Below are 57671 nucleotides of genomic sequence, written 5' to 3'. Positions count from 1 at the left end.
TTGCAGGAGTGATATACGGGCTGGACACCTCTTCAAGGGGGGATAATGTTAACCCCTCGGGGCTTGGAGTGTTTATTTATTTTGCGGCGCTTGTACCCCTGTTTTCCTGCTGTACGGCGGTTTTTAAGGATATGCACGATATCCCCACCGCCGACGTTCAGATGTCAATGCCTCTGAGCAGCGCAGAGAGATATTTTTCAAGGCTCCTCACCATATGCAGGATATGGCTCATACCCTTTTTTATCTCGGCGGCGGGAGCGTTTCTCCTGTCTGCAATGTTCGCAGGAGCGCATTACAGCTATAGCAAAGATTATTACGAACTATTAGACTATTCAAGGACATATCACCCCGGGGTGCTGATGACCTATAATCTGCATATGCTGCTGTGGTTTATGGCGGCGGTGCTGTTTATAATTGCGGTAACGGTGGTATGTCAGTGCTGCATAGGCGCAAAGGCGGAAAGCAAGTATCTTCCCGTAATGCTGATGACAGCCTTGTCCATATTCGCTCCTGCGATGTATTATTTTATTACCGATAGTTTTGCAGATGTACATACCTCGGGAGAGCCGTTTATCTATTCCCTATGGACATTTTCAGCTCTTGCGGTGGATTTTGACAGCGTGAGAGACACCGTTCTTATGATCGTAAACTGCCTTATCTCGCTTGGTGTCATATACTGCGGAATGTTCATCTGCCAAAGGCGTGATGCAAGAACGGTGGGAAAGCCTATCGTGTTCCCGCTGTTCTTCGAGGTGATAATGGCTGTTACGCTCACCCTGTTCTTTGTAATGTTCCATACGGACTGGGACAGCTTTGTGGTAATGTTCCTTGCGTGGCTGGGCAGCATTATCCTGCGTATCGTGGTATCGAGAAAGAATTTCTCCTTTGCAAAGATCGGCATATGGACAGGAATGTTCGTGGGCTATTATGTGGTATTTCTGCTGTTTATGTATGTCGCTTTCCTGACAGGGGGCTTCGGGGCAATAACAAAAACTCCCGCTCCTTCGGAGTATGAGGGTTACAGGGCAAGCGTGGATATTGACATAGAAGAAAGCTGGACTACATTTCATTCCGGCAGCAATGATTATGAAGAACTTATTGATACCAATTTTGACCTGATTCTTAACAGCGGCAATAAAGAAAAGCTTCAGAGTTTTGTTGACAGTATTGCCTACAGCGCTTCAAGGCAGAGCAGGATCAACTGTCTGTTCTCCCGTCAGATGTTCGGCGGAAGTGTTCTGCCGGGCACATATTACTGTTCCGTAAATGTCAGAGTGACCGACGAATACGATGAAGATTATGGCTACAGATACGGAGATACTATTTACCGTGCAAAGTTTTATCTTAACCGCAGCGACGCCGAAAATCTGGCGAAGCTTGCGGAGGAGCTTAATGCGGGGTACTGATAAAAACGAGAGCCGTCCTTTAAAAAGGCGGCTCTTTTTCGGTTATCTATCCGTTCTGCTCCTTTTTCTGTACTCCGAAGCCGTGCAGCCCACGGTCTTTTTGAACTGCCTGTTGAAATTGGAAATATTTCTGTAGCCGCATTCAAAGGCGGTGTCTGCAACGGAAATATCCCTCTCCGAAAGAAGCTCGCAGGCTTTTTTTATCCGTATCTGCCCTAAATATTCCATTGCCCCCACACCTGCATAGCGCTTGAAACAGCCCATAAAATAGCTGCTGCTCAGATGTACCGAAGCCGCCAGCATTTCTATGGTAATGTTGTCAAAGTAGCGGGTGTTCATAAGCTCCAGCGCAGGGCGTATCATCTCGCTTTGCTTGGCGGAGGTTTCATTTTCGGGGTAAATGTCTCCGCTTTCGTACAGAAGCCAGAAAAGCCGCAGAAGCTCACTTTTGAAGAGCATATCAAGTCTCGGCGAATTGCCCTTTGCACAGGAGATGATATTTTCTGCCGTTGTTTTAAGCTCACCGTAATAGATATGCTCCGCTGTGATACGGGGATCTATCCCGAATGACCCGTTTGCTATGGGACGAATACATTCGGCGGCGCAGCGGTCGCTGTCCCTTGCGCCGATCATATCGGGACTGAATACAACGGTGTCGTAAAGCTGACTGAACCCCTGCACGGGATAAATGGCGTGAAGTACATTCGGCGGTATCAGAATGATATCCCCCTCCTCCGAGGTGAATTTTTTCTCGCCGCAGATAAATTCCGCCCTGCCCGACAGGATAACGTTCAGCTCAAATTCCGTGTGCCAATGAAGGGGGACGTTTGCAAAATAATCGGGTATCCTGCATTTGTAATAGCTGTAGGGCACAAGTCCCGAACTGTGCCGCCTTTTTTCTTCCGAGTCTGCTCTGTTCATTTAAAAGTCACCTTAAAGTAGAATAGTATCATTATACAGTAGAATTTCGGTTGAAATTTACCTCATTTTATAGTATTATATCATACAGAGAGAAGATTATCAAGCAATCAGGAAATAAATATCAAAAATATGAAAGGATGGTCTTTTATGAAAAACAAAAATCCCCTCTGGCTGGATAATGCCGTATTTTACGAGATATATCCCCAGTCTTTCAATGACACGAACGGCGACGGAATAGGCGATTTTCAGGGCATTATCGAGAAACTCGACTACATCAAAGAGCTTGGCTGCACCGCAATATGGATGAACCCCTGCTTTGAGTCTCCCTTCGGTGACGCAGGCTATGATGTTTCCGATTATATGAAAGCTGCACCCCGATACGGCACAAATGAAGACCTGAAAAGGCTTTTTAACGAGTGCCACAAGCGTGATATGCACATTCTCTTAGACCTTGTTCCCGGGCATACCTCGGTGGAGCACAAGTGGTTCAAGGAGTCCCTCAAAGCTGAGAAAAACCGGTTCACCGACCGTTATGTCTGGACGGACAGCATTTGGGAGGAACCTCAGGGAATGGGCTGTATCAGAGGGATCTCCGACAGAGACGGCTCCTGCGCCGTAAACTTCTTTTCCCATCAGCCTGCCCTCAATTACGGCTTCTACAAGTGCGACCGCCCCTGGCAGCAGTCTATGGACAGCGAGGGCGCAAAAGCTACCCTTGAAGCGATGAAGGACGTTATGCGATTCTGGCTGGGAATGGGCTGCGACGGTTTCCGTGTGGATATGGCAGGTTCTCTTGTTAAGCACGACGAGGACGGAAAGGGCACCATAAAGCTCTGGCAGAATGTAAGAGAATTTCTTGACAGAGAATTTCCCGAAGCGGCAATGGTCTCCGAGTGGGGAGAGCCTGACAAATCTTTACAGGGCGGTTTCCATATGGATTTTCTGCTCCATTTCGGTCCGTCTCATTATAACGATCTTTTCCGCTGCGAGGAGCCGTTCTTCTCAAGCAGGGGAAAGGGCGATGTTTCCGAGTTTGCGAAAAAATATATGGAGAATTACGAAAAATCCGAGCGTAAGGGACTTATATGTATCCCCTCGGGCAATCACGATATGGACAGGCTTGCCCGCTCAATTCACGGGGATAATCTGAAAATAGCCTTTGCATTTTTGCTTTCAATGCCCGGAGCGCCTTTTATCTACTATGGTGACGAAATTGGAATGCGGTATGTGGAGGGGCTTACCTCGGTGGAGGGCGGCTACGGCAGAACAGGCTCACGCACGCCTATGCAATGGGATAACACCACCAATGCAGGCTTCAGCGCCGCTGCAAAAGAACTGCTCTATATCCCAATGGACGAAAGTCCCGACCGTCCCACAGCGCAGGCTCAGATGAGTGACAAAAACTCCCTCAGAAGCGAGATAAAGCGGCTCATTGAAATAAGGCAGTCACGAAAGGCTCTGCAGAGCAGGGGAGACATCAAATTTATCTATGCCGAGAAAAACGAATACCCCCTTGCATATCTCAGAGGTTCGGGAGACGAATGGGTGCTTGTAATTATAAACCCTGCGGACAGAGAGGTTTCCTTTGACTGCCGCTTTACTCCTGTAGATACCATTTATTCCTTCGGCGGCGACATAAAAGCCGAGGAGGGCAGGATAACCGTTCCGCCCTGCTTTGCGGGATATTTTGAAGTATAACCGAATAAAATAACAGCTCCTTAAAGCCGCTGAAGCTTTAAGGAGCTGCATTTTTTACTGTTCTGCGGTGCGCTGCTTTAACGCCGCATTCGGTTCATCGCTTATCTGCGCCACTCTCTTTCTGTAAATTTTCACGAAAAGAATAACTGCCACAGCTGCGGAGAGAAACTCTGCAATTGGGAAGGACGTCCATACAAGTGAGCAAAGCCCGCTGTTTTTCTTTGCCATATCAGCAAAGAAAAGCGCAGGTGGGAAGATGAACAGAAGCTGTCTGCAAATTGATACGATAAGCGACTCCCCGCCGCCGTCAAGAGACTGGAAAATACCCTGGAAAGCAACATTTGCACCCGCAAAGATAAAGCTTACGGAAACAATTCTCATTGCGCCTATGCAAAGCTGCTCGGTCTCTCCCGAAAGTCCGAAAAGCTGCGCAAGTGGAAGTGCAAGCAGCTCTATTACAGCAAGCCCCACGACCATCATTACCTCGGTGAACAGCATTCCCCATTTTATTCCGCCGTCAATGCGCTTTCTGCTGCCCATTCCGTAATTAAAGGACACAACGGGGGTAATAGCGTCTCTTATACCGAAGGCGATAAACAGCACCACCTGCTGTATCTTGTAGTAAAGACCGTATGCTGTGACCATATTTTCGCTTACGGTCCCGAAAACGATGTTAAGACCATAGGTCATTGCAGACATAAGCGCCTGAGCTACCACCGCAGGGAAGCCGATGGAATATATCTCCTTTATCACGGTAAGGGAGGGATTTATAAAGCTCAGTTTGTTGTCAATTCCCGTATTTACCTTAAAATGAAAGATAATAGCCAGTATGAACGATACCGCCTGACCTGCTACAGTTGCCACAGCCGCACCCGTTACTCCCATTTCGGGAAATGCGCCGAGACCGTAGATGAGCACAGGGTCTAATACGATGTTCACCAAAGCGCCCGATATCTGGGCAATGGTGGAAAAGCCCGAGTGTCCGCCTGCCTGGAGCAGCTTTTCGAATATTGAGAAAAATACAATGCCGAACGAGAAAATGCAGCATATCCTCAGATAATCGGTCGCCATTGCGCTTATAAGGGGGTTGTCTGTCTGTGAGGAAATGTAGCTTTCGGTGCCAAAGATACCGAACAGCATAAATATCACATAGATAACTGCTGCGAGAAATATGCCGTTTCCTGCGGTGTGGCTTGCCTTTTCCCTGTCGCCTGCGCCGAGACTTTTTGCCGTAAGAGCGTTAACGCCCACGCCTGTGCCTATGCCCACAGCCACCATAAGCATTTGCAGAGGAAATGCCAGCGTCAGGGCGTTAAGGGCAGCCTCCCCGTTTTCCGCCATATTTGATACGAATGCGCTGTCAACGATATTGTAGACTGCCTGCAATATCATTGATATCACCATAGGCACGCTCATAGAAAGCATCAGTCTGCCGACGGGAGCTGAACCCATTTTTTCGGTTTTTTCCATAATATCAATCTCCTTAATCACAAAATAAAAAAAGTGCAGCCAATGATCGGATTTACGCTCATCGGCTACACATCTTGATTTTATTATATCTTTTTCGCAGCGTTTTGTCAAAGGTGATTTTCAACAAAAACATATTTCGGGAAGAAAAAGTATTTTGCAGTTTTTACTCTATCGTGTAATTCGGATATTCCTCGGGAGTAAAGAGAAAATCAAAGCTGCCTTTTTCCGCCTGCAGACAGGTCTCAAGCACCCCTGCGTAGAGTTTCAGTTTGCGGTAAATGCCCTCGTTGTCCGAAGGGAAAAAGGACTTGTCCAGCAGGAAGGTGAGCATTGCTATTATCATCTCCGCACTCTCCTCGGGATAATCGGTGCGTATAGAGCCGCTTTCCACACCCTCCGCAAGAAGCTTTGTGAGAATGGGAGAAATGGTCTTGACGGCGGTCATCATCATTTTCATATGGAGCATAAGATTATCCTGCACGTGAAAATATACAATGATATTTTTCCTTTTGTCGCTGAATTCCTGCTTGATGACCGACCTGAAAAGTGCCTTTACCTTTGTAAGGGGGTCGCTGCTGTCGTAAACGTCGTTGAAATATTCCTTTATGGCAAGGGCATAGCTGCGCTCGATAACGGCGTTCACGATATCGTCCTTGCTTTCAAAATAATAGTAAATGCTGCCCTTGCCTATACCTGCTTTTTTAGCTATCATTTCCACGGAAATATCCTTGTCGGAAATCTCGCACATAAGCTCCTCGGCAGCGTCTAAAATGATCTCTCTTTTTTTATTGTCACGCATAACAGTATTTTCCTCCGAAATAAAGTTTAGATAATTATATCACAAAAGAAATTCGAATTCAAGTCAAATTTTTATATAAAAAATAAATTGACTTGCGGTCGAAAAAATGATATACTGTAATAAAGTCAACAATCGACCGCAAGTCGGAACTGAGGTCGAAAATCAGCATATAAAGTTCTGCATATTTTTTTTAGATACTTTTCGACCCAAGTTCGATTTTTTGCAGAAAGGAAGATGATATTATGAGCGGTGAAATTATCGGAGCTGCCGTTCTCGGTACTGCGGCAGTTGGAGCAGCAGTATTTACGGGAGCAGCCATCACCCTGTTCAATCGTGTTATCCCCCGTCAGGAGGTGCTGAGGGTGGATATGAACGAGTTTGCTGATATGGCTACCTGGGAGGAATATAAGAAAAAAATTGCCCCCAGAGCCGAGTGGGTGTATTCTCAGCCTCTTGAGCAGGTCTCGGTAAAGTCAAGGGACGGTCTTAAACTCAACGGCTATATCCTTAAAGCCGAGGGCGAGAGCAAGGGCGCTGTCATCTGTCATCACGGCTACACCAGCAAGGCGATGGACAATGCAGCCATTTCTGTATTTTTCCACGAGCTGGGCTACGATGTGCTCTTAGCCGACAACAGAGCACACGGCGAGAGCGAGGGAAAATATGTAGGCTTCGGTATCCTTGACAGATACGACTGCCTTGAGTGGATAAAGCTTATGGATAAGCGTTACGAGGGCAAGAAGGATATCATTCTTTACGGCATCTCGATGGGTGCTACCACCGTTCTGATGGCTTCAAGCCTTCCCGAGCTTCCGAAAAGTGTCAAGGCTGTCATTTCCGACTGCGCATTTACCTCTCCCTACGATGTTTTTTCACATATCCTGAAAAGGGATTATCATCTTCCCAAATTCCCTGTTATGAACATAAACGACGCTATCTGCCGCAAAAAGGCAGGCTACGGCTTCAAGGACTACTCCACTCTTGACGCCGTAAAGTCCACCACCGTTCCTATCCTCTTTATCCACGGCAAAAAGGATAATTTCGTTCCCACCTGGATGACCGAGAAAAACTATGAGGAATGTACCGCACCCAAGGATATCCTTATGGTGGATAATGCGGGACACGGCGCTTCCTATTACGAAAATACCGAGCAGTACGAAGCCAAAGTTAAAGAATTTCTCAGCAAATATGTTCCCGAGAAGTAAAACGAAAGGAAAATTGTTATGTACGAGAAAGAGATAGTTATCAACGGAGCGCCCGTTAAATGCTGGCCGCTCTGCGCTTCCCAGAGACTTCATTATTTCACTATGCTTTTCAGCCCTCCTCAGGTACTGAACATCGGCACAGGTCTTTATGTAAAGGACGATGTGGATTTCGGGGTATTAAAGCAGGCTGTCTATAAGGCATACGAGCGTTTTGACTCAATGCGTCTGAGATTTGTAAAGGACCCCGACAACGAGCAGAACGTGTATCAGTATATCGTTCCATTTGAGGACAGAGATATCGAATTCAAGGACTTTTCCAAATGGAGAGAAGAAGCTGCTCACGAGGAGATGTGCCGCTGGACTGCGGTTCCCTTCGATCCCATTGGCAAGCCCCTTAACAGAGTCGTTCTCGTAAAGCTTCCCGGGGGATATAACGGTCTTTATCTGAACGTTAATCATATGACAATGGACTCAAGCTCCATTATCGGCTTTGACCGCTGTGTTCTGGAATTTTACTGCTCTATGAAATACGGCACGGAAACTCCCGCTCCTATGCAGTCCTTTATCAAGCAGCTTGAAAAGGACCTTGCCTATGAGGACAATTCTCCTGCAAAGCAGAGGGACGAGAAGTTCTGGATGGAGAGGATATCACAGAGTGAGCCTATGTTCACAGGCTTCACAGGTCCCGAGTATCTTATTTCCACAAGACGTGAGCTTAATAACCCCGAGCTTCGCAGCGCAAAGATGCCCATTGCCGACCCCTCTGCCGCAATTTCCGTTTACAATCTTGAAAAAGAGCCTTCAATGCGCCTTATCAAGTTCTGCGAGCTGTACAACGTGCCTATGGCAAGCCTCCTTGCAATGGGCCTCAGAACAGTTCTCTCCAAGTTCAACGGTGATGAGAAGGACGTATCCATTATCAACTGCATTGCACGCCGTGGAACTATTTCCGAAAAATATTCCGGCGGCTCGAGAATACATTTCTTCCCCCTCAGAACTGTTCTTGACCCCGAGCTTACCTTTATCGAGGGCATAAGAGCAGTACAGGCTGAGCAGAACAAGCTCTACCGCCACGCAAACTATGACCCCATTGCAATGAGAATGGCTCAGGACAAGCAGTGGAACGTTCCCCAGGGAGCCTGCTACGAGAGCATAAGCCTTACATATCAGCCCCTTACCCTCAATCAGAGCAAGGAGCTTCCCGACATTCCCTATATGAGTAAGTGGTACACAAACGGCGTTGCCAGCCACGCTCTTTACCTCACAGTAATGCACCGTCCCGAGGACAACGGTCTTGGCTTCAACTTTGAATACAAAAAGGCTGTGGTCTCCAAGGAGGAGATGGATTATTTCTACTACTATCTCTGCCGTGTGCTTTTCAGAGGCATTGAGGATGAGACAAGAACTATCGGTCAGATACTTGAAATGATATTACCTTTATGATATAATAGAATATGGAGGATCAGGCAATGCTTGAAAAAATGAAAGAGCTTATCGTTAACTATGTTGATGTAAACCCGGACGATATCACCGAAGACTCCCGTTTTGTGGAGGATCTGGGATTTAATTCATACGATTTTATGAGCCTGCTGGGCGAGCTTGAGAACGAGTTTGACGTTACCGTTGACGAAAGCGACGCTATAGATATCCACACCGTAGGCGAAGCTGTAAAGTACCTCGAAGAGCTTAAAAAGTGAGGTGCCGTATGAATAAGGAAAATGTAAAGAATTTACAGCAGCTTGTTAAGGAAGCAGCCGCAGAGTACGGCGATAAGGTCTTTCTTAAAGAAAGACAGGGCAAGGATATTTCCGAAAAGTCCTTTAATGAGTTTTATGAGGACGTGCGCCGCATATCCGCATACGTTATGGGCAAAAGGGCAGGGGAGGAGGCTCTCCACGCAGCAGTTATCGGTCCTACAAGCTACAACTGGCTCATAAGCTATTTCGGAACAGTTTCCTGCGGAAGCGCCGCAGTTCCACTTGACGCACAGCTTCCCTGCGAGGAGATATGCGACCTGCTTAACAGAGCGGACGTAAGCATATTCTTCTATGACAAGAGATATGAGAAGATGATACCTGCGGTCAAGGCTGCCTGCCCCGAGGTAAAGGAATATGTAAGCTTTGACGATATTCCCGGTATCCTCGAGGAAAATGCTCCCGCAGAGCTTCCCGAGATAGACCCCGAAACTCTTGCGGCTATCGTATACACTTCGGGAACCACGGGCAAGAGCAAGGGCGTAATGCTTCTTCACAGAAATCTCATCGACAATGCAATGTGCCAGGACAACGAAAGCTCCCCCGAGGACGTTGTAATGACCGTGCTGCCAATTCATCACATTTACTGCTTCACCTGCGACGTTCTCTGTTCTCTCAGATACGGTGCGACCCTCTGCGTAAACGACTCAATGCTCCATATCCCTCAGAATTTAAAGCTTTTCGCACCCACCCTTATGCTTATCGTGCCTATGATAGCCGAGACCATCTACAAGCAGATAAAAGCGGCTTCTGCGGCAAATCCTCAGATACCCCTTGCAGCTATTGCAAAGAATGTGTTCGGCGGCAGGCTCCACACCATATACAGCGGCGGAGCATATCTTCGTCCCGAGCTTCAGAAGGCGTATATTGATATGGGCATAAATATGGCGCAGGGCTATGGTATGACCGAGTGTTCTCCCAGAATTTCCACCGCAGACCCCACAGACCACTCCTGTGCAGGAGATGTGGGAGTTATCGTAAACGGCTGTCAGGTGAAGATCGAGGACGGCGAGATACTTGCAAAAAGCCCCTCGGTAATGGCAGGCTATTACAAGGACGAGGCTGCTACTGCCGAAGCTCTCACTCCCGACGGCTGGCTCAGAACAGGCGATCTGGGATATGTTGACGATAAGAATCACATTTTTATAACAGGCAGAAAGAAAAATCTCATTATTCTTGCAAACGGCGAGAATGTTTCTCCCGAGGAGCTGGAGAATAAATTTGCAGGCAGAGACTTTATTTCCGAGGTGCTTGTTTACACCGAGGACAATGTTATCACCGCAGAGATATTCCCGAACGCCGAATACTGCAAGGAAATGGCTCCCGAGGATATAGAGAAGCTATTTGCCGACACCGTAAAGGAAATAAACAAGACTGTCACCTCCGCAAAGCAGATACACCGTCTGCGTATCAGAGACGTGGAATTTGATAAGACCACCTCAAAGAAGATACGCAGAAACCAGTCCGTACAGGGCAGACAAATCTAAAGCAGGTTGTGCCTGCAGCCACCTCGTCAGCGTGTCTTGTGAGGAAAGTTTAATATGTGGCTCGGTACATTTATCTGCAGTTCAAATCTGAATTTAAGGGGAAGATCATAATGACCTACGAAGAAATTTTTGAAAAGTCAAAGGAGCATATCCTTTCCCAGGCTCCCGAGGGACTTGAAGGACATCTTGCCGTACAGGTAAACATCATCGGCGAGGGTCAGGGCGCATTCTACATTGAGCTTTTAAACGGCAAGGTGTACGTTGAGCCTTACGAGTACTATGACAGAGACTGCATTTTCATCATAACCGCCGAGGATTTCCTTGCGATCTGTGAGGGAACCTTAGACCCTGTTGCCGCATTTACAAAGGGCAAGCTCAAAATTGACGGCAGCATTGACAAGGCTCTTGAGTTTTCAAAGATAGTTGAGAATGCAAAGAAAATCGCTAAGACGAGTGAGCCAAAAAGCGAAACAAAGAGCACAGCTAAAAGCGAACCCAAGACACGCAAGAAATAAGAACGGCTCTCAAAACATCGGCTGTACATTCCGAAGCCTGCATTTTTGCAGACTTCGGTTTTTTTATAAAAAGATGTTGCTTTTTTCGGCGCATTGGCGCATTATTGTATAATAAATGATGAATATATACTCTTGGCAAAAATTGTGTTAAATTCAGTAAGGTCTTGTCATTACGGAAATTGTCACAGCTTTTATTTCATTATAATATCATCTTTCTGTTTAATAAACCTGTCAGCTTTCAGATACATGACCGTTTATTGACCTGACATCAGGAAACGATTACTTTAAGATCCGCCCGGCAGCAGCGTCCTTGTGGGGATAATGCGGCAATGATAAATTATATATAAGGGGAATTACTATGAAAATAAGTGAACCGGTTAAAACCAAGATCATCATTGCTGCTGCAGCCGCAGCGGTCGTGACTGCTGCTGTAGTCGTATTTGCTATCATTGTAAGCGATCCTGCCAATATTGACTTTGGCATAACGATAAACGGTTATATTACTCGTACTGACTGACCAAGATAACATTTCTCAGAAATGTCAGCCTCAATAGAACAAATACTAAACGCCCCTCAGAGCTTCTGAAAAGGCATAAGCTGTTATCGGAAGTTCTGAGGGGCGTTAGTTTTACCCATACCGACCATTATCTTCAAATGTGTATCACTCAAAAACAAAAAGACCCCGCAGAAAATCTGCAAGGTCTTATTGGTCGGAGTGACGGGACTTGAAAGTTATGCCGATGTTTTATCTTGCTTTAGACTGTTGGAGAAATGACGATTTTAAGCCATTTTCCGTGAATGTCGGATTTTGGTATTCGAGCTGTTTCGAGGGATTTTGAGGTGATTTGACCAAATATTTGACCGGGATTTGACCAAAGATATCCGATTATAAATCAGAAAATCAAAATAACCTTTATTGACTTTTTTATATTATTGTGATACAATAAAAATGGGTAAATATCTATTATCGTTTTGAAATTGGAGTTGCTATGCGGTACATTGGAGGAAAGAATCTTTTATTAGAAAATATCAATAATGTAATAAATGATGAGATACCAAATATTTCATCTGTTATTGATTTGTTTGCCGGCTCCGGTGTGGTATCTAACAATTTTAAGTCCTTTGGTTATCGGACTATCAGCAATGATTTTCTGTATTTCAGTTATGTTATTTCCACAGCTTCTATTAAGTTAAACAAAAAACCGCCATTCAAAAATCTTGGGATATCGGATCCTATAAAACATCTGAATGATTTGACCATCGCTGATACGGAGTATAGCGTTTCTGATTGCTTTATTTATAACAACTACAGCCCTGTCGGAGATTGTAACAGAATGTATTTTCAGCCTGAAAATGCAATGAAAATAGATATAATAAGGTTGACAATAGAGAAATGGTACAAAAACAATCTGATTACAGAAGACGAATATTTCTACCTGCTTGCTTCACTTATAAATGCAGTGCCTTTTGTCGCAAACATTACGGGCGTATATGCAGCTTATCTTAAATTCTGGGACGAGCGTACATATAAAAAACTTGAATTAACTGCACCTGTCATTATAAGCAATGGCAAGAAAAACGAATGCTTTAATACGGACTATACCAATTTGCTTTCAAAAAAATGTGATTTATTGTATGCCGATCCGCCGTACAATTCAAGAGAATACCTTCCCAATTATCATATTCTTGAAACCATTGCACGGTATGACTATCCCGAAATTCACGGTGTTACCGGAATGCGGAATTATGATGATCAGAAGTCGGTATTCTGTAAAAAAAACACAGTAGCTTCTGCATTTGAAACAATGATAAGAGATTGTCAAAGCAAATATATTTTGATAAGCTACAATAATGAAGCTCTTTTGTCAACCGAGGAGCTTTCGGAAATATGCAGAAAATATGCTGTAGGTGATAGCTTCAAGCTATTTGAATATGATTATCGAAGGTATAAAAACAAGATTCCCAATAATTCTAATGGATTGAAAGAACAGTTATACTTATTAAGGAGGCGTTGATATGGCTGTCAAAGCACCTTTTAATTATATCGGAAATAAATACAGGATCATAGACTCTATTCAGGAGTTTTTTCCTGAAAACATAGATACTTTTGTGGATATTTTCTGCGGTGGCTGTGATGTGAGCATAAATACCAAAGCAAATAATGTTTATGCAAACGATATAAACTATTTTGTTATAGGTATTCTTGAAGAATTTCAGAAGCACGATGTGGATTATATTCTTAAATATATTGATAGTACAATAGAAAAGTGGCAGCTCAGTAAAACAAACGAAGGCGGTTACAAGGCATTTCGTGATCATTATAATCAGACAAAAAATCCCCTGGATTTATATGTATTGATGTGTTTCAGTTTTAACTATCAGTTCAGATTTAACAGCAGCCATGAGTATAATAATCCTTTTGGCAGAAACAGAAGCAGCTTCAACGAAGTGATGCGCAATAACCTTGTGCTATTCAAACGTCAGATTGAGGATATTCAGTTCTCTGCATTGGATTTCTGTGCTTTTGATTATGATGTACTTAAACCCGGTGATTTCATCTATGCAGATCCGCCGTATCTGCTCACTTGCGGAAGCTATAATGACGGCAAACGTGGTTTCAGGGGCTGGACTGAAAATGACGATTATAATTTATTGCAAATTCTGACTGAACTGTCCGACCGTGGAGTGAATTTTGCTCTATCCAATGTAATAGAACATAAGGGACTCACTAATGATACGATTATTGATTGGTCAGCGGAAAATGATTATATTATTCACGGAATAAATTTCAATTATGATAATTGCAATTATCACACAAACAACCGTGATAATGTTACCAAAGAGGTACTAATAACAAACTATTGATCGGAGGGGCAAATATGGCTGAAAGAACATTCGGCTGGGTGCAAGAAGCATATACTATCGCTAATTTAAAGAATGTGGTGCGTGTTTTTGTGCCCGATTCCGCTATCAATAAACTGCTGAAAACAGACAAAATCCCACGTCTTATTACTGATGAATATCATAAAGACGAGATGATAAAACATCTTAATTCACCCAAAATGAATATCCTATATACTTTGTTGAAAGGCAAGGGTACTCCGAAAGGTTATACTCGAACCAATGCTCCTTGTTCAGGTATTATTCAGGCTGTACTGCCCGGTCAGCGGAAAGAATACCAGAGTGATTGGCCCGCAGATTCGTTTCTTCGTTGGGCAGTAAGCATAGGTTTTCTTGATTATGACCGTGAAATGGATTCTTGCAGTATTAGTGAACTCGGATATAAATATGCTGTTTCCGAAGATGACAGCAAAGAAGAAAAGGAGATATTAACAGAAGCGTTTTTGTCTTATCCTCCCGTATGCCGAATTTTGAGTCTGCTTGAAAGCGGAAACAGTATGACAAAGTTTGAAATTGGCTGTCAGCTTGGATTTGTAGGTGAAGCAGGGTTCACTTCTATTCCACAGAATCTTATTCTGCAGGGGTTGAGTGCTTCCACAACATCAGAGGAAAGAAATAAACTGTTATCCGATACCGAGGGAACATCAGACAAATATGTTCGTACGATATGTGCGTGGCTTAAGAGTATCAAGTGGGTTATGCAGGTACCTAAAAGTGTGACCGCTGACTTGGGATATATGACGCATACAGATACGATTCCGCAGTCATATCAGATAACACTTGAAGGTAAGAAGATATTGAAGTATGCCACAGGATCGTCAAAGTTCAAGCGTATTGACAAACGAGTTATGTGGGATATGCTTGCAACAAAGCCTTCGGACAGAAATTATCTTCGTAACCGCCGCACTTATTTGATAAAGTATTTATCAACGACATATCGCAGCTTAGATGAGATAATTGCTCATTTACAGACAAAGGGAATGGCGGAAGATGCGGGAACTATCTCCGATGACATACAAGGACTTATAAATATTGGCATTAACGTAAACAAAAGTGGGGATAAATTTAAGATAATGGATAGCATTATCGGTCTTGAAATTCCCGACAGCGTAAAATCAGCCGGTGCCGTTAAATCCGATCTGTCCTTACTGAAAGACGATATACGAAAGAAGCTTTCTCATATCAATCATAAGTATCTTGTGCTCATTGATCTTGGATTTGACGGGCAGGCAGACAGGGAATATGAATTACAGACAGCTGATCTATTAACAGGCGAATTGGATTTCAAAGGCTCCAGACTTGGTGACACTCGCAAGCCCGATGTTTGCGTTTATCACGATAAAAATGGATTTATAATCGACAACAAGGCTTACGGCAAGGGATATTCTCTGCCTATCAAGCAGGCTGATGAAATGTTCAGATATATCGAAGAAAACCAAAAGCGTGACAAGGCACTCAATCCCAATGAATGGTGGACAGTTTTTGATGGTGTTGTTAGTAAGTTTAACTTTGCCTTTGTTTCCGGCGAGTTTACAGGCGGATTCAAGGATAGAATTGAAAATATCAGCAGACGTTCAGGTGTAAACGGCGCAGCTATAAATTCGGTAAATCTTTTACTGTTGGCGGAAGAAATAAAGTCCGGCAGGCTTAGTTATGCAAATGCCTTTGATATGTTTGAGTGTAATGATGAAATAAAAATATATGAATAAATTACGGTGGTGTATAATATGCCATATACATTTTTAGATCTTGCCATTGAAGTGATAAAAAAGGAAAAAGCTCCTATGTCCGTAAATTCGATATGGTGCAAAGCCAAAGAACTCGGTCTTGACACAAAACTGCCTAAATACGGAAAAACTCCTGAACAGACACTCGGTGCAAGAATATATATGAGTATAAAGCAAGATGCAGCAAATAGTCCGTTTATTCAAGTTTCTAAAAGACCTGCATTATTCTTTTTGAGGGAATTATCCGTTCCTACAGTAGCTCCGACAATAATTGTTTCGGAAAACGAAAAACACTCATATAAGGAAAGAGATTTACACAAAATATTATCTTCATTCGTTTTTTCAGACTCTCATTTCAAGTGCTACACCAAAACAATATATCACGAAATGTCAAATCATAGAAAAAAAGGGCAAAATGAATGGCTTCACCCTGATATAGTTGGAATAAGATATCCATTTGATGAATTTGGCACTGAAACTCGTCAACTTATGAGGTCAATGGAGCATAGTAATTATAAGTTGTTCTCATTTTAAAATGAAGATTTCTCTTACTTTTTCGAATTTAAGAGAATGCTTCTTCCAAGCTGTTTCAAATTCAAGCTGGGCAAATGAAGGATATATTGTCGCTTTGCAATACGATCAGGGTTCGGATTTTATGGACGAGCTAAGGCAATTAAATCAAGCGTTTGGTATTGGATTTATAAAACTGAATATAGAAGATTATACCCAGAGCGAAATACTTCTGTCAGCAAAGGAGAATGATTTAGACTGGAATACTATTGATCGTCTTTGCGAGGAGAATAAAAATTTCAAATCGTTTGCACATACTATTTCGTTAGATTTGGAAAGTGGTGAAGTGCGTAATATCAACGATTTTGATAAAGTGTTTTCCTCTGATGAGGAGTATCAAGGATATATTAAAGAAAAAAACATTAGTTAAATTTGGAAACACAGTCTGCAATTTCTGTGCTTTGAAAAAAATGATTATTATATTTACACAATTCGTTTTTCAGAGTTAATATGGAACAATCTTACTGCGGCGAAGCCGCCCGATTTAGCTTTGCTCCCGTCAAAGCTAACCCCTTAGTACTTTTGACAAGGCACAAGACCTCATCAAAAGTACACGGGGCTCTCCGAGGGGGATTTCGCTGTCTGCGGACAGCGAGCAGCCGTTCCCTCTGCACTCCCTGTTAACGGAAAAGAAAAAAATCCGTATCGTGCGTGATACGGATTTTTCCATAATATAGGGATAGGATATTTTGTCGGATTATCTCTCCCGACCGTTATTCCCGAAAATGTAATTCAGCGAATAACCGTCAAGGCGTTTGTCCACGATCCTGTCAAAATCAATTTTCAGCTTGCTGCAGATGAAACGTCCGATCTCATACAGCGTGTCGATCAGCCCGTTCAGCCATTTGTTATTTTTGGTGAGTTTCTCATTTTCTCCCGACAGGGTCTTGTTCGTTTCCGATAAACTGCTGTTCAGAGCATTGGCACTTTCAAGCTTTTCGGAAAGTTCGGAGATCTCCTTCTTGTATTCCTCCGAGCTTTCTTCACTTGCGGCACGCAGCTTTTCTATTTCCTTTGCAGCCTGCTTTTTCTGATAGGAAAACTCCGTTCTGATTTCCTTTTCTGTTCTCCGACTCTGTGCAAGGTCTGCCATAAGATGCTCGTTGCTTGACTTGTATTTCTGAAGAAGCTCAGTCATATGTTCCTGTTCGTATTTCATCTTTTCGGCTTCTTCCAAAGTTTTCTTTGCTCTTTGGAAAAGCGGATCGATCTCCGAATCCTTTACGAACGCTTTGTAGCTGTTGTGCTTCGCATATTCGTTGTGTTCGGCAATTTCCTTCTGACGCTCGTCAAGCTCCTGCTCCTTTTCTGCAATCCTGCTTTCCCGGATAACAAGCTGTTCTTTGCTTTCGCTGAGTCTTTCCTCACGAATATCAAGGTTCTTTTCTCTGGCGGACAGCTCCTCTGCTTTGGCTGATACTGATTTTTTCAGATTCTCAATTCCCGATATTTCCGATTCATCTATCATAAGCTTATGCAGGGGCATTTTCACAGTTTTTATTTCAGAAATTTCTGCTAACTCTTTCCCTGCCGTGAGGGACTCTACCTCGTTCTGCAATACTGTTTTCCTATCGTTAAGGTCGCTCACTTCCGAGGATTTTGTTTCTATGTCCGCAGACAGTTCTCTGACTTTGACCTCAAGCTCGGAAACCTTCTTTTCATAGCCGTTAATAGTTTCCTTGTATTCCTTGTACTCCTCACAGCTATAGCTGAAACCACGCCCTTTATCTTCATCGGCAATATGCAGCCCACGAATTTCGCAAATCTTGCGAAGCTCCTCACGTTCCGCTTTACGCCATCTGTTAATAGCGTCCTTGCCCTTGCCATATCCCATTTCAAACAGAGCCTGGGCAAGCCCGTTCTGAACGGAAAGCCCCCTGTCGTAATGCCCGATGGGAATGTAATCAATATGAAGATGTGGAGTAGCTTCGTCCATATGCAAAACCGCATTGAAAACATAAAAGTTCGGATTTCGCCTTTGAAAATCTTCCATATAATCAATCAAAACAAATCTCGCTCTTTCGCCGTCATCGGAGCCGCTGCCCGTATCATCTTTTGTGCCTATCTGAACAACGTCCTCGTAAAAGCTTTTCTGTCCGTTGGGGGACTCCAGAACGGTGCTGCAGGGTGCGTGATGAAACAGATGCTCAAAATAGCTCCCTTTTATCTTTCTGTCGCTCCGCTTCTGCTTGCTGTTGTATTCGTCAACAGCCTTTCCGAATAATTTATCGTAGCTGTCGGCAATGTTCTCCTGTATAAAATAGCTGTTATAGCAACGTCTATCGGGATTTGTGTTTTTGGGGATAAATGTGCGGTTGTTGTGGGATAAACAGCCCTTACCCTGAACGTGAGATATCTTCTTTTCACTCATAACTTGTAACTCCTTTCGTATGGTCTGCAATCTTGCACCCTTGCATTCTTGACGATAATTGGCTATATAGCGTGTTTTGAGCCAACATTGCAAGAATGCAACAATGCAATCGTCTGTCAATCGGGAAACACATAAAACCAATAATCTCCCGATTTACGGGACGAAATATGCAGATTTTTCTTTGCCGTATCAAGAACACGCTTGCTGATGCCTTGTTCTCTGGCGGCGTTTTCAACCTCCGTGCTTCGTATTTCTCTTTTTCCGTCAAACAGTTCTTTGAGAAAAAATTCAGCCTGCTCCACCTTTGAAGGCGTTTTTTCATAGGAATGTCCCATATCGGAACAAACCTTGCTGATGTCAATATCATCAAAGCCTTCCCAAGTGAGCTGTTCTCCCACACTGAAAAGAACAGCCCGTCCTTCGGGAGCGAGGTTTGACTTTATGGGGATAATACAGCGTTTACGCTTGTCATTGTCCCTGCGCCCCACAAACAGAACGCTCCTGGCTGCTGCCGTTATGTCGATAGAGCCAAGCCCCTTGTATTGAGCCTTTTTTCCGCTTTTGTTCATATGCCCTATAAGGACAACGGCACAGCTGTATTTCTCGGCAATTGCTTCAAGTCTTGACATAACAGGCCGTATCTCATTTGCTCGGTGCATATCAACGTCTGCTCCGAGATATGCTTGTATCGGGTCCATTATCAAGAGCTTTGCTCCTGTTGATGCTATCGTATCTTCAAGCCGACTGTCGCAGAAGTGCAGAGCATCACTGCCCTCAATAATGGTGCATATCCGACTGCAATCGGCATTGGCGGCGGTCAGCCTGGGCTTGATAGTGTCAGCAAGCCCGTCCTCGGCTGTCTGATAAATCGAAGTGATACTATTATAAGTATATGTGTATTCCAATTCTGTTGGCAATCGCTCGCCCCTGCTCAGAATAGCGGCGATATTCAGGGCAAGGGTGGTCTTTCCCTCGCCCGGATCGCCCTGAATAATAGTCACCTTACCAAACGGAATGTACGGATACCACAGCCAATCAACGGTCGCTGCTTCGATCTCCGAGAAAAATTTTATGTCGGGGGTATTGCATTGCGGTTCTTCATATGGTATAATAGGTTCGTAATAATTATACGGAAGCTGTCCCTCGGCTGCGCCAACAGTCGGGAAAAGGACGGCTTCTTCTTTTTTATCCATTCACCTCCGCCCCCTTAATATAGTTGTTGGGATCGTTGAGGAAGGAAACAAGCACATCAAAGTTGATGAACGTCCTTCTTCCAACGTGCAGGCAGGGGACTTCGTTGTTCCTGTACATACGTCTGAGAGTGTTTTCGGGCATAATGCCTGTCTTTGCCGCTTCGTGAATGGTCATAAGTGTTACAGGCTTGGTGCTTTCGGTCATAAATCAATTCCTCCTTAATTTGTTCAATGTTGATTTTTTGCATTCAATAAATAAATATATCTATCGAATTATCTTGATTATAGCGCAGTCAGCTCTCAAAGTCAAGTAGGTTTTTTGCAATTTGTATAATTTCGTATAATTTGAATAAAACCGTGTGAGTTTTTTGCAACAGTTTTGCTATTGCCTTTTCCGAAAAAATTTGGTATAATCGAAAATGAGCCAAGAAGATAGACGGAAATAGATTTGAAGCGTTTTTTTGAAATGGGGCTGATTTAATGGCGGATTACAAGTTTTTTGCGGATATGTGCATAGCAATATGCGTTGACTGTGACAATTTGAAGGAAATAATCATATACGGAGAGCCGAAAAAGGTGTTCAGATATATAAATGGTGGGATTTTTGCAGATAAAAGTGTAGAAAAAGCCGAAAGAGAGATAGGTTCGTTCCTGTTTGATCTTTCTTCCGACTGCAAAATGCTCAACTATCTTAAAGGCAGGAGCGTTGCCGTTCCCGATGATAACGTAACGTGCGGTTATCTGAGAAAAGTAATTGACAAGGCTCTGTCCGATAGTATTAGTGAGGACGAGTTGGAGTGGCTGTGCGATCATCTGGAAATAACTCAAACTCCATTGATAAATGAGGACTTTGTATATCATCAGCGTCATATCAGCTTTACTCCTTCGAGAGATCCGAACACAGACCAGGCTATTGAATTTCTGCTGGGCAGATACGTCAAGGACGATATGCCTATGATGATAATCAAGGGCAAGAACGGTTCGGAATACGCTGTTACGGACGTTTCCTTGGTGTCAATGGTCGAATACTATATCCGGCTGCTTTACAGCAAGAGCCTTTTTCCGAGATACTGTCTGAACTGCGGAAAGCTGTTCATTGCTAAATCGAGCCTGTTTGATGTGCTTTGCTCCGATGCCTGCAGGAAACAGAGAAATTCCGAAAAGCTGAGCAGATACAAAGAAAAACACAATGATGAATATGAAGCTCAATATATGAAAGTGTATCAGCGTTGGTACACAAGAATAAGGCGAGCAAAGGAGAAAGGGCAGTTGACAGGAGATAATTTGCAGCTTTGCAATGACATCTTCTCCAATTTCACATCGGAAAGCTATGAAAAGCGTAACGGTGTCCGAAACGGCGAAATATCGCCCGAAGCGTTTTCTGAATGGATAGATAATTTTGAAATTCAGATGAATATGCTCTGGGCTGATATAAAGTAAGTGCTTTTTGTGCTTACAAAAAAATCTCCCCGTCTGCGGCAACAGACAGGGAGATTTAGAAGGTATCCACCCAGAAAGGACAGATTCCAGTCCACACGTTATTTGTCCTTTCGCAACAACGAAAGGAGTAATGTTTATGAACATTACAAAAAGAGAAAGTGCTTACCGTATCAGGGTGTTCTGCGGTAAGAATGAAAAAGGAACACCCAAGTTTGTGTATCAGACTATAAGGTTTGATGATCCACGCTTCGAGGGTATGACCGAGAAAAAACGTGACAAGGCGGTTGAAGCGATAGGCTTTGAATTTGAACAGCAGATCAATTCACTTGCCATATTGCCCACCATCACATTCAGAGCCTTTGCGGAGAAGTGGTTTACGGATTATGCCAATATTCAGCAGACTACAACCACTCGTGAACGCTGCGAGGATTTCAAGGAAAGGACTTATGAAACTATCGGTGATTTGCGAATGGATAAGATAAAGACTATCCACATTCAGGATTTCATCAATTCGCTTACAAAGCCCGGTGTTAACAAGACCAACCCCGAAAAGGGACTTTCCTACAAGACGATAAAGCATTACCGCTCATTTATTTCGGAAGTGTTCGATTACGCTATCCGTATCGAAATGCTCACCAAGAACCCTTGTACCAACGTCAAGCTCCCTCCTCCGAATCAGGCTGAAAGAAAAATCTATACGCCCGAACAGGCAGAGGAGTTTGTTGAGCTGCTGTATTCCGAAGCACCGCTTAAATATCAGCTTTTCGCTTCTATTGCCATTATCTGTGGACTCAGGCGTTCGGAAATAGTAGGTCTGAGATTCAGCGACATCAATATTGACACCCACATTCTCAGGATCGAGAGGGCTGCCAACTATTCAAGGAAAAAGAAAGAGATGTACGTGGGCAATACCAAAACGGCAAGCTCCGTAAGAATGATAAAGCTCCCTCAGATCATTATTGATCTTTTCCTCAGATACAAGTCACAGGAAATGAACAGCAAGAAGTTTATGGGGATAAGGCACACCGATGATGACTATCTTTTCTGTGACACTACATACACAAAGATAATGTATAACGGTCTGCCCTACAATTATCTCAAAAAGATGTGCAAGAAGCACGGTATGGACTTTTACGGTATCCACTCTATGCGTCATTTCGTAGCTTCGGCTATGATCGCAAAGGGTACAGACGTAAAGACTGTTGCCGATATTTTAGGACATTCGAATCCAAATACGACTTTATCTGTATATACTCACGCCTTCAACGAGGTCAAGGCAAAAGCCACAGACGAGATCGTAGATATGCTTCATCTGAACAAGAAATTCGGCTCCCGTAAGACGAGCTGAATTCAAAGTTGTCCAAAAGTTGTCCAAGACAAATAATCTTATATAAGAATAACCTCTCAACTGACGCATCTAAGCCATTTGAGAGGTTATTTCATCTGGTCGGAGTGACGGGACTTGAACCCACGGCCTCTACCACCCCAAGGTAGCGCTCTAGCCAAACTGAGCTACACCCCGACGCATTTATTGATTTGTCTTTAGGAGCTCTCTCCCGACGACTATTATATTATATCACAGGCAAATACATTTGTCAAGCATTTTTTTGAATTTTTTCGGAGAAATTTGCCTGCCTGAAAACGGCTTGCCTGCGAAGAATATAGTGATTATGAATTCTTGCGGGATTTTTGTTTACATTTTAGAAATAATGGCAGTTAAATCTTCGTAAAGCAATGCGCCCGACCTTGACATTTTTCCTTATAATATGGTATAATATCCCCGTCAGCGTTACTAAATTCGGGGAAGGATAGTCTATGACACGAAAAGCGGCGGTTTTGGGACTGGGATATCTGGCAGGTCTGCTATTGGCTTCGTTTCTGGCTCTGTGGCTGTCGGGCATAGCGGGCGGACTGCTTCTGTGCTTCGGAGCGGCGGTGATATTCATTGTCCGCCCCGAAAAAAGCGGCCGGTTCTTTGCATTTTCGGCGGCAGCGCTTTCCTGCGGCATAGGTATGCTCCTTTACAGCGGCTATGACGCATTTGTGTACCGTGATATCGTCTCCCGAAGCGGCGTGTCATTTGAGGGCAGCGCAGTTATAAAGGACGTGAGCGTCTACTCCGAGGACAGCGCATTCTGCACCGCACGTGTGGAGCTTCCGGGCGGAAAAAAGGCGGATATCGGCTGGTATGCAAATGACAGCGATATTGTGAGAGGGGACAGGGCATACCTTTCGGGAACTCTCTATGCACCGGAAAATACGGGCTTTTTCAACTCCGCCGACTATTACCGTTCCCGGAATATCTTTCTGCTTTTAGATACGGACACCGAGGAATATTTCCCGAAGGAGCATAATATTTTCCGCACCCTTCGTGATCTCCGCCAAAATGCCGCCCTTATTATCCGAAGATACGTTCCCTCGGACGAGGGAGAGCTTCTTATCGGAATGATATTCGGCAGCGACGAGTGGAATATATCTCCGGAAGCGGAAAGGTGTTTGTACCGTTCGGGCGTGGGACACATTGCCTCTGTTTCGGGAATGCATATGGCTGTTGCCGCAGGCATAGCCTCAGCCGCCGCTATTGCCTTGTCAATGACCAAACGGGGAAAGCTGCTTCTTGTGACGGCAGTATGCCTTGTGTTCACCCTTACCGCAGATATGAGCTTGTCGGTCATCAGAGCCTTTATAATGACCATTCTCGTGTACTCGGCGGAGCTTTTCAAAAGGCAGAGCGACCCTTTGTCATCGCTGTCTGCAGCTGCCTTTATCCTTACCGTCGGGACACCATTTGTTGTCAGAAGCACATCATTTTTGCTGTCCTTTTCGGGAGTGTTCGGAGCGGCTGTCCTTGCCCCCTTTGTTACGGAAAATGTGAAAAAAGCCTATGAGAACAGGTTCGGAAAGAAAATGGGTGAAAAATCCGGGCTGACAAGCTCTGTTCTGACGGCTGTATGCGCTTCGGCGGCGGTCATACCCGCATCTATGCTCTGTCTTGACGAGCTGTCTGTGGTGTCGCCCGTTACAAATCTTCTGCTGTCCCCGTTTTTTACGGCGGCAATGATGATAGCTATGACGGGAGCGGTGCTTACGGTGCTGCCGGTTTCCTGGCTTTCGGGAGGACTTTTCCTTGTGAGCGGAGCCATATGCCGTCCTGTGCTGTGGGCTGCGGAAAAAATAGGCTCCTTGTCTTTTGCGGCGCTCCCCTCGGGAACCGAGATAGCCCCTCCAATGATCGGACTTGTAATAATTTCCGCAGGAGCAGCCGCACTTGTTATGAAAAACAGGTCAGCGGTGATACTGACCGTTTCGGCGGCGGTGTTTTCGGCAGCGGCGGCAATAACGGTCTACAGGGCTGTTCCATACGAATATACAAGGATAGCGCTTCTTACCGAGGGAAAAGGCTGCGTGCTCATAATATCCGAGGGGCAGTATTCCGAAATATTTGACTTTATGGGAAACAGGAAAAGCATAAAAGCGGCAGAGCGTTATATTTCCCGAAACGATACGGGAACGGTGGGAATGGTATTCCTGACGAAAAATGCGGACTATGCCGCACCCCTATACAAAAAAGCTTTCCCCAAAGCTCAGATAGTGTCATCAAGCGGAAATAACGGCTTGACATATGAGACGGAAGGTAATATAATTAAATTCGGCAGCATATACTGCCGTCCTAACAAAGACTATTGCATAATTGAAGCAGGGGGAGCGAAACTCATCAGCATTGACCGCAAATGCGCTCCGCCCGATGAAAGCTTCGATATGTGTATCTATAACTGCACCGCCGAGGTGCCTGTCCGTGCGGATATTTATCTGACAGCGAACAAAAATTACAAGGGACTGCTACCCGCAGATGAAACTATCGTAAAAGGCAGCGGAGAATTTATCGCAAGTGGCGGAGAAATATATGTGAGAGAGGATAGAAAATGGCTTCGATAAACGAAAAAGAGCTTTCAAGAATAATAAAAAGCGGCGAGCTGTCGGGAGCCTACTATCTCTACGGCACCGACCGCTACGCCATAGAAAAATACTGTCGGGCAATGGTTGCAAAGACGGTAAAAAAGGGCGATGAAGCCTATAATCTCCACCGTTTCGAGGGACGTGACCTTGATGTGGAGGGGCTTGTTGAGGTATGCGACGCATTTCCTATGTTTGCGGACAAGCTGTGCATTACCGTCAGCGACCTGGATATGGAGGAGGAAACGAAACAGCGGCAGGGACACAAATCCATTACCGCCGACCGTATGAAGCTCCTCACCGAAGCAGTCTCGGACATTCCCGACACAACGGTGCTTGTTTTCTATACTCCGAACATTGATGTGTGCGGCGGAAAAAAGAAGCCCACCGCCAAGAACAAAAAGCTTATCGACCTTGTGGCAAAGCACGGCACAGTCTGCGAGATAAATGTGAAAAGCAGAGCGGAAAATATTAAAATGATCTCTTCGCTTATCTCAAAGCAGGGCTGTACCATTGACGAGCGTGCCGCAGGACTGATACTCGACCGATGCGGCGGCGATATGAATATGGCAGTAAACGAGACGGACAAGCTTGCCGCCTATGCAAACGGGGGACATATCACCGAAAATGATGTGGCGCTCCTTACGCCCGACAGCTCCGACGCAAAGTCATACGACCTTGCAAATGCGGTTGCCGCAGGAAATATGAGCCGTGCAACACAGCTTTACAGCGAGCTTATGGACGACCCCGAAAATACTCCCGTGTATCTTCTCTACGTCCTTGCAGGCAGTATGAATGACCTTTACAGAGCACGGCTTGCCCTTGACAGCGGCAAGAGCATAGGAAATGTTATGCAGGATTTCGGATATGCCGCAAATCTTGAATTTCGTGTAAAAAACGCCTTTTCATCTGTGAGAAAAATGAGCACCGAGAAGCTGAGACGGTGTCTTGAGATACTTGCAGACGCAGATATGGCAATGAAAACAGGCGCAGGAGACCCCGAGGTGATACTTGAAAAAGCCATCGTCTCAATGCTCTCGGAAAGATAAGTCTGAAAATCAAAGATTTTCAAACCGAGTTTTGTTTCTTTGGCTGACGCCAAAGATTTCCTTGCGGAAATTTTTAATTGCCATAACCACCAAAACTCTCGGGCAGGGAATGGTTATAAAAAAGAAGGAAGAATAATTTTGATAAACATAGACAAGGCTGTTGTGGTAGAGGGGAAGTATGACAAGATAAAGCTTTCCTCGGTCATAAACGGCGTAATAATCTGCACCGACGGCTTTCAGATATTTAAGGACAAGGATAAAATGAGCATAATCCGTCATTATGCGGAAAAAACGGGCATAATAATCCTGACCGACAGCGACAGCGCAGGCTTCAAGATAAGAAATTACCTTAAAGGCGCAGTAAAAAACGGCAGTATCACAAACGTGTACATTCCCGATATTTTTGGCAAGGAGCGGCGCAAGGCAGAGCCGTCTAAAGAGGGTAAGCTTGGCGTTGAGGGAATGAGCGAGGAGATACTCCTTGAAGCCTTCCGCAGGGCAGGGGTGTCCTGCACAGAGGGGGAGAAAAAAACAGGCGGCATTGACAAAATGCTACTTTACGAGCTGGGGTATTCGGGTGCGCCCGATGCGTCCCTGCGGCGCAGAGAGCTTCTTAAAAGGCTGGGACTTCCCGAGCTTATGACAACTGCCGCCATTGCGGATATACTTAATACTATGATGACCGCCGACGAGCTGAGAGAGATAACAGAAGAGCTTTGCGGCGCAGACGTGAAGGGAGACTAATAAATTTGGTTTTTTCGGAGCTGAGCTTTTTATATTTTTTCCTCCCAATAGTAATGCTCTTGTATTTTGTTTCGGGCAATAAGCTCAGAAACATCATCATCTTCATTACGGGACTGCTTTTCTACGCCTGGGGAGAGCCTTTTTATGTCATAATAATGCTGCTGTCAACGGCAATAGACTATACCGCAGGCAGGCTTATGGACAAGTACGATGACGATAACAAAAAAAGGAAAATATGCCTTATCGTTTCAATTTGTATGAACGTGGGGCTTCTTGCGGTGTTCAAATACAGCGATTTTATTTTCGACAGCATAAACGCCCTGCTGGGAACGGAGCTTACAAATCCCGTTGTACTTGTAAATCGTGGGCTTAATAAAATATACCCCTTTGGACTTAACGAAAAGCGTGTGGATCTGCCTGTGGGCATATCCTTCTTCACCTTCCAGTCAATGTCCTATACAATTGACCTTTATCTGAGAAATATCAGCGTGCAGAAAAGCTTTCTTAATTTCGCCTCCTACGTGTCCCTTTTCCCTCAGATAGTAGCGGGACCTATCGTAAGATACGATCAGGTGGCAGGGGAGCTGGAGTCACGTTCTGTGACGGTTCCGAAAATAAGTGCAGGAATATCCCTGTTCGTCAAGGGACTTGCAAAAAAAGTTCTCCTTGCCAATAACGTGGGCGCAATATGGTCCGAGGTAAAGGCAATGGATTATGGGCAGATATCTGCGGCTACGGCGTGGCTTGGAATACTTGCATTTACCTTTCAGATATACTTTGATTTCTCGGGCTATTCGGATATGGCAAGCGGACTTGGCAAAATGCTGGGCTTTGAGTTCCCGAAAAACTTCGACCACCCCTATATATCGAAATCGGTCAGCGAATTCTGGCGCAGGTGGCATATTACGCTGGGCAGCTGGTTCAAGTCATACGTCTATATCCCTCTCGGCGGCAACCGATGCGGCGCATTTAAGACCTACAGAAACCTTTTCATCGTCTGGGCGCTGACGGGTCTGTGGCACGGGGCAAGCTGGAATTTCGTGCTGTGGGGACTTTATTTCGGCGTTCTCATAATCATCGAGCGGCTTGGCTTCGGCAAGGTGCTTGAAAAGCTGCCCTCCGGAATAAGTATGCTGTATACATTCCTTGCGGTGGTGTTCGGCTGGGTGCTTTTCGATACGGACACCCTTTCGGACGCAGGACGTTTTATCGCCGCAATGTTCGGCGCAGGGGGAGCGGCAGTTGACGGATATTTCAAATACACTCTCGTTTCAAACTGCTTCCTTCTTGTGATGTGCATACTCATTTCGGGCGGCATCGGCAGCAGGATAGCGGAGTACGCCGGAGAAAAAAGCAGGAGCTTCAAAGCGATATCCACAACCGTTCTCGTAACGGGCGGACTGCTTCTCTGCACCGCCTATCTTGTGGACGCTTCCTACAATCCGTTTTTGTATTTCAGATTTTAAAAGGGTGAAGGCATATGAGTAAAAATAAAACAGCAAAGACCCGTTCGGCTGCCGAAAAAGCCCGGAGCACGGAGGTCATAACTTCGATCGTCACCGTACTGCTGTTTTTCGGTATTCTCACAGGACTTGGGCTGGGGACGGTATTTTCCGAGAAGGAAAGCTTTTCGGAGACCCAGAACAGAAAGCTTGCGGATTTTCCCGAGCTTACGGGCAAAAACATCTACAGCGGAAAATTCACAAGCGGAGTGGAGGATTATGTTTCCGACCATTTTGCAGGTCACGACGGCTGGATAGCCGCAAAGACCGCCGCCGAGCTTCTGACGGGAAAAAGAGAGCGCAATGACATCTATATCCTTGAAAACAGGCTTGTGGAAAAGATACCCGAGCCGGATATGGAAGAGGTACAGAAAAGCATTGAGGGCATAAAAAAATTTGCGGAGGACAACCATATCTCCCCCTATGTGATGATAGTCCCCACACAGGCGGAAATTTATAAAAACGAGCTGCCTGCCAATGCCCCTAACCCCGACCAGCAGGCGTTTATAAACGGGGTGTATTCCCAGCTTGAAGGCAGCGCTGTTCCCATTGACGTGTACTCCACCCTCAGCGCCAACAAGGACAGCTATATCTATTACAGAACAGACCACCATTGGACGACACAGGGCGCATTTCTCGCCTACATTGCCGCTGCAAGAAAGATGGATATAATGCCCCTTACCGAGGGCAGCTATGATATAGACCACGCCTCCGACTCATTTAAGGGAACCTTCTATTCCAAGGTGCTTTACGAGGGAATAGAGCCCGACAGCATAGACCTTTGGCTCCCTGCCGACAGGGGAGAGGAGCCTGAGGTGGAGATATATTCCACTTTCGGCGCAGAGCCTGAGCTGCACGAAGGAATGTATTTCAGAGAGTATCTTGAGGTCAAGGACAAATACAGCACCTTTTTCGGCACCAATCAGCCTATGGTCACCGTCCGCACAGGAAACGAGGGGGGAAAGCTGCTTGTTTTCAAGGACAGCTATGCCCATTGCTTCGTACCTTTTATGACCGAGCATTTCAGCGAGATAACAATGGTAGACCTGCGCTACATTCAGATGTCCTACAATGATATAATTGACGTTTCCGATTATGACAAGGTGATGTTTTTATACAATGCGTCCACCTTTATGTCGGACAGAAATCTGAAAAAGCTGATGTATTAAATATTCTGCTCCGTTTCCGACGAGTCTCGGGAGCGGAGCTTTTTGTTGACAAATGAAAATGGCTGTGGTATAATTTACAAAATGATTTAAAGGGGTGTGGCATTATGCTTAAAATGATAAAAGGAGCGCAGGTCACTAATGGAGACAGCCTTACGCAGGGCTATAATATAGTTGAAGGTATGATATCAGCTAATGTTGATGCAGATAATATCCGCAATGTATTTGAAGGATTTTTGGAAATCAACCGTAATGAGTCTTTGTTTTTATTTATTGAAGTACCGTCAAGGTTAGACGATGAAACTGTGACGGAAACATTTGAGGACGGCGGCGTTGCTATAGAAACGACGCATAATGATGTATATTACCTCGACGGTATTTCGGCGGCGGCTTTGCGGGAATTGTTTGAAATGTTTTACGAGATACTTGTAAATGACGGGCTTTCGGCTTTCGGAGTAGGCAACCCTTACGGCGAGGAGGTCGGAAAATATAAGTATAATGTGATGAAATTATACAGCAAAGAGCCTGAAAAATATGCTTGTATTTTTGAAAGCTTGGGAATAAACAAAACCGATGAACTGATAACGGCTTGGAATACGTTTTCCGAAAAAACGCCCGGAATAAGTGAAAAGTATTCGGACAGCGAAGGCAGGGACATATACGATATTATCGAGATTTTATCCGAAGAAGGCTTGTACAAAGCGGAGATGAGGGAGTCTGAGTAAAATTTTGTTTAAGAAAGAACAAAAAAACAGCCTCGGCAAAAAACCGGGGCTGTACAGTTTTCAATAAATACCGCCTTGCCGCCATGTGGCGAATAAAACCCGCACAAAGCAGGTGGGCAACAGCCCTTCGTTTTCACGCTCCCTGCGTCCGTTGATCCGCACATCTAATGCGGCGGGAGGTCTGCAATCCGCCGAAGGAGACTGAATCCCTATATAAAAGTGTTGGATTATAAAACCACACTTTATCGGTCAAGGCAGAATTTCTTTCTGTAATTGTAGTATATCACAACCGGAATGAAAAATCAATAGAAATTTCTGTTAATTTTGCACTCTGAAATTTGTAGAAATACTATAAAAACGTAATTATTCCTCGTAGGTCTCGGAAAGTCTGTCCATAAAGATCTGACCGATCCTCTCGTACTCGGCGTCATCGTCAATGGAAGCAAGAGTTTCCTCGCCGTTTTCGTCTTCCTCGCTGCGGAGAATAACAAGCTCGGTGTCAGCCTCGACCATATCCTCGGGATTTTCATAATAAGGAACGAGAGCATAATACAGCTCGCCCTCATCGGTCTCATAGGTGTCCATAAGCTCGAAGGTCTGCTCAACGCCTTCTTCATCTACCAAGGTGTAGAGATCGACGCCCATATCTTCAAAATTTTCAGCCATTTCCGAAACCTCCTGTTATTTTTAGTATTGTATATGCGTCCATAAGCGGGAATATTCGGGATATATTTCCAAATAGTTCCTGCCCTGTGACGTCTCAACATTTTTATTTTACCACTATTTCCCCAAAATGTCAATATTGAAAATTCATAAAAATTATGCACAAAAGATATGCACTATTTTATCTCAAAAACTATTGACTTTTGCTAAAGAGTGTGGTATATTATTATCAAGGAAAGGGAAAGACCAAGAAAGTAAGCCGAAGGGCTGAAGGGTTTCCCGGATCCCAAGAACAGCAGGCTTTCAACGTAAAGTATTCTGCAAGAAAGTTTGGAAAGGAAGGCGAGTCCGATGGCAGACGTTACAGAACAGCAGTTTTCAGCGGGAATGTCCGGGGTTGTACCCCACAGTGGCTCGTTTGTACGGCAGGACTTTTGAGAAAAAATAAGAGGGAGTCTAAAGGTAATGTGGTTTGCACCACTCACTCCGATTTATAAAACGAATGGTTTTTCAAAGTCTTAAAGGTCATAAATGTTACGAGCCGCAGTCATCACAGAATGATATGCGGTATTTTTATACTCTCTTTGCTGTGGCGGACATTCCCAAGCATTAAGATGAAAGGGATTATTCCGATGGAGTAAAGGAAATTTTTTTCGGACTTAGATGACAGTTCAGAGATGTGACAGCAGAGGTTATCGGCTCCGCCGTCCGCAGGTGCCGGGATGTTCTTCCCCCGGTCGGCAGTGACATTTCAAAGGCGGGTGCTTAAAATCCGAAAGGGTTGATCGCTATGAAAATGAGGTATTATCTTAAAATTTCGTAGGATTGGAGTGAGTCCGACAGGTAATTAAGCTTTACCGCAAATGGCCGAAAGGCTGCGGCAGGAATGAAATTTATTCCGAAAGGGATTGATTACAATGATCACGAAAGGTTATCACGATCTGAATATTTGATAAATAACCCAAGGGAGTGAGTCCGACAGGTAATTAAGCTTTACCGCAGATAGCCGAAAGGCTGCGGCAGGAATGAAATTTATTCCGAAAGGGATTGATTACAATGATCACGAAAGGTTATCACGATCTGAATATTTGATAAATAACTCAAGGGAGTGAGTCCGACAGGTAATTAAGCTTTACCGCAGATAGCCGAAAGGCTTCGGCAGGATGTTTATTATTCCGAAAGGGATTGATTACAATGATCACGAAAGGTTATCACGATCTGAATATTTGATAAATAACCCAAGGGAGTGAGTCCGACAGGTACTTGAATTTTACCGCAATTAGCCGAAAGGCTGCGGCAGGTTGTAAAAAATTCCGAAAGGATCGATTTTATATGATTTGGACACGCCTTACCGAATATTAAAAATATGGGAGTGAGTCCAATGGCATAATAAAGTGCCGATGTCCTTCACGGACATTACAGTTATACAAAAATCTGAGATAGGTCGGGAGTCCGATGGAAAAGTAATTTTTCTTCAATTATCAAAAAATCTGTAGATATGGAGTGTTTCCGATGGCACGTTAAAACTGCTCCGAATACCAAAATCTTATGATATGGAGATCAGTCCGATGGAAAGTTAAGTTCTGATTTTAATTTCAAATTTTTAAAGTCCGGAGTGAGTCCAATGGATCGCTGAAACGTATCCGCATAATAATGCTTTATATAGATAGGCTTTTCGATGTACTGTACTACTGTAATGAAATGAGTGATGATATATGAAGATTATCACAGCACGCAGAATGAACGCTATGTTTTGAACTACAGGGAGTGGGTCCGCCTAACTATCTAAATTAAATATCGGAAATATAAGAAGTCCTGTAATGTCTTGCGGGGCTTCTTTTTTTGCCTTTGGTAATCGTTTTGTAACCTTTTTCTTTCCTTAAAATGTAAAAATAGGTAAATTTGTATAGTATTACCAAAAACAAGTCTGTGATTTTTCTGTTTTAAGAGTCGCCGCTCATTGACTTTATTAAGAAAAATATGATATAATATTATCAATATGGGCTGATAATATTTTGCGGTCTGTGCGCCGAGGGTATCAGACTGCGTTCCTTTAAATACCGCATCGGGACTTTGTGCGGAATAATCACAGGAGGTTTATAATGGAACAACAGACTTATGATTTTGCGAGCTATACCTCGTTTCGGGAAACTGTCAATGACCTGACCGAATCCCTTGAGCAGCTCAAAGAGTATGCTACTTCCCTCAATCTCGAAAATACCGCCCGCTCCATCGGGGACATTATCGAAAAATCAGCAGGCGATCACTTTGAGGTCGCTATTGTGGGCGAGTTCAAAAGAGGAAAGAGTACCCTTATCAACGCCCTGCTGGGTCAGGAGGTATTGCCTGCGGACGTTCTTCCCGCAACGGCTACTCTGAACCGCGTTACATACAGCAAGGATCCTTATGTTGTTGTTGAGTACAAGGACGGCACCAGCGAAAAGGTCGATATAAACCATCTTGCGGATTATGTCACAAAGCTTTCCTACGAATCGGAAAAAAAGGCGGAGACCGTTAAGGAAGCCACCGTTTACTACGACACCGACTTCTGCAAAAATCACGTTGACATCATAGACACTCCGGGTCTGAACGACGACGAGCAGATGACCAATGTAACTATGTCTATCCTTCCCGAGATAGACGCTGCTGTTTTCGTTATCAGCGCAAATTCGCCCTTTTCACAGTTTGAAAAAGAATTTCTCGAAAATAAGATGCTCACCAGCGACTTAGGACGTATCATCTTCGCAGTAAACTGCTTCGGCACCTTCTCCAAGGAGGACGAGGACAGAATTGTGGAGACCGTTGAAAAGCGCATATGCAGCTATGTAATGGATAAGGCGAAAAAGGTAATGGGCGAAAATTCCAAGGAGTTTGCCGTTTACAAGCGCAAGATAGGCAAGCCCAAGGTTATCGGCGTTTACGCTAAGAAAGCCCTTATCGCAAAGGAAAACAAGGACGAACAGATGCTCATCGAGAGTAATTTCCCCACATTCGAAAGCGTTCTTGAAACAATGCTCACCAAGGAGAGAGGCTCCATCACTCTCCAGATACTTGCAAACAAGATAATAAGCTCCGGCTCAGAGATAATCAACTCCATCGTTATCCACGAGAACGCTCTCGTTATGGAAACAGATGAGTTTATGGAAAAGTATCAGCTTGCCATTGAGGAGATCGAGGAGATACGTACCAAAAAGCGTGAGGAGTTTGTCCGCATAAACAACGCTGCCAACAAGGTATTTGAACAGCTGCAGCCTATCCTTGATGATTACTGGGTAAAGATCGAGGAGACCGCTATGCAGGTAATTGACGATTACCAGATGGCAGGGGAGGACCTCAAGCGTGAAAAGCTCAAGATAGTTTACGAGAAGCTCACTCAGAAGATAAAGGAAAATATCGAGAACAAGGCTCAGCTCATCTGCGAGCAGATCCAGAACGATATCAACGTTGGTCTCTCCGAGGAGGCTGTACGTCTCCAGTCCTTCCAGGACGAATTCTTCGAGTCCTTGAACCGTATCCAGGAGCTGTTCTCTATGCCTGCAAAGCGCAATAGGAACGGCGGCGTTGCCGACAGTATTATCGGCTCCGTTATCGGCACAGGCGGTATCGGGGGACTGTTCATCGGCTTCAGAGAGGCAGGCGTGAAGGGCGCACTTCTGGGCGGACTTACGGGTCTTACCACCTGGCTTGCCACATCTTTCCTTCTCGTTACCACCGTTGTGGGCGGCGCATTCCTTACCCCCGCAGGTATCTGCATTATGGCTCTCGCAGGTTTTGCAGGCACATTTACGGGCAAGTTCGCCGTTGACAAGTTCCTTGTACAGGAGCGTATCGACAAGTTCAAGGTGAATATGAAGGCAACTGTCAAGAAGCAGTTCCACGAAATGAAGATAAATTCCGACTTTACCGAATCTGTACGTCAGCAGGTCTACAACTCATTCTCGGGACTTAAAGCTCAGATCGAGCAGGAGACCGAGATAATCCTGAAGGATACCCAGAAAACTCTCGATGACCTGAACGATGTCAAGCAGCAGAAAAAGGTTATGTCCGACAACGAGAAGATCAGGCTTCAGAGCATTGCCGAGAATGTGGGCGGTATGCTTGCGGATACCTACAATCTCCACAGGGCTCTCACCGAGATCCTGTCCGATGAAGAATAAGGGGAGGGCAGGCAATGACAGATTCTTACAATCCTCTTATGGATATCAACACCTCCTTCTGCGACTATCTTGTGGAGCGTACACGTTCCTATCAGGAGCACGTGGTAGGCGGCACTCTCGACTACGCATTCGACGCAGATTTTGCAATGCGCCAGAAAATAGGCGGCATTTCGGGCTGGTCAAGGCTTTATAAGGCTATCGTCAGCAACGATATCCCCGGACGCTTCAAGAGATATTTCCAGAGCAGCGACAGCGCAAGCTCTATGCAGTATGCCAAGGCTTACGAGGCTGCCAAAAAATGCAGCGAGAGACTGCAGATAAGTCTCCCTGTTGTCCTTGTGAGAAAAGCAGGAGATGTTCCCGAGATAATGTCTATGGCAGGCGAGGGCATTGAGCCTTGTATCGTTATGACCAGCGATATCGCCGAGAGCTTTTCCATTGACGAGCTTCGCTTCCTCGTAGGCTGCGAATGCGGCAGGCTCCAGAACAGGCACTCCGCCTTCAACTATGCCTTCACCTATCCCGGCATAAGCAGAGGAGATACCTCCGCAGACGCCGAGAACGGCGGAAAAAGCAATGTGAGAGAGCTTAACTACGTTCTCAACAAGTGGATAATCTCGGGAGATATCACCGCCGACAGAGCAGGCATAATCTGCCTGGACAACCCTGCGGATTTCCCCCAGATATACGCTTCCATAAGGAAAAAAGGCGTTCCCGATTCTTTCGGAAACGTTAACAAGGACATTGACATAGACGCAATACTGAAACATTATGAAGCCCTCCACATCACTCCCGTCAGGGATCTTAATATGGACGGCTGCTCCCCCGATGAAAGGCGTATTGCTGCGGCAATGGAATTTATCGGCTGCGAGATACTTTACATCTGGCGCCCCGATCTTTCTTCGCCGTCGGGACACGTGGGCAGCAAGCAGTCCCTTGAGATCCGCTGCGATATCATCGCAAATTCCGACAGCGGACATTCTGCGTAAAGGAGGATCCCTCAGATGGAAAAAAATTACGATAATGCCGCCGCTGATATTGCGTTTGTCAGAGGCGAGCTGTCCAAGCTTGTAAGCGACCCCGAGCTTGTGGCGATACTCGGAGACGAGGCTGTGGAGAGAATGTCCAAGTGGGATTCCATTATCGCAAAGAAAATGGATCAGCCCTTCTCTCTTATGGTCACAGGCGATTTCAAGCGTGGAAAAAGTACGATAATAAACGCAATTTTAGGGCGTTCCATAGCCCCGGTAAATGTTGCCCCCGAGACCTTTACGGTAAACTGCATTTCCTACGGCGAAAGGCCCTCGGTGGAGGCTGTTCTCAAAAACGAAAAGAGAGTTACCCTCACCCCCGACGACCTGAGCCGTGACAGGCTTTCCGACCTGTTGGATTTCTTCCCCGGCGAGCTGGATTACATTGACGTAAGAAGCGACGCTCCCATTTTAAAGGAAATTCAGATAGTCGATACCCCGGGTCTCAGCGACCTTGACGACCTTGACAAGCAGGTAAAGGAGTTCCTTATCAAGGCGGACGCACTTATCTACGTGGCATCTGCCCTGTCTCCATTTTCCGAGTCCGAGCAGTTCTTCATAGCCGAGCACATCGTTCCTCAGAATTTCAGCAAGGTATTCGTGCTTGTTAATATGATAGACGCAATGGATTCTATGGAGGACATTGAAAAGGTAGTTGGACGTATCCGTGAGATATGCTCTCAGATAATCCCCAACGCCGAGGTATACGGTATAAGCGGCATTGACGAGTACCGTCGAAAGATAGGTCTCAACCGTCCCGATATCAAGGGCTTCCAGGATTATTACGAAAACCAGTTCCTTAAATTTGAGCTTGCACTTTCAAGGGAGATAATCGTTCAGAAGGACACTATCCGCACTCAGAGAGTGTTCTCAATGCTGAGACTTATGCTTACAGACACCCTTAACCGTCTCAATATGATAAGCGATATGATGAAGATGGACAGGGAAAATCTGGACAAGCTTTCCGTTGATTTCGAGCGTGAATGTACCACCCTTGCGGCGGCTCTTGACAATCAGAAGCCCAAGATAATCCTCTCCATCACCGAGATGATGCAGGAAGCGGAGCACTGGATGTACGAGTTCTTCACCAAGCTCAGAGAGGACATTCTTGCCTGCCGCACCACCGCCAAGGACGAGGACGTGGAGAGACATTTCTACTCATACCTTATGGACAAGGTGGGCGAGGCATACAGAAAATGCCTTGAGATACATCACTCCCGTCTGAACGACGTTATAAACGATATGGCTGCCGAGCTTTCAAGAAAGCTGGGAATAGAAAGTCTTGCAGGGGCAAGGATATCCTGCAGCGAAACGGTGAACGTGAACACCTTTGTTGCGGATAAGATAAGAGAGGCGGCTTCTCAGGGCGCAGACCGTGAAATGGGCTTCCCCTCAACGACCATACCCTTCTTCAAGAACATTCTGAAAAAGAAGCGTCAGTCGGAGATAATCGACTCCGCTCTGGAAAATTACGACGACATCAGAAACAACACCATCAAGGATCTGAAGGTGTGCTACAAAAATCTGGAGGAGTTTGCCCTATCTCAGCTTGACGAGATATACCGCACTCAGGTAGAAGTGGGCAGAGAGACCGTTGCAGCGGCAATGGAAATGGCTAAATCCCGAAAGGATTCCGAGCTTCTCAGCAGAAACCTTGAAAAGGCTTCTGAGATCGTTATCGGAGCAGTTTCGGTGCTGAAGAAATACTAAGTGATATGGCGGCAGACGAATATGTTCTGCCGCTTTTTATACAAAGTATACAAGTACAGAAATTTAAATTTTAAGTATATGCAAAATTACCATTGAATTTTATGGAAAGGTGTGATATAATATACAATAGCATTTTTATACATTAAAGTAAGGAGGGGCTGTTTTTGTCTTTGAAAAGGTATCATACTTTGTATCCGTGCAGCATTTTCAGAGCGCAGATAGTTTTCAAAAACGTGGCTCCTCCCGATGATAAGTGGGCGGAGGGCGTTCTCTGCCGTGATCATGAGGGGAATTTCTCCATAATAAACCGTAAGGCAGGAGATGGAGAATATGCTCTCGACCCTGTGTTCATTGACACTCTCGGTCTTGCTTCGGGCTTTAAGGACGGCGGCAAAAGAGACATTTTCGAGGGAGATATTATACGCATTTGCCGATTTTTCGGCGGAAATATATCCGATAACAAACCTGCCGAAAACGTTTCCGAGCAGCAGGAGGACGAAATGCCCGAGCGCAGAGTTTTTGCGGATATCCCCGAGGGAGCAGAACAGCTTTCCTGCCTTGAAGGCGTTGTGTTTATGAACGGGGGAGTTTTCTTTATCCAGTTTTATGACGAGGCTTCAAAGGCTCTTAACGCTATGCCCCTTTATATGTTTTTCGGCTTCGATATGCTCCCTGCCGAGGGTGCGGCGGTGAAGGTCATCGGCAATATGTACGATGACGAGGAGCTTTTTGCGAGGACTCTCAGGCTTTCGGATAATGTACAGAATTAAAAAGGACTGCTTGCGTTTTGCGAGGCAGTCCTTTTTGCAGCTAATTATAAATTTCAGGGTCAGAATATTCTTTATAATTTATTATTTATTCTTTTTTTTCTTAATTCGTTAAAATGATGCTGCTTTAAAATAATAAAGAAGAAATAAAAAAGAATAAAGATAACAAAAAAAGCCCGTAAACCGGACTTCAGATGTGTGGCGTCCCCGGCGGGATTTGAACCCACGGCCTTTCGCTTAGGAGGCGAACGCTCTATCCTGCTGAGCTACGGAGACATTTTCTTCGTGACTTGTATATTATACCACAAAGAAATAAAAAATGCAATAGGTTTTTATATAACTTTTACTTGAAAATTTCGGGGGAATATGGTATAATTATATAAATTTAGATTTCATAGCAATTTTACATAAAAGGAGTATGTTTAATATGGAAATCAAAATCACCAAAACCACATCGCCCAAGGCTAAGCCTGCCGATGAGTCCAAGCTCGGTTTCGGCAAGATCTTCACCGACCATATGTTCCTTATGAACTATGACGAGGGACAGGGCTGGCACGACGCAAGGATCGTTCCCTACGGTCCTATCCCTATGGAGCCTTCTTCTATGTGCCTCCACTACGGTCAGGCTGACTTCGAGGGTCTCAAGGCTTACAGAACCGAGAGCGGAAAGATACAGCTTTTCCGTCCCGAGCAGAATATGGCGAGAATGAACGTGTCCAACGACCGTCTCTGCATTCCTCAGATCGACGAGAAGTTCTGTGTTGAAGCTATAAAGAAACTTGTTGAGGTAGACGCTGACTGGGTCCCTCATCAGTATGGCACATCTCTCTATATCCGTCCCTTTATCTTTGCGATTGACCCTATGCTGGGCGTTCACCCTGCAAAGCACCTTATTTTCTGCATTATGTGTTCTCCCGTTGGCGCATACTATGCAGCAGGTCTTGCTCCCGTTAAGATCTACGTTGAGCAGAATTACGTCAGAGCTGTAACAGGCGGTACGGGCTTCACAAAGGCTGCCGCTAACTATGCTATCTCCCTCAAGGCGCAGGAAGAGGCTGACAAGGCAGGCTATGAGCAGGTCCTCTGGCTTGACGGCGTTCACCGCAAGTACATAGATGAAGTAGGCGCTATGAACGTATTCTTCGTTGTTGACGGTGAAGTCATTACTCCCGGCCTTGAAAGAAAGTCCATTCTCAGCGGTATCACAAGAAAATCCTGCCTGGAGATTCTCAGACACAAGGGCTACAAGGTTACCGAAAGGGATATTGATATAGACGAGCTTGTCAAGGCTTATGACGAGGGCAAGTTTGACGAGGCATTCGGTACAGGTACCGCTGCTGTTATCTCTCCCATCGGCGAGCTGAAATACGGCGACAAGGTTATGACCCTCAATAACGGCGAGATAGGCCCTGTTTCCCAGATGCTGTACGATACTCTTACCGGTATCCAGTGGGGCAAGACAGAGGATCCCTTCGGCTGGACTGTTCCCGTTGTAGGCTAAAATTTACATTTAAAAATTATTATTGCCCGCACTTTCCGCATATGGAGCCTGCGGGCATTTTTTCGGAGGAATTATGGAGCGATACAAGTGGAGTTTTCCGTTTACATTTATCGGAGTGATATTTTTTCTGTTCGGGGTAATATTTGTGATAATTGCGGCTGCGAACATTGCGGGCTGGGAGGAGTTCAGAAAGGACGCTGTGTCGGTTAATGCCACAATAACCGACATTGATACCCACACCGAGCGGAGAGGCAAGAAGAAAAAGACATATCACGATGTTTTTGTTGAGTATGAATATGAAGGTGTTACCTATTCTGATGAGCTTGATTATTACACCTCGGGAATGAAAGAGGGGGACGATGTGGAGATATATGTTGATCCCGAACGCCCCTCAGACAGCCGCAGCAAGCCGTATTTAGTTTCCGGAATAATGGGTCTGTTTGCGCTTATATTCGGCGGCATCGGGGCAGGCTTTTTAGGTCACGAGATCAGAAGAAGCGTTATCGTCAACAGGCTAATTGCAGAGGACAAATTCATTTATGCAAATTACTCACACGAGGAAAAGGCAAATGTAACGGTGAACAAGGTGCGGTATGACCAATCGGTATTTGTCTATGATGACGGTTCGGGACGAAAAATGGTGTTTAAGGGCGAGCCGCATCACCCAAGCTCCCGTCCATATATTCAGGGCGACACTATGAAGGTCTATGTGGATATGGAAAAGGATCCGGGGAAGTATTACGTTTCAAGAGAGAAGTGACGTTTTCGCTGACTGCGGCTTTGCAGATCTTTCGGAGGGTAAAAATTATGGAGCGTTATAAGTGGAATTTTACATATATGGCGATCGGCGGATTATTTTTTGTATTTGCCCTTATCACTTTGTTGGCATCGGTTAAGGAATTTAAAAGCTGGAAGGAGTTTAAAGAAACGGCTGTGCCCGTTGCCGCCCGTATAACCGATATCGAGAGCTACACCGATGATGACGAGACAAAACACAGGGTTTTCATTGAGTATGAATACGAAGGCGAAAGATACTCGGATAAGCTCAGCTACTACATCACGGGAATGAAAAAAGGGGATACGGTGGAGATCTATGTGGATCCCGACGCTCCATCGTACAGCCAAAGCCATTCTGTTTTGCTTTCGGTATTGTCGTGGGTGCTGATGCTTGCATTCGGCGGCATTGGCGTGGGGCTTATGGGTCACGAGCTTAAAAGAAGCATTTACATAAACAGACTCATTGACGAGGATAAATATGTTTACGCCTATTACTCGAATGAGGAGAAGTCGGGCTATTCGGTGAACGAGGTGGAGTATAACTGTTCCGTATTTGTTTACACAGACGCTTTCGGAAATGAACGGAGGTTTAAAAGCGAGCCTTATTCCCCTGACGCCAATCCCTATGCTCCGGGATATCGGGTAAAGGTATATGTGGATATAGAAAAGACTCCCGAAAAATATTACGTTTCAAGAGAGAAGTGAGGGTATGCAGACCGTTGACGAGGCTCTTATGAAGCTTAAAAGGTCTGATTTCCGGGCAAGGTTTCATCTGTCTGCGAAGGATATCGCATACATTGACAGGGTGGGAATGGAGACTGTCCGCAGGCATTGTAGGGACTTTATTGCAAGTCGTCTTGCGCCTGCGGATATACCAAATGACGGGAAGCAGACTCCTATGAGGGGACACCCCGTTTTCATCGCTCAGCACGCCTGCGCCTGCTGCTGCAGGGGGTGCCTTGAAAAGTGGTACCGTGTGCCCAAAGGCAGGGCGCTGACTGAAAATGAGCAGGAGAGGATAGTAAAGCTCCTTATGACGTGGATTGAGCGGGAATATCACAAGGGCTGACCCTTGTCATTCAGTATCCCTTTTCCGTCGCTGACCATTTTTTCAAGCCTTTCAAATTCTGCTTTCAGGACGGCTTCGCCCTCGGGAGTGATCTTATAAATCTTTCGTCTGCTGTCGCTGTCAACCATTTCAATAAGCCCGTTTTTAACAAGCCTTGTAAGCACTCCGTAAAGGGTTCCAGGACCCATTTTTACACGTCCGCCTGATATTTTTTCTATCTCCTGCATTATGGCATAGCCGTGATTTGGGCTGTACAGGGCAAGCAGTATATAATACATTGCTTCGGTCATAGGTTCAGATGTGTTTGGCATTTCAAAGCTCTCCTTAAATAATTTCCGATAATACGCTGCACACAGCCCACACGCATATCACTTCGGTAATGATAAGAAAGCAAACGGACAGTATGATGGACAGCTTGTAAAAACGCTGCAGCCTTTCTGTGCTCTGACCGCATTTTTCCGATAGCTCCGAGGCTGCATTAACGCCGGCTTTTGCGATCCTTGCGATATAATAAAAGCTGTACAGCAGATATGGGATATCAAATATTACAAAGGATGCAAGGACTCCGAGGCTTTGGCGGCAATAATAATAAAATGCGGCGCCAAGATTTATAAGCATATAGCAAAGAAAGAAGCTCAGGAAAATACCGATAGATGAATACGCTGCCTGCACAGTGCTTTTGGCAGCTTCTCTGAGGTCGGTATGGACGGGATAGGGGCTGTCTGAGTCGTTTATGTAAACGCTGTAAAGAGCAGAGCCTGTTACATATTCCCAGCCGAAATCCTTGTAGAGACTTTTTTTCTCATCGTCGGGGGATTCTCCAAGCTCTACATAGGCTGTGATCTTTTTGGGGGTCGATCTGATAAACGAAGCACAGTCGTATCTGACGGCATAAAGCTCCCAGCCCTTCGCATATTTTTCCTCAATACGCCTTGCCAGTTCCTCGGCGGAAAGCTTTGCCATTGTCATTGTGAAATCATATTTCATAAGGTCTCTCCCTTTCTGATATTATGCGTCACGATATATCGTATGACGTAATAATATAATATTATTTTCTGTTTGTCAAGTGCTTTGGCAAATTTTTTATAGACATTCGGCGGGAACAGGATGAAAATACGTATTTCCCGCAATGTGTCCTGTACATTTTCCGATCCGTCTGATATGATGAGAATTGAAAGGAGGTCCCGAATTGGATCAGAAGAAGATAGGCAGCTTTCTCAGAGAGCTGCGGAAGGAAAAAGGAATTACTCAGGAGCAGCTGGCAGAGCTGACGGGCGTTTCCAACAGAAGCGTTTCACGCTGGGAAACGGGTACTAATCTGCCCGACCTGGATATTCTCATTCAGCTTGCAGACTACTACAATGTAGAGCTGCGGGAAATTTTAGACGGTGAAAGGAAAGATGTACAGATGGATAAGGAAACAAGAGAAACTGTTCTCAAGGCGGCTGATTACAGCAATATGAAAAAAATGGATTTCTCAAGAAAGATATTTTATTTCTTCATTGCAGGTCTTATTGCAGATGCAGCATATATGATACTGCTTTTTTCAGACGCAGGAGAGGAGTTTGATTTTCTTTCGGGACTGTGCCTCGGTATAATGACAGGTGTGCTTATTCTGGGAGTGATATATAATTCTCGTTATATGGCAAAGCTTCGTGCTCTGAAGCTTCGTCTGATCGGGAAAGACCGGGGACAGGATATGTGATCTGACAGACAGCGCTTTATGATTACTGTATGAGCAAACCGCCTTGTGAAGATGAACGGCTTCACAAGGCGGTTTGTTGTGCGGTGAAACAATTTTTTTGAAAATGCTTGACAAATCAGAATAAATGTGCTATAATTATTATACAGCCTTTGAAGCTTTGTCTTTGAGATTAACGTCAAGCTTGGAGTAGGGTATCTCGATGCCGTTTTGGTCAAAGGCGGATTTGACCTGCTCGATAAGGTCGAAATAGACTGTCCAGTAATCGGGGGTCTTTGTCCAGACCCTTACGGTGATGTCAACAGAGCTTGCGGAAAGGTCGGAAACACGGACAAATGGTGCGTCCTCGGACAGAATGAGCTTATGCTCGGCGATAACGCCGCTTATTATTTTTATGGCTTCTTTGAAATCTTCCTCGTAGGCAATGCTGAATTTCAGGTCTACACGGCGCTTTTCCTCTCTGCTGTAGTTAATTAAAGTATTGCCGGATATCATACTGTTGGGTATGTAGATGACCTTATTGTCTACGGTGAGGAGCTTGGTGGAGAGGATACTGATATCCTCCACGGTGCCCTCATTACCGTTGGTGCTTATAAAATCACCCTTGACAAAGGGCTTGTTCATAAGTATAAGAAAGCCGCCTGCCACATTGGAAAGGCTGTTTTGCAGGGCGAGTGCCACGGCTACGCCTGCTGCGCCTATGGTGGTTATGATGGAGGTCATAGGTATTCCGAGAGTGGACAGGGTTATGACTATCACAAAGGCGGTGAAGATTATGCCGATGAGGGAGCGGAGAAAGCCCTGGGCTGTCTCGTCTATACGGCTCCTGCCCATTGCCTTGTCGATGATGTGGAGAAGTATTTTTGCGATTATCTTGCCTGCGATGTAGATGATTATCGCTGTTACTACGGTGGGGAGATAGGCGATAAGTGCGTCGTAAAAGCTTTTTAGAACTGTGCTGTCAACAGTGCCGCTGGAAACGGCTTCCATTACGTTTTCCGCTTCGCTGACAATGGCGGGGGCGGTGGTTTCGATAATTGTTTCTTCCATATTTCGGTCAGTCCTTTCTTAAAATATCCAAGATAAATTATAATGATTTTTTTATACGGATAAGTGGACAGAATGTGAATATACATCAAATAAAAATCAGATGAAATTTTCTCGTGACGGACAGTCGGAAAATCCCTGCGCCCTTGACGGTTTCGGCAAAATGTGTTATAATTTCAGTAAATTCGCATAAAAATTTTATATCGGAAAGACGGGAATAAAATGAAAGGCAACAAATTAAGCGGACGGCTTCTGGGCGCTTTTATCGCTGCGGCGGTGATGATCGGGATCACGGCGCTTGTGTCTGTGAGAGCCGTCAGGGAGCTGGGTGGTTATTACGCTGAATGTTCGGAAGGCTCTGCCGCACGCAGTACTCAGATTTTGGCGGCGAGGGACAATATACTGGGTGCTGAAAGGGATATCCTTGCGGCGCTGGCTTCTTCGGACGAGGCTGCGGCAGATGGATACATAGAAGCGGCAAGGAGCGAGCTTGATGCCCTTGAGGACAGTCTGCTTTACGATACAGATGGTGTATGGAGCGGAGCTGCGCCTGTGGAGGAGCTTATTGCTGCTTCTCAGGTGAGAGACGCTGTTTTCGGAAGCGTGGGCGGCGGAAATATGAAGATAGCACGGAATGTTTTTTTCAGCGAGTATCAGCCTAAGCTGCTGGCGGCGGCGGAATATACGGATAAGCTTCTTGCAGATCTGTACGCAGAGGGCGGAAATGTTCCCGTTCAGATATCGGCAAGGGCTTTAAAATATTCACGTGTATGTGTGGGAATGGGTCTGCTGGGCATTTCGGCGGTCACGTTCATTGCATTGTACATTGAGAAAAAGCTGAGAGAGAATGTTGTGGAGGAGACTGAGGACGAGGCTGCTCCCGAGGACAAATATGAGCCTGTTTCACCCGAAAGGGAAGAGGACGATCGTCTTGCGGAGGCTGAGGAGGCTATTTCAAACGCTGTTAACTGCATAAACATTCTTGCAGACGGCGACCCCGACGCTGCGGCTGACGGGGAATATCCTTATCGTTACGAAAATGTGCTGTCTGCTGTCAGAAAGATGAAGGCAAGGCTAAGATTTATAAGCGCTCAGATAAACCGTGCGGCGGAGTTCGTTTCGGCGGAGTCTTTGAGAGTATCGGACAATGCGGAGGAGCTTTCTGCTGCTGCAGAAGAACAGGAGTCAACGGCGGAAAGGCTTTCGGGCAGCTTCGGGGAGATACGTTCGCTTATTTCTAAGATCGGCGGCTCATATGAAAATATCCGGAGCCTTGGAACGGAAAACGGAAGGCTTATGGAGGACTGTGCAGGCGAGCTGCGGAATGCGGAAAATGCTCTTGATATGCTAAGAAATAGTGCAGAGGAGATGGAGGGGCTTGCAAAGGCGGCGGCGGACATTGCTTCCCGTGCAAATATGCTGGCGGTAAGCGCTGCTATGAATGCGGCAAAGGGAGAATGCTCGGGCAGAAGTCTTGCCGCTCTGGCAGACGAGGCAAGGAGTCTGGCTTTAAGCTCTGCCGAGGCTTCATCTCAGGCGGCTGAGACAGTAAAGCTGTGCGGCGAGAGGATAGGGACAGGTACAAAGGCTATTGCTGCTGCTTCCGTCTCCGCTTCGGATGCTTTTAAAAATACGGAGGATATGGCAGGCAGGGCGGCGGCTCTGGAGCAGCTTTGCGAAAAGCAGTCAGAGGCGCTTTCTTCGGCGGAGAAATGTATGGAGAAGATATCGGGCTTTGTGCTTCTGAGCAGGAATGCTTCGGAGGAATATGCCGCTTCGGGCAGAATGCTTTCCGAGCAGTCGGGGGCTTTGAAAAAGATAGTTATCGGACGCTCCGATACGGCTCAAAAGGTTTGACTATTAAAATATACTGTGGTATAATTAGAGACGTACCATAATTATGATGAAAAAATTCGGGAGGAAATTTATTATGAACTGGACTGAGGTAAATATATACACAACTACTGAGGGCATTGACCCTGTTTGCGGAAGGCTTCTGAATGTGGGCGTTACGGGATTTCAGATACGTGACGCAAAGGATTTTGAGGATTTTCTCAACGACAAGACGGGCAACTGGGATTACATTGACGACGATCTTATGAATTTAAAGGACTGCGAGACCTGCGTTACCTTTTATCTTGCGGATAATTCTCAGGGTGCGGATATGCTGGCTATGGTAAAGACAGAGATGGCGGAGCTTGCGGCTATGGACAGCGAAAAGAAGTTCGGCAGGCTTGTATGCGAGCTTTCAAATGTCCGTGAGGAGGACTGGGCTAACAACTGGAAACAGTATTTCAAGCCTCTTACTGTTGGCGAAAAGCTGGTTATCAAGCCCTCCTGGGAGAAGTATGATGCAAGTGATGACAGGACGATCCTGGAGATAGACCCTGAGTCCTCTTTCGGCACGGGTCAGCACAACACCACTCAGCTTTGTCTTGAAATGCTGGAAACAAATCTCTCCGAGAAGGACAGGGTGCTTGACATTGGCTGCGGAAGCGGTATTCTTTCAATTGCGGCGCTGCTTCTGGGTGCGGACAGCGCTTGTGCGGTTGACATTGACCTTAACAGCGTGAAAATTGCGGGACAGAATGCGGAGAAAAATCATATTTCCGTTGACAGGTATATTACTTATGCGGGTAATATCATTTCCGACGAGGCTCTGAGGGAGAAGATAGGCGGCGGATATCAGCTTATTACGGCGAATATCGTGGCGGACGTGCTTATTGCTATGGCTCCTATTTTCGGGCAGTTCCTTGTTCCTCATGGAAAGATAATCATTTCGGGCATCATTATTGAGCGCTGTGACGAGGTCATGGAGGCTATGGAGAAAAATGGATTTATCCGCACCGAGCTTCGTGAGTCGGGCGGCTGGGCTGCGGCGGCGTTTGAGATGGGTAAATAAGGAGAGAGACAGAGTGAAAATAAATGGGCTTTTGCTGTGTGCCTGCATTTCGGGCAGCGTATTGCTCTCCTCCTGCGGCACGGGGAATGAAGAGGTCACGGACACTTCTGTTCCAGAGACGGATATGTCTGAAACGGGAATTCAGACCGAAATTGTCACAACCGAGTTATCCGAAATTGTTATTTCGGAGGAGCCTGTTCAGACCGCTTCCTCCGAGGACGTTATGCGGCTGATCGACGAGTCGGAGAGACCCGAGATAATCATTACCGATAATTCCGGCTTCGAGGAAATTATGCTTGCAGGAAAAATGGCAGGCGAATATTACGGACGGGCGGCAGAGGAGTTTTTCGGGTTCGGGATAGAATATGACTGGAAAAACATTGGCGGCGAGTGGTTACAGATTGACGGTATAACGGGCATTGCGCCTTATCTTGTGAACAGCGGTTATCGTGAGTTTTCGGGATATTACACCGACAGGGATAAGGATATTTTCGCTCCTATGGACTATGAAGCCGCAAAGCAGTTTATTATGGCTCGCATCGGTCTGACGGAAAAGGGCTTCTGCGAGCTTTGTCAGAATTCTCCCAGCAATTATTTAGGTATTGACGGGGCGCTTTACATAAATTCGGGTGACGGAGGTCAGGCAGGCTGGTCATACAGCCGCATTACGGGCTATGATATGAGTGAAAACTCAGTCACTTACAGCTGTGAAAGAGTTGGAGACGCCGAGGAATGGAGTTATGAGGAAGATATTATTGCTCCGTTTACTTTCACTCTTGCCCTTGAGGACGGGGTATGGAAGCTGGACGGCTGTTCATACGGCGAGGGGCTTTTTGATCTGGCAGGTATTGAAAGCGAAATCGAATAAACAATTAAGGAGAAGCCTATGAAGCTTGTATACACATCTGAAAACAAGATATACCGCATTGACGGGGGAAACAAATCTGAGATACCCTGCGGGCGGATAAACAAATACAAGGAGACTCTTGAAAGCATTCGCCGTCGGACGGAATGGAAAACTACCGGCACGGGCGCACAGTTTACGGGCGCGGCAAGGGCAAATACGGGGGAGCCTGTTATTTCCGCAAGGATAACGGGTCTTTGCGAAAACAAGGGCGAGCTTATTTACGGCGTGGGGCTGGACGAGTCCTGCTCTCTGTATCGGAGAAGCTTTGACAAGACGGACGAGAACGAGGGGCTTATCCTTTCGGGAAACGAGCTTTATTTCGGTGCATTCGACTGCTATGAGGGCAAAATGGCTTTTAGTCTCGGGTCAAATCCGAGGGAGCTTCACATTGCGGTGATGGAGCCGCCTGCTTCTGCTTATGACGAGCTTACGGACGGTGACAGCGTTGAGGAAAATCCCTACTGGAGCAGGAGTCACAAGAACCGCATTTATTTTTCCTCTGCGGGAAACGGGCGGAATGAATATGGCGCTGTGGCGGCGGTCTCCCCTCGGAGCGGCGCTTACATTGATGTGGACAGGGGAGAGATGGAGGAATTTCTCTCAGACCCAAAGAGCGATTTTCTTAGAATAAAGGATGACAGCTTCGGGAATATTTTCTTTATCCGTCAGCCTTATGGCGGCGAACAGGAAAAAGAGGGCTTCAAATTTACGGATATCCTGTTATTCCCATACAGAATTTTAAAGGGATTTTTCGGGTGGCTGAATTTCGTTTGCACTATGTGGGGAGGCGAGTCCCTCAAAAGCGGAAGTGACGGTCTGCCTTCCTATACGAAAGCGAAGCAGCGTTCGGAGCGGGATATTATCATTGAAGGCAATATCATCAAAGCCGAAAAGCTTGCAAAGGAAGAGGACGCTAAGGAGGACGGCGGCTCGGTTATGCCCTTGTCACGTGTGCTTGTGAAAAGAGAGGCTGACGGCAATGAGACGGTGATAAAGAAGGGCGTTCTGGATTATGCACTGTGTACCGACGGGAAGATTATCGTTTCCGACGGGCGAAAGCTCATTCTCATTGACGGCGAGAAGGAGACGGTCATTGCCAAGGCAAGGCTTGCTATGAATATTGTTTTGGAGGAATATCCCGAGTGAATATCGGTAATGTGGAAATAAAGAAAACTGCCGCTCTTGCGCCTATGGCTTCGGTGGCGGACAGGGCTTACAGGCTTGTCTGCAAGGAACATAAGGCGGCGTATATGGTATCTGAAATGATATCTGCAAAGGGGCTTTGCTACAGCGACAGGAAGACCGAAGAACTTTGCACCGTTGACGACAGGGAGCGGCCTTATGCATTGCAGATATTCGGTGACGAGGCGGAGTTCTGCGGCAGGGCTGCGGGTATGCTGATGAAATACCGCCCCGATATTCTTGATATCAATATGGGCTGCCCCGTTCCGAAAATTGCGGGAAACGGCAGCGGCAGTGCGCTTATGAAAGACCCCGACAGGGCTTATGATATTGTCAGGGCTGTGGTTTTAAGCAGCGATGTTCCCGTAACGGTGAAAATTCGTGCAGGCTGGGACGAGAACAGCGTAAATGCTCCCGAATTTGCAAAGGCGATGGAGTCGGCAGGTGCGGCGGCGGTGACTGTTCACGGACGGACGAAAAATCAGATGTATCACGGGAAAGCAGACTGGGGTATCATCAAAGCGGTGAAGGAGGCTGTGGGTATTCCCGTTATCGGAAACGGGGATATTTCCTGTGCCGAGGACGCTTTGAGAATGTATAAAGAGACGGGCTGCGACCTTGTTATGGTGGGCAGGGGGAGTTATGGAAACCCTTGGATATTTGAGCAGATAGAGAGCTTTCTTGAAAGCGGAATTATCCCCCCTCAGCCCGATTTGAATGAGCGGCTTGACACTATGCTGAGGCAGGCGGAGTTTGCTGTACAGTTCAAGGGTGAGCGTATGGCTATGGCGGAGGCAAGGCGGCAATGCGCCTTTTATCTTAAAGGGATAAAGGGGGCGGCAGGATATCGGGGCAGGTGCGGTCAGCTGTCGGGTCTTGATGATGTGAGAGAGCTTATAGCCTGCATAAGAAAGGATATGGGCTTATGATAGCTTTGGCAGAGGGGTGCTTCATTTCACAGATTGCGGAAATAGAAAAGGCGGCATTTTCCGATGCTTGGTCGGAAAAATCCCTTGAGAGTGCGCTTTCCGAGGAGACGGGTATCTTTCTTGCAGAGGTTGATGGCGGCGAGGTAAGGGGATATATCATCGGCTCCTGCGACGGGTTTTCGGGATATATCGAGCGCATTGCGGTAAATGCCGCTCACAGAAAAAAGGGCATTGGCAAACAGCTACTTTCCGCATTTGAAAAGGCGCCTCCCGAAACGGCTGAGAGCATTTCACTTGAGGTAAGGGCTTCAAATTCGCCTGCCATAGGGCTTTACGGTTCTTTCGGATTTGAACGGGCGGGGGTCAGGCGGAATATGTATTCCTCCCCGAAAGAGGACGGGATAGTTATGATTAAAAAGGTGATAAAATGAGCGTTAAAATTCTTGGAATCGAGTCCTCCTGCGACGAGACTGCGGCTTCGGTCTCTCTGGACGGACGGACTATTCTTTCTAATATTGTGGCTTCTCAGGTGGAGGAGCATAAGAAATTCGGCGGAGTTGTGCCCGAAATTGCTTCGAGACGGCACGCTGAAAATATTCTTGAGGTAGTAAGGGCGGCTCTTGACGAGGCTAAATGCGGACTGCCCGACATTGACGGCATTGCGGTCACATATGCTCCGGGGCTTATCGGTGCGCTTCTTGTGGGCACAAGCTTTGCAAAGGGGCTTGCTATGGCTGCGGACAAGCCCCTTATACCCGTTCATCACATTGCGGGGCATATTGCTTCAAATTACATTGCCCACCCCGACCTTGAGCCGCCTTATCTCTGTCTTGTGGCGAGCGGAGGTCATTCGCAGATAACCGAAGTCCTGAGTTACACCAAATTCAGAGTTATCGGCAGGACGAGAGATGATGCGGCGGGGGAGGCTTTTGACAAGTGTGCGAGAGTGCTGGGATATCCGTACCCCGGGGGCGTTCACATTGACAGGGCGGCAAAAAAGGGCGACCCGGACAAGTACAAGCTGCCTATTCCCAAGGTAACGGGCAGCGAGTATGATTTTTCATTCAGCGGACTGAAAACGGCGGTCATAAATCTGGCGCACAATGCGGAGCAGAAGGGGGAGACACTTGACAGCGACAGTCTGGCGGCAAGCTTTCAGAAAACCGCCGCAGAAATGCTTGTGAGCAAAACGGTTGAGGCGGCAAAGGCTTTCGGATACAAGACTGTTGCGGTGGCAGGCGGTGTTTCCGCAAATTCGGGTGTGAGGGAGCTTATGCTTCACGAATGCGGCAAGAGGGGAATTAAAGTCTATCTCCCGCCTCTCGATTTGTGCGGGGACAACGGTGCAATGATCGCCTGTCAGGGATATTACGATTTCCTTGACGGAAAAAGGGCGGACGAGAGCCTTAATGCGGTGGCTACTCTGAGCCTTGAGGACATCTGAACTGGTGAACGGAGCGGTGAGTATGGATATTTCCGAGCTGGAAAATGCTCTTGACACTTTGCGGGAGGACGAGCTTGACAGGGCTTTGACCGAAAAAAAGGAAGAGCTGAAAAATGCTCCCACGAAGTCTGACGAGGATATGCGGAGAGAGTCTGCTAAGGGTCACAGGGGACGGGTAAAGGAGCGTTTCCTTATATCGGGTCTCGGTGGCTTTGCGCCTCACGAGATACTTGAGCTTTTGCTGTTTTATGTTATCCCTCAGAGGGACACAAAGCAGATTGCCAAAGAACTGATAAAAAAATTCGGCGGCGTGGCGGGAGTGTTCAATGCCGATGTTTCCGAGCTTACTGAGGTAAAGGGTATTACCGAGAGTGCGGCGGTGCTTTTCAAGCTTATACCGCAGCTCATAAGCGTTTATTATGCGGAGGAGCGGAAGGGTGTTTCCGTTACGACTACGGCTCAGCTTTCCGAGCTTTTCAAGCCCTATTTCGTGGGCTCGGGAACGGAGAAATTTATGCTTGCCTGCTTTGACAGCTCGCTCAGACCTCTTTCGGTTACGGAAATAAGCAGGGGCACATCTGCATATACTTCGGTGGAGCTGAGAAAAATAATGAGTGCGGCAATTGACAGCGGCTGTGCTATGGCGGCGCTGGCTCATAATCATCCGCTGGGTGCTCCGAAGCCCTCGGACGAGGATATTGCGGTGACAAGGCGGATAAATGAGCTTCTGAAAGCGGTGGATATTCGCCTGATGGATCATATTATTGTGGGCGGATCGAAATGCTATTCTATGCGGGACGGCGGCGATCTGGGAATTTTTGACTGATTTGATAGATTTGAGAGGAAAATAAAAATGCCTATTGATAAAATCGTTATTAAGGGTGCGAGAGAGCATAATTTAAAGAATGTTGACTTAGAGCTTCCCCGTGACAAGCTTATCGTTATGACGGGACTTTCCGGCTCGGGAAAGTCATCTCTTGCATTCGACACCATTTACGCCGACGGTCAGAGAAGATATGTGGAGAGCCTTTCTTCCTATGCGAGAATGTTTCTCGGTCAGATGGACAAGCCCGATGTGGACTCTATCGAGGGGCTTTCTCCCGCTATTTCCATTGACCAGAAAACTACCTCGAAAAATCCCCGTTCAACGGTGGGTACGGTAACGGAGATATACGATTATTTCCGTCTGCTTTACGCAAGAATTGGTATTCCCCATTGTCCCGTCTGCGGCAGGGAGATAAAGCAGCAGTCGGTAGATCAGATAATCGACAAGATCTCCGCACTTCCCGAGGGTACGAAGATCCAGATACTTGCTCCCGTTGTAAAGGGACGCAAGGGCGAACACGTTAAGGAGCTTGAGCAGGCGAAAAAGTCGGGCTATGTACGTGTACGAATTGACGGAATTGTTTACGACCTTTCCGAGGAGATAAAGCTTGAGAAAAACAAGAAGCACACCATTGAAATTGTTGTGGACAGACTTGTGGTGAAGCCCGAAATGGGAACTCGTCTTTCAGACAGCATTGAGACTGCTTCGGGTATTTCGGGGGGAACTGTTATCTGCGACATTGTGGGCGGCGAGGAAATGCTTTTCTCTCAGAATTATGCCTGTCCCGAGCACGGCGTTTCTATGGAGGAGCTTTCTCCGAGAATGTTCTCCTTCAATAATCCTTACGGTGCTTGTCCGAAATGTACGGGACTTGGTGTTTTTCGGAAAATTGACCCGTCTCTTATCATTCCCAATCCCGAGCTTTCCATTAAAGAGGGCGCTATCAAGGCAAGCGGCTGGGGGACTACGGACGACGGCTCAATCGCTATGATGTATTTCAAGGGCATTGCTCAGTTTTACGGTCATTCGGTCACAGAGCCCCTTAAAAACTGGAGCGATGAGGCTATTCACGCTTTGCTTTACGGTACGGGCAATGAGAAGCTAAAGCTCCATCGTGCCACCGATTACGGCGGAGGTGTTTATTATCAGCCCTTTGAGGGAATCGTGAACAACCTTGAGAGACGTTACAGGGACAGCAATTCCGAATGGAGCAAGGCAGACATCGAGCAGTATATGTCCGAAGAGCTTTGTCCCGAATGTCACGGAAAAAGGCTTAAAAAGGAAATTCTCGGCGTTACCGTGGGCGGAAAAAACATTGCGGAGGTAACGGAGCTTTCCGTTTCAAGCTGCTATGAGTTCTTTGATAAGCTTCAGCTTTCCGAGAGGGAAATGTATATCGGAGAGAGGATAGTCAAGGAGATTAACAGCCGTCTCGGTTTCCTAAAAAGTGTGGGACTTGAATATCTCACCCTTTCCCGTTCGGCAGGCACTCTTTCGGGCGGCGAGTCTCAGAGAATAAGGCTTGCTACGCAGATTGGCTCTTCCCTTGTGGGCGTGCTTTATATACTTGACGAGCCGTCTATCGGACTTCATCAGAGGGACAATGACAAGCTTATCGGCACCCTCAAGCGTCTGAGAGATTTGGGAAATACACTTATCGTTGTCGAGCACGACGAGGACACTATGAGGGCGGCGGATTTTATTGTTGATGTGGGACCCTATGCAGGAGTTCACGGCGGCGAGATAATCTGCACGGGTACGGTCGAAGATATTATGAACTGCGAGCGCTCCATTACCGGCGCATATCTCAGCGGAAGGCGGAAAATCCCCGTTCCCGAGGTGAGAAGAACGGGAAACGGCAAGTTCCTTACAGTTAAGGGCGCAAGTGAGAATAATCTCAAGGGTGTGGACGTTTCAATTCCTCTCGGCACATTCACCTGCGTTACGGGCGTCAGCGGTTCGGGCAAATCTTCTCTTGTAAATCAGATACTTTACAAATATCTTGCGGCAAAGCTTAATCGTGCAAGGACAAGGGCAGGCGCTTTTGACACCATTGAGGGCATTGAAAATCTTGACAAGGTTATTGATATTGACCAGTCTCCTATTGGCAGGACGCCCCGTTCAAATCCTGCCACATATACGGGAGTTTTCAACAATATCAGAGACCTTTTTGCGGAGACCAATGACGCAAAGACAAGAGGATATACCTCGGGAAGATTTTCCTTTAACGTTAAGGGCGGAAGATGCGAGTCCTGCGAGGGCGACGGTATCATCAAGATAGAAATGCATTTCCTTCCCGATGTGTACGTTCCCTGCGAGGTGTGCAAGGGAAAACGCTATAATCGTGAGACCCTTGAGGTGAAGTACAAGGGCAAGAGCATTTATGATGTGCTTGAGATGACTGTTGACGAGGGTGTGGAGTTTTTCTCAAATCATCAGAAAATTTACCGAAAGCTCCTGACATTGCAGGAGGTGGGTCTGGGATATATAAAGATAGGTCAGCCTGCTACCACTCTTTCGGGCGGCGAGGCACAGAGAGTAAAACTTGCCACTGAGCTTGCAAGGCGGTCTACGGGCAGGACTATCTACATTCTTGACGAGCCTACCACGGGTCTGCACACGGCAGATGTTCACAAGCTGCTTGAGGTGCTTCAACGGCTTACAGAGTCGGGAAATACGGTGCTTGTAATCGAGCATAATCTTGATGTGATAAAAACGGCGGACTATATCATTGATCTGGGCCCCGAGGGCGGCGACAAGGGTGGAACTCTGGTTGCCTGCGGCACTCCCGAGGACATTGCCGAATGCGAGGAGAGCTACACGGGAAGATATCTTAGACCCCTTCTGGGAAAGGAATGAGAAAATGGTTAATTTCGGAAACGAATGGGACGAAATAATGGCGGGGGAGTTTGAGCTGCCCTATTACAAGGAACTGAGGGAATTTCTCAAGCAGGAATATTTCACAAGGGAAATTTATCCCGATATGCATAATATCTTTAACGCTATGAAGCACACGTCATATAACAATGTGAAGGCGGTCATCTTAGGACAAGACCCCTATCACGAGCCGGGACAGGCTCACGGGCTTTGCTTTTCGGTGCAGAAGGGCTGCCCCATTCCCCCGTCATTACAGAATATTTACAAGGAGCTGAATGCCGACCTGGGCATTCCTCCCGCACCTCACGGGGAGCTGTACAAGTGGGCGGACAGCGGTGTTCTTATGCTGAACACCGTTCTGACCGTTAGGCGGGGACAGGCTAATTCCCACAAGGGCAAGGGCTGGGAAATATTTACCGACCACGTTATCGGGAAGCTGAACGAGCGTGAAAAGCCCATAGTTTTCCTGCTGTGGGGCGGCAATGCAAAGGCAAAGAGGTCGCTTATCACAAATCCCAATCATCTTGTTCTTACGGCGGCGCACCCCTCGCCGCTTTCGGCATACAACGGATTTTTCGGGTGCAGGCATTTTTCAAAGTGCAATGAGTTCCTTGTATCTCACGGCATTGAGCCTGTGGACTGGAGGATTGAATAGGCTGTATATCATTCGGAGAAGCTGTATAAAAGACGGTGAAGTCTATGGATATTCAAAAATATTTTTTTGCATTTGTTTATGATATGATATCGGTATCTGATTTTGAGAAGTGGGTGTATGAAAATGCCGATATTATTGAAACAAAAGTGAATGCAGATATTTTAAGTGAGCTTTTAGAGTGCGATTATAATTCCTACATAGACCTTGCTCACATCAGGACGGTTCTTCGTCAGGCTTTCGGAGACTGCTTTGAGAATTATGCAGGCGGCTTTGAGTGTGAGGATAAAATTTTGCAGAATATGATTCTGCGGTATGAAAATGAAAATATTCCCCGGGGTACGGTAACCATTGACATAACAGGTGTATCCGACCCGAGAGAGCTTCAAAGGCGGCTGAGAACAGCTTTTAAATTTCCAAAATGGTATGGCTTGAATTGGGACGCATTTTACGATATTGCGGACTTGTCCGAGATCGAAAGGATCAAGCTTGTAGGATTTGAAAACCTGTATCAAGCTATACCCGAGGAAGCACACAAGCTTCTTTATGCGCTTGATGCCAATAAAAGCGATAACTGCGATGTAGTGATCATATAAGTTTTTTCTCTGCAAAAGCTTTTTTTAAGAAAAAACTATTGACTTTTTCCCCGATTTATACTATAATATATTCAGCGTTTTCTTCGCTGAATATATGCTAGTGTAGCACAGTTGGTAGTGCAGCTCATTCGTAATGAGCAGGTCGCGTGTTCGAGTCACGTCACTAGCTCCACTTACTTACGCCGTCTGCGAGGTTTGATATAATCCCCTTAGAGTAGACACTCGAAAAAACAAAAATTTCGAGACTACACTAAGGGGGTAATTTTATGCCAAGAAGAAGTCATAAGAACAAGAAGTATTCAACAGAACTAAAGCTGAAAGCGGTAAAAGAATAT

Annotated in this window: 51 protein-coding genes, 3 tRNA genes and 1 other RNA gene (1 of these 55 running past the window's edge); 42 read left to right on the top strand and 13 right to left on the bottom strand. The window is 46.0% G+C overall.

Translation table 11 applies throughout. The features are described 5' to 3' along the window. Window positions 1–1406: the 3' portion of a hypothetical protein gene (locus ACR0QN_RS06020; protein ID WP_432650294.1), read on the top strand. Its footprint begins 91 nt before the window's first position; only the last 1406 of its 1497 coding nucleotides appear in the window; its start codon lies off the left edge, out of view; its stop codon occupies window positions 1404–1406. A gap of 42 nt (window positions 1407–1448) precedes the next feature. Here ACR0QN_RS06020 and ACR0QN_RS06015 read toward each other — a convergent pair whose 3' ends face one another. After that, a complete protein-coding gene (locus tag ACR0QN_RS06015) occupies window positions 1449–2327 on the bottom strand; it encodes an AraC family transcriptional regulator (protein WP_432650293.1) in 879 nt (292 codons plus the stop codon). A 147-nt stretch (window positions 2328–2474) separates the two neighbouring features. Between ACR0QN_RS06015 and ACR0QN_RS06010 the strand changes: the two genes are divergently transcribed. Next, the gene (locus ACR0QN_RS06010) at window positions 2475–4025 is read left to right on the top strand and encodes an alpha-amylase family glycosyl hydrolase (protein ID WP_432650292.1); all 1551 of its coding nucleotides are present in this window, start codon (window positions 2475–2477) and stop codon (window positions 4023–4025) included. Between the two features lie 54 nt (window positions 4026–4079). On the opposite strand, the gene ACR0QN_RS06005 is transcribed toward ACR0QN_RS06010, so the two are convergent. Together ACR0QN_RS06005 and ACR0QN_RS06000 are read right to left on the bottom strand one after the other, a co-directional pair. Continuing rightward, entirely contained in the window at window positions 4080–5495 is a 1416-nt protein-coding gene (locus ACR0QN_RS06005; RefSeq protein WP_432650291.1) for an MATE family efflux transporter, read from the bottom strand. 163 nt (window positions 5496–5658) lie between these two features. Then, the gene (locus ACR0QN_RS06000) at window positions 5659–6294 is read right to left on the bottom strand and encodes a TetR/AcrR family transcriptional regulator (protein ID WP_432650290.1); all 636 of its coding nucleotides are present in this window, start codon (window positions 6292–6294) and stop codon (window positions 5659–5661) included. A 242-nt stretch (window positions 6295–6536) separates the two neighbouring features. Between ACR0QN_RS06000 and ACR0QN_RS05995 the strand changes: the two genes are divergently transcribed. From ACR0QN_RS05995 to ACR0QN_RS05945, 11 genes are all read left to right on the top strand, one after another. Then, a complete protein-coding gene (locus ACR0QN_RS05995) occupies window positions 6537–7499 on the top strand; it encodes an alpha/beta hydrolase (protein WP_432650289.1) in 963 nt (320 codons plus the stop codon). Window positions 7500–7517: 18 nt separating this feature from the next. After that, window positions 7518–8942, top strand: coding sequence for a condensation domain-containing protein (locus ACR0QN_RS05990; protein ID WP_432650288.1), 1425 nt, complete (start codon window positions 7518–7520; stop codon window positions 8940–8942). A gap of 11 nt (window positions 8943–8953) precedes the next feature. Beyond that, window positions 8954–9196, top strand: a complete 243-nt coding sequence (locus tag ACR0QN_RS05985; protein WP_432650287.1) for an acyl carrier protein — start codon at window positions 8954–8956, stop codon at window positions 9194–9196. An 8-nt stretch (window positions 9197–9204) separates the two neighbouring features. Further along, window positions 9205–10740 (top strand): AMP-dependent synthetase/ligase, encoded by a 1536-nt coding sequence (locus tag ACR0QN_RS05980; RefSeq protein WP_432650286.1) that lies wholly within the window; start codon window positions 9205–9207, stop codon window positions 10738–10740. 110 nt (window positions 10741–10850) lie between these two features. Then, entirely contained in the window at window positions 10851–11255 is a 405-nt protein-coding gene (locus ACR0QN_RS05975; RefSeq protein ID WP_432650285.1) for an SCP2 sterol-binding domain-containing protein, read from the top strand. Window positions 11256–11613: 358 nt separating this feature from the next. After that, a complete protein-coding gene (locus ACR0QN_RS05970; RefSeq protein WP_432650284.1) occupies window positions 11614–11772 on the top strand; it encodes a hypothetical protein in 159 nt (52 codons plus the stop codon). Between the two features lie 472 nt (window positions 11773–12244). Further along, a complete protein-coding gene (locus ACR0QN_RS05965) occupies window positions 12245–13270 on the top strand; it encodes a DNA adenine methylase (protein WP_432650283.1) in 1026 nt (341 codons plus the stop codon). A 1-nt stretch (window position 13271) separates the two neighbouring features. Continuing rightward, window positions 13272–14120 (top strand): Dam family site-specific DNA-(adenine-N6)-methyltransferase, encoded by an 849-nt coding sequence (locus ACR0QN_RS05960; protein ID WP_432650282.1) that lies wholly within the window; start codon window positions 13272–13274, stop codon window positions 14118–14120. 14 nt (window positions 14121–14134) lie between these two features. Beyond that, a complete protein-coding gene (locus tag ACR0QN_RS05955; protein WP_432650281.1) occupies window positions 14135–15865 on the top strand; it encodes a restriction endonuclease FokI C-terminal domain-containing protein in 1731 nt (576 codons plus the stop codon). Window positions 15866–15883: 18 nt separating this feature from the next. Continuing rightward, window positions 15884–16417: an HTH domain-containing protein gene (locus ACR0QN_RS05950; RefSeq protein WP_432650280.1), complete on the top strand. Its 534-nt coding sequence runs from the start codon at window positions 15884–15886 to the stop codon at window positions 16415–16417. A gap of 1 nt (window position 16418) precedes the next feature. Then, complete coding sequence (locus ACR0QN_RS05945; RefSeq protein WP_432650279.1) at window positions 16419–16823, top strand: hypothetical protein; 405 nt, start codon at window positions 16419–16421, stop codon at window positions 16821–16823. A 327-nt stretch (window positions 16824–17150) separates the two neighbouring features. Here ACR0QN_RS05945 and ACR0QN_RS05940 read toward each other — a convergent pair whose 3' ends face one another. The 3 genes from ACR0QN_RS05940 to ACR0QN_RS05930 all read right to left on the bottom strand — a co-directional run bounded on the left by ACR0QN_RS05940 (window position 17151) and on the right by ACR0QN_RS05930 (window position 20222). Next, complete coding sequence (locus ACR0QN_RS05940; protein ID WP_432650278.1) at window positions 17151–18824, bottom strand: plasmid recombination protein; 1674 nt, start codon at window positions 18822–18824, stop codon at window positions 17151–17153. 116 nt (window positions 18825–18940) lie between these two features. Then, on the bottom strand, window positions 18941–20017 hold the full coding sequence (locus ACR0QN_RS05935; RefSeq protein WP_432650277.1) for an AAA family ATPase: 1077 nt from the start codon (window positions 20015–20017) through the stop codon (window positions 18941–18943). Next, entirely contained in the window at window positions 20010–20222 is a 213-nt protein-coding gene (locus tag ACR0QN_RS05930; protein WP_432650276.1) for a hypothetical protein, read from the bottom strand. Before ACR0QN_RS05930 ends, ACR0QN_RS05935 begins: the two co-directional genes overlap by 8 nt. Before the next feature lie 275 nt (window positions 20223–20497). On the opposite strand from ACR0QN_RS05930, the gene ACR0QN_RS05925 reads away from it, so the two are divergent. After that, a complete protein-coding gene (locus ACR0QN_RS05925) occupies window positions 20498–21457 on the top strand; it encodes a DUF6076 domain-containing protein (protein WP_432650275.1) in 960 nt (319 codons plus the stop codon). Between the two features lie 136 nt (window positions 21458–21593). After that, complete coding sequence (locus ACR0QN_RS05920) at window positions 21594–22805, top strand: tyrosine-type recombinase/integrase (protein WP_432650274.1); 1212 nt, start codon at window positions 21594–21596, stop codon at window positions 22803–22805. Window positions 22806–22901: 96 nt separating this feature from the next. Here ACR0QN_RS05920 and ACR0QN_RS05915 read toward each other — a convergent pair. Beyond that, window positions 22902–22979: transfer RNA gene (locus tag ACR0QN_RS05915), tRNA-Pro, on the bottom strand. A gap of 293 nt (window positions 22980–23272) precedes the next feature. Between ACR0QN_RS05915 and ACR0QN_RS05910 the strand changes: the two genes are divergently transcribed. The 6 genes from ACR0QN_RS05910 to ACR0QN_RS05885 all read left to right on the top strand — a co-directional run bounded on the left by ACR0QN_RS05910 (window position 23273) and on the right by ACR0QN_RS05885 (window position 30597). Beyond that, window positions 23273–25393, top strand: coding sequence for a ComEC/Rec2 family competence protein (locus ACR0QN_RS05910; protein WP_432650273.1), 2121 nt, complete (start codon window positions 23273–23275; stop codon window positions 25391–25393). After that, window positions 25381–26460: a DNA polymerase III subunit delta gene (gene holA / locus ACR0QN_RS05905; protein ID WP_432650272.1), complete on the top strand. Its 1080-nt coding sequence runs from the start codon at window positions 25381–25383 to the stop codon at window positions 26458–26460. The genes ACR0QN_RS05910 and holA overlap by 13 nt, the downstream gene beginning before the upstream one ends. 138 nt (window positions 26461–26598) lie before the next feature. After that, complete coding sequence (locus ACR0QN_RS05900; protein ID WP_432650271.1) at window positions 26599–27204, top strand: toprim domain-containing protein; 606 nt, start codon at window positions 26599–26601, stop codon at window positions 27202–27204. Between the two features lie 53 nt (window positions 27205–27257). Beyond that, window positions 27258–28670, top strand: a complete 1413-nt coding sequence (locus ACR0QN_RS05895) for an MBOAT family O-acyltransferase (RefSeq protein ID WP_432650270.1) — start codon at window positions 27258–27260, stop codon at window positions 28668–28670. Between the two features lie 14 nt (window positions 28671–28684). Next, window positions 28685–29875, top strand: coding sequence for a DHHW family protein (locus ACR0QN_RS05890; protein ID WP_432650269.1), 1191 nt, complete (start codon window positions 28685–28687; stop codon window positions 29873–29875). A gap of 104 nt (window positions 29876–29979) precedes the next feature. Next, the gene (locus ACR0QN_RS05885) at window positions 29980–30597 is read left to right on the top strand and encodes a hypothetical protein (RefSeq protein ID WP_432650268.1); all 618 of its coding nucleotides are present in this window, start codon (window positions 29980–29982) and stop codon (window positions 30595–30597) included. Between the two features lie 63 nt (window positions 30598–30660). Here the strand turns inward: ACR0QN_RS05885 and ssrS are convergent. Further along, window positions 30661–30861: non-coding RNA, 6S RNA (gene ssrS / locus ACR0QN_RS05880), on the bottom strand. 99 nt (window positions 30862–30960) lie between these two features. After that, a complete protein-coding gene (locus tag ACR0QN_RS05875; protein ID WP_432650267.1) occupies window positions 30961–31263 on the bottom strand; it encodes a DUF1292 domain-containing protein in 303 nt (100 codons plus the stop codon). Between the two features lie 2099 nt (window positions 31264–33362). Here ACR0QN_RS05875 and ACR0QN_RS05870 point away from each other — a divergent pair. The 4 genes from ACR0QN_RS05870 (at window position 33363) to ACR0QN_RS05855 (ending at window position 38928) form a co-directional block, all read left to right on the top strand. Then, window positions 33363–35417 (top strand): dynamin family protein, encoded by a 2055-nt coding sequence (locus tag ACR0QN_RS05870; RefSeq protein ID WP_432650266.1) that lies wholly within the window; start codon window positions 33363–33365, stop codon window positions 35415–35417. Between the two features lie 14 nt (window positions 35418–35431). Next, on the top strand, window positions 35432–36406 hold the full coding sequence (locus ACR0QN_RS05865; protein WP_432650265.1) for a hypothetical protein: 975 nt from the start codon (window positions 35432–35434) through the stop codon (window positions 36404–36406). 15 nt (window positions 36407–36421) lie between these two features. After that, complete coding sequence (locus ACR0QN_RS05860; protein ID WP_432650264.1) at window positions 36422–38158, top strand: dynamin family protein; 1737 nt, start codon at window positions 36422–36424, stop codon at window positions 38156–38158. A gap of 188 nt (window positions 38159–38346) precedes the next feature. Then, window positions 38347–38928: a hypothetical protein gene (locus tag ACR0QN_RS05855; protein WP_432650263.1), complete on the top strand. Its 582-nt coding sequence runs from the start codon at window positions 38347–38349 to the stop codon at window positions 38926–38928. Window positions 38929–39124: 196 nt separating this feature from the next. Here ACR0QN_RS05855 and ACR0QN_RS05850 read toward each other — a convergent pair. Then, a tRNA-Arg gene (locus ACR0QN_RS05850) sits at window positions 39125–39201 on the bottom strand. A gap of 151 nt (window positions 39202–39352) precedes the next feature. On the opposite strand from ACR0QN_RS05850, the gene ACR0QN_RS05845 reads away from it, so the two are divergent. The 4 genes from ACR0QN_RS05845 to ACR0QN_RS05830 all read left to right on the top strand — a co-directional run bounded on the left by ACR0QN_RS05845 (window position 39353) and on the right by ACR0QN_RS05830 (window position 42272). After that, window positions 39353–40426 carry a branched-chain amino acid aminotransferase gene (locus tag ACR0QN_RS05845; RefSeq protein WP_432650262.1) on the top strand — a complete coding sequence of 358 codons (1074 nt, stop codon included), beginning with the start codon at window positions 39353–39355 and terminating at the stop codon, window positions 40424–40426. 73 nt (window positions 40427–40499) lie between these two features. After that, on the top strand, window positions 40500–41186 hold the full coding sequence (locus ACR0QN_RS05840; protein WP_432650261.1) for a DUF3592 domain-containing protein: 687 nt from the start codon (window positions 40500–40502) through the stop codon (window positions 41184–41186). A gap of 47 nt (window positions 41187–41233) precedes the next feature. Continuing rightward, a complete protein-coding gene (locus ACR0QN_RS05835) occupies window positions 41234–41908 on the top strand; it encodes a DUF3592 domain-containing protein (protein WP_432650260.1) in 675 nt (224 codons plus the stop codon). Window positions 41909–41912: 4 nt separating this feature from the next. Then, window positions 41913–42272, top strand: coding sequence for a DUF4186 domain-containing protein (locus tag ACR0QN_RS05830; RefSeq protein ID WP_432650259.1), 360 nt, complete (start codon window positions 41913–41915; stop codon window positions 42270–42272). Here the strand turns inward: ACR0QN_RS05830 and ACR0QN_RS05825 are convergent. Both ACR0QN_RS05825 and ACR0QN_RS05820 read right to left on the bottom strand, forming a co-directional pair. Further along, a complete protein-coding gene (locus ACR0QN_RS05825) occupies window positions 42260–42583 on the bottom strand; it encodes a PadR family transcriptional regulator (protein ID WP_432650258.1) in 324 nt (107 codons plus the stop codon). The genes ACR0QN_RS05830 and ACR0QN_RS05825 overlap by 13 nt on opposite strands. A 13-nt stretch (window positions 42584–42596) precedes the next feature. Continuing rightward, window positions 42597–43259, bottom strand: a complete 663-nt coding sequence (locus ACR0QN_RS05820; protein ID WP_432650257.1) for a DUF2812 domain-containing protein — start codon at window positions 43257–43259, stop codon at window positions 42597–42599. 202 nt (window positions 43260–43461) lie between these two features. Here ACR0QN_RS05820 and ACR0QN_RS05815 point away from each other — a divergent pair, with 202 nt between their 5' ends. Further along, window positions 43462–43977 (top strand): helix-turn-helix domain-containing protein, encoded by a 516-nt coding sequence (locus ACR0QN_RS05815; RefSeq protein WP_432650256.1) that lies wholly within the window; start codon window positions 43462–43464, stop codon window positions 43975–43977. A 138-nt stretch (window positions 43978–44115) separates the two neighbouring features. Here ACR0QN_RS05815 and ACR0QN_RS05810 read toward each other — a convergent pair whose 3' ends face one another. Then, window positions 44116–45024, bottom strand: coding sequence for a mechanosensitive ion channel family protein (locus ACR0QN_RS05810; RefSeq protein WP_432650255.1), 909 nt, complete (start codon window positions 45022–45024; stop codon window positions 44116–44118). A gap of 219 nt (window positions 45025–45243) precedes the next feature. Here ACR0QN_RS05810 and ACR0QN_RS05805 point away from each other — a divergent pair, with 219 nt between their 5' ends. From ACR0QN_RS05805 to ACR0QN_RS05750, 12 genes are all read left to right on the top strand, one after another. Continuing rightward, a complete protein-coding gene (locus ACR0QN_RS05805) occupies window positions 45244–46878 on the top strand; it encodes a hypothetical protein (RefSeq protein ID WP_432650254.1) in 1635 nt (544 codons plus the stop codon). A 73-nt stretch (window positions 46879–46951) separates the two neighbouring features. Beyond that, entirely contained in the window at window positions 46952–47923 is a 972-nt protein-coding gene (prmA, locus tag ACR0QN_RS05800) for a 50S ribosomal protein L11 methyltransferase (RefSeq protein WP_432650253.1), read from the top strand. Beyond that, a complete protein-coding gene (locus ACR0QN_RS05795) occupies window positions 47907–48791 on the top strand; it encodes a hypothetical protein (RefSeq protein ID WP_432650252.1) in 885 nt (294 codons plus the stop codon). The genes prmA and ACR0QN_RS05795 overlap by 17 nt, the downstream gene beginning before the upstream one ends. 18 nt (window positions 48792–48809) lie before the next feature. Next, window positions 48810–49976: a hypothetical protein gene (locus ACR0QN_RS05790; protein ID WP_432650251.1), complete on the top strand. Its 1167-nt coding sequence runs from the start codon at window positions 48810–48812 to the stop codon at window positions 49974–49976. Next, window positions 49973–50941: a tRNA dihydrouridine synthase DusB gene (gene dusB, locus ACR0QN_RS05785; RefSeq protein WP_432650250.1), complete on the top strand. Its 969-nt coding sequence runs from the start codon at window positions 49973–49975 to the stop codon at window positions 50939–50941. Before ACR0QN_RS05790 ends, dusB begins: the two co-directional genes overlap by 4 nt. Then, window positions 50938–51372: a ribosomal protein S18-alanine N-acetyltransferase gene (rimI, locus tag ACR0QN_RS05780; protein ID WP_432650249.1), complete on the top strand. Its 435-nt coding sequence runs from the start codon at window positions 50938–50940 to the stop codon at window positions 51370–51372. The genes dusB and rimI overlap by 4 nt, the downstream gene beginning before the upstream one ends. Continuing rightward, complete coding sequence (tsaD, locus tag ACR0QN_RS05775; RefSeq protein WP_432650248.1) at window positions 51369–52385, top strand: tRNA (adenosine(37)-N6)-threonylcarbamoyltransferase complex transferase subunit TsaD; 1017 nt, start codon at window positions 51369–51371, stop codon at window positions 52383–52385. The genes rimI and tsaD overlap by 4 nt, the downstream gene beginning before the upstream one ends. 4 nt (window positions 52386–52389) lie before the next feature. Continuing rightward, window positions 52390–53211 carry a JAB domain-containing protein gene (locus ACR0QN_RS05770; RefSeq protein ID WP_432650247.1) on the top strand — a complete coding sequence of 274 codons (822 nt, stop codon included), beginning with the start codon at window positions 52390–52392 and terminating at the stop codon, window positions 53209–53211. A 27-nt stretch (window positions 53212–53238) separates the two neighbouring features. Further along, window positions 53239–56070 (top strand): excinuclease ABC subunit UvrA, encoded by a 2832-nt coding sequence (uvrA, locus tag ACR0QN_RS05765; protein WP_432650246.1) that lies wholly within the window; start codon window positions 53239–53241, stop codon window positions 56068–56070. Between the two features lie 4 nt (window positions 56071–56074). Further along, window positions 56075–56743, top strand: a complete 669-nt coding sequence (locus ACR0QN_RS05760; protein ID WP_432650245.1) for a uracil-DNA glycosylase — start codon at window positions 56075–56077, stop codon at window positions 56741–56743. 44 nt (window positions 56744–56787) lie between these two features. Beyond that, window positions 56788–57336 carry a barstar family protein gene (locus ACR0QN_RS05755; protein ID WP_432650244.1) on the top strand — a complete coding sequence of 183 codons (549 nt, stop codon included), beginning with the start codon at window positions 56788–56790 and terminating at the stop codon, window positions 57334–57336. A gap of 96 nt (window positions 57337–57432) precedes the next feature. Then, window positions 57433–57508, top strand: a tRNA-Thr gene (locus tag ACR0QN_RS05750). Window positions 57509–57671: the final 163 nt, after the last annotated feature.

The sequence above is a fragment of the Huintestinicola sp. genome (assembly GCF_050874005.1).
Taxonomy (GTDB): Bacteria; Bacillota; Clostridia; order Oscillospirales; family Ruminococcaceae; genus Huintestinicola.
This window is presented reverse-complemented; position numbering and strand designations above follow the sequence as displayed.

What these genes read in the sequence shown, in the direction of transcription:
- ACR0QN_RS05965 (WP_432650283.1), top strand. Translation starts at nt 12,245, where the DNA reads ATGCGGTACATTGGAGGAAAGAATCTTTTATTAGAAAATATCAATAAT.
- ACR0QN_RS05830 (WP_432650259.1), top strand. Translation starts at nt 41,913, where the DNA reads ATGCAGACCGTTGACGAGGCTCTTATGAAGCTTAAAAGGTCTGATTTC.
- ACR0QN_RS05870 (WP_432650266.1), top strand. Translation starts at nt 33,363, where the DNA reads ATGGAACAACAGACTTATGATTTTGCGAGCTATACCTCGTTTCGGGAA.
- ACR0QN_RS05805 (WP_432650254.1), top strand. Translation starts at nt 45,244, where the DNA reads ATGAAAGGCAACAAATTAAGCGGACGGCTTCTGGGCGCTTTTATCGCT.
- ACR0QN_RS06000 (WP_432650290.1), bottom strand. Translation starts at nt 6,294, where the DNA reads ATGCGTGACAATAAAAAAAGAGAGATCATTTTAGACGCTGCCGAGGAG.
- ACR0QN_RS05995 (WP_432650289.1), top strand. Translation starts at nt 6,537, where the DNA reads ATGAGCGGTGAAATTATCGGAGCTGCCGTTCTCGGTACTGCGGCAGTT.
- ACR0QN_RS06010 (WP_432650292.1), top strand. Translation starts at nt 2,475, where the DNA reads ATGAAAAACAAAAATCCCCTCTGGCTGGATAATGCCGTATTTTACGAG.
- ACR0QN_RS05820 (WP_432650257.1), bottom strand. Translation starts at nt 43,259, where the DNA reads ATGAAATATGATTTCACAATGACAATGGCAAAGCTTTCCGCCGAGGAA.
- ACR0QN_RS05825 (WP_432650258.1), bottom strand. Translation starts at nt 42,583, where the DNA reads ATGCCAAACACATCTGAACCTATGACCGAAGCAATGTATTATATACTG.
- ACR0QN_RS05890 (WP_432650269.1), top strand. Translation starts at nt 28,685, where the DNA reads ATGAGTAAAAATAAAACAGCAAAGACCCGTTCGGCTGCCGAAAAAGCC.
- ACR0QN_RS05885 (WP_432650268.1), top strand. Translation starts at nt 29,980, where the DNA reads ATGCTTAAAATGATAAAAGGAGCGCAGGTCACTAATGGAGACAGCCTT.
- ACR0QN_RS05950 (WP_432650280.1), top strand. Translation starts at nt 15,884, where the DNA reads ATGCCATATACATTTTTAGATCTTGCCATTGAAGTGATAAAAAAGGAA.
- ACR0QN_RS06015 (WP_432650293.1), bottom strand. Translation starts at nt 2,327, where the DNA reads ATGAACAGAGCAGACTCGGAAGAAAAAAGGCGGCACAGTTCGGGACTT.
- ACR0QN_RS05860 (WP_432650264.1), top strand. Translation starts at nt 36,422, where the DNA reads ATGGAAAAAAATTACGATAATGCCGCCGCTGATATTGCGTTTGTCAGA.
- ACR0QN_RS05845 (WP_432650262.1), top strand. Translation starts at nt 39,353, where the DNA reads ATGGAAATCAAAATCACCAAAACCACATCGCCCAAGGCTAAGCCTGCC.
- ACR0QN_RS05970 (WP_432650284.1), top strand. Translation starts at nt 11,614, where the DNA reads ATGAAAATAAGTGAACCGGTTAAAACCAAGATCATCATTGCTGCTGCA.
- ACR0QN_RS05980 (WP_432650286.1), top strand. Translation starts at nt 9,205, where the DNA reads ATGAATAAGGAAAATGTAAAGAATTTACAGCAGCTTGTTAAGGAAGCA.
- ACR0QN_RS05955 (WP_432650281.1), top strand. Translation starts at nt 14,135, where the DNA reads ATGGCTGAAAGAACATTCGGCTGGGTGCAAGAAGCATATACTATCGCT.
- holA (WP_432650272.1), top strand. Translation starts at nt 25,381, where the DNA reads ATGGCTTCGATAAACGAAAAAGAGCTTTCAAGAATAATAAAAAGCGGC.
- ACR0QN_RS05760 (WP_432650245.1), top strand. Translation starts at nt 56,075, where the DNA reads ATGGTTAATTTCGGAAACGAATGGGACGAAATAATGGCGGGGGAGTTT.
- ACR0QN_RS05840 (WP_432650261.1), top strand. Translation starts at nt 40,500, where the DNA reads ATGGAGCGATACAAGTGGAGTTTTCCGTTTACATTTATCGGAGTGATA.
- ACR0QN_RS05895 (WP_432650270.1), top strand. Translation starts at nt 27,258, where the DNA reads ATGCTCTTGTATTTTGTTTCGGGCAATAAGCTCAGAAACATCATCATC.
- ACR0QN_RS05945 (WP_432650279.1), top strand. Translation starts at nt 16,419, where the DNA reads ATGAAGATTTCTCTTACTTTTTCGAATTTAAGAGAATGCTTCTTCCAA.
- ACR0QN_RS05790 (WP_432650251.1), top strand. Translation starts at nt 48,810, where the DNA reads ATGAAGCTTGTATACACATCTGAAAACAAGATATACCGCATTGACGGG.
- prmA (WP_432650253.1), top strand. Translation starts at nt 46,952, where the DNA reads ATGAACTGGACTGAGGTAAATATATACACAACTACTGAGGGCATTGAC.
- tsaD (WP_432650248.1), top strand. Translation starts at nt 51,369, where the DNA reads ATGAGCGTTAAAATTCTTGGAATCGAGTCCTCCTGCGACGAGACTGCG.
- ACR0QN_RS05865 (WP_432650265.1), top strand. Translation starts at nt 35,432, where the DNA reads ATGACAGATTCTTACAATCCTCTTATGGATATCAACACCTCCTTCTGC.
- ACR0QN_RS05930 (WP_432650276.1), bottom strand. Translation starts at nt 20,222, where the DNA reads ATGACCGAAAGCACCAAGCCTGTAACACTTATGACCATTCACGAAGCG.
- uvrA (WP_432650246.1), top strand. Translation starts at nt 53,239, where the DNA reads ATGCCTATTGATAAAATCGTTATTAAGGGTGCGAGAGAGCATAATTTA.
- ACR0QN_RS05940 (WP_432650278.1), bottom strand. Translation starts at nt 18,824, where the DNA reads ATGAGTGAAAAGAAGATATCTCACGTTCAGGGTAAGGGCTGTTTATCC.
- ACR0QN_RS05925 (WP_432650275.1), top strand. Translation starts at nt 20,498, where the DNA reads ATGGCGGATTACAAGTTTTTTGCGGATATGTGCATAGCAATATGCGTT.
- ACR0QN_RS05875 (WP_432650267.1), bottom strand. Translation starts at nt 31,263, where the DNA reads ATGGCTGAAAATTTTGAAGATATGGGCGTCGATCTCTACACCTTGGTA.
- ACR0QN_RS06005 (WP_432650291.1), bottom strand. Translation starts at nt 5,495, where the DNA reads ATGGAAAAAACCGAAAAAATGGGTTCAGCTCCCGTCGGCAGACTGATG.
- ACR0QN_RS05810 (WP_432650255.1), bottom strand. Translation starts at nt 45,024, where the DNA reads ATGGAAGAAACAATTATCGAAACCACCGCCCCCGCCATTGTCAGCGAA.
- ACR0QN_RS05910 (WP_432650273.1), top strand. Translation starts at nt 23,273, where the DNA reads ATGACACGAAAAGCGGCGGTTTTGGGACTGGGATATCTGGCAGGTCTG.
- ACR0QN_RS05920 (WP_432650274.1), top strand. Translation starts at nt 21,594, where the DNA reads ATGAACATTACAAAAAGAGAAAGTGCTTACCGTATCAGGGTGTTCTGC.
- ACR0QN_RS05975 (WP_432650285.1), top strand. Translation starts at nt 10,851, where the DNA reads ATGACCTACGAAGAAATTTTTGAAAAGTCAAAGGAGCATATCCTTTCC.
- ACR0QN_RS05755 (WP_432650244.1), top strand. Translation starts at nt 56,788, where the DNA reads ATGGATATTCAAAAATATTTTTTTGCATTTGTTTATGATATGATATCG.
- ACR0QN_RS05935 (WP_432650277.1), bottom strand. Translation starts at nt 20,017, where the DNA reads ATGGATAAAAAAGAAGAAGCCGTCCTTTTCCCGACTGTTGGCGCAGCC.
- rimI (WP_432650249.1), top strand. Translation starts at nt 50,938, where the DNA reads ATGATAGCTTTGGCAGAGGGGTGCTTCATTTCACAGATTGCGGAAATA.
- ACR0QN_RS05960 (WP_432650282.1), top strand. Translation starts at nt 13,272, where the DNA reads ATGGCTGTCAAAGCACCTTTTAATTATATCGGAAATAAATACAGGATC.
- ACR0QN_RS05990 (WP_432650288.1), top strand. Translation starts at nt 7,518, where the DNA reads ATGTACGAGAAAGAGATAGTTATCAACGGAGCGCCCGTTAAATGCTGG.
- ACR0QN_RS05835 (WP_432650260.1), top strand. Translation starts at nt 41,234, where the DNA reads ATGGAGCGTTATAAGTGGAATTTTACATATATGGCGATCGGCGGATTA.
- ACR0QN_RS05985 (WP_432650287.1), top strand. Translation starts at nt 8,954, where the DNA reads ATGGAGGATCAGGCAATGCTTGAAAAAATGAAAGAGCTTATCGTTAAC.